This window comes from Stenotrophomonas sp. STEN020 (genome assembly GCF_056760195.1).
The window spans coordinates 1-50,944 of sequence record NZ_JBRREI010000036.1 but is presented as its reverse complement, the minus strand read 5'-3'; the positions used below and the strand labels follow the sequence as shown (position 1 = coordinate 50,944).

The 50,944-nt window shown below is 63.2% G+C and carries 48 protein-coding genes; 28 read left to right on the top strand and 20 right to left on the bottom strand.

Going from position 1 to position 50,944, the window contains the following annotated elements; translation table 11 throughout:
* Nucleotides 1-106: 106 nt before the first annotated feature.
* From ACVOLZ_RS15115 to ACVOLZ_RS15105, 3 genes are all read right to left on the bottom strand, one after another.
* Nucleotides 107-373, bottom strand: coding sequence for a hypothetical protein (locus ACVOLZ_RS15115; RefSeq protein WP_282272864.1), 267 nt, complete (start codon nucleotides 371-373; stop codon nucleotides 107-109).
* A gap of 63 nt (nucleotides 374-436) precedes the next feature.
* Entirely contained in the window at nucleotides 437-1,021 is a 585-nt protein-coding gene (locus ACVOLZ_RS15110; protein WP_481516844.1) for a YdeI/OmpD-associated family protein, read from the bottom strand.
* Between the two features lie 93 nt (nucleotides 1,022-1,114).
* Nucleotides 1,115-2,497 carry an amino acid permease gene (locus tag ACVOLZ_RS15105; protein WP_481516845.1) on the bottom strand — a complete coding sequence of 461 codons (1,383 nt, stop codon included), beginning with the start codon at nucleotides 2,495-2,497 and terminating at the stop codon, nucleotides 1,115-1,117.
* A gap of 177 nt (nucleotides 2,498-2,674) precedes the next feature.
* Here ACVOLZ_RS15105 and ACVOLZ_RS15100 point away from each other — a divergent pair, with 177 nt between their 5' ends.
* The gene (locus ACVOLZ_RS15100) at nucleotides 2,675-2,839 is read left to right on the top strand and encodes a hypothetical protein (protein ID WP_481516843.1); all 165 of its coding nucleotides are present in this window, start codon (nucleotides 2,675-2,677) and stop codon (nucleotides 2,837-2,839) included.
* 66 nt (nucleotides 2,840-2,905) lie between these two features.
* Here ACVOLZ_RS15100 and ACVOLZ_RS15095 read toward each other — a convergent pair whose 3' ends face one another.
* The 5 genes from ACVOLZ_RS15095 to ACVOLZ_RS15075 form a co-directional block, all read right to left on the bottom strand.
* Entirely contained in the window at nucleotides 2,906-3,484 is a 579-nt protein-coding gene (locus ACVOLZ_RS15095) for a methyltransferase family protein (RefSeq protein WP_481516842.1), read from the bottom strand.
* A gap of 185 nt (nucleotides 3,485-3,669) precedes the next feature.
* Nucleotides 3,670-4,812: a nitrilase-related carbon-nitrogen hydrolase gene (locus ACVOLZ_RS15090; protein ID WP_481516841.1), complete on the bottom strand. Its 1,143-nt coding sequence runs from the start codon at nucleotides 4,810-4,812 to the stop codon at nucleotides 3,670-3,672.
* A 292-nt stretch (nucleotides 4,813-5,104) separates the two neighbouring features.
* Complete coding sequence (locus tag ACVOLZ_RS15085; RefSeq protein WP_481516840.1) at nucleotides 5,105-5,611, bottom strand: hypothetical protein; 507 nt, start codon at nucleotides 5,609-5,611, stop codon at nucleotides 5,105-5,107.
* Nucleotides 5,612-5,657: 46 nt separating this feature from the next.
* The gene (locus ACVOLZ_RS15080; RefSeq protein WP_481516839.1) at nucleotides 5,658-6,017 is read right to left on the bottom strand and encodes a hypothetical protein; all 360 of its coding nucleotides are present in this window, start codon (nucleotides 6,015-6,017) and stop codon (nucleotides 5,658-5,660) included.
* A complete protein-coding gene (locus ACVOLZ_RS15075) occupies nucleotides 6,014-7,201 on the bottom strand; it encodes a class I SAM-dependent methyltransferase (RefSeq protein ID WP_481516838.1) in 1,188 nt (395 codons plus the stop codon). Before ACVOLZ_RS15075 ends, ACVOLZ_RS15080 begins: the two co-directional genes overlap by 4 nt.
* Before the next feature lie 153 nt (nucleotides 7,202-7,354).
* Here ACVOLZ_RS15075 and ACVOLZ_RS15070 point away from each other — a divergent pair, with 153 nt between their 5' ends.
* The 9 genes from ACVOLZ_RS15070 to ACVOLZ_RS15030 all read left to right on the top strand — a co-directional run bounded on the left by ACVOLZ_RS15070 (nucleotide 7,355) and on the right by ACVOLZ_RS15030 (nucleotide 19,107).
* A complete protein-coding gene (locus ACVOLZ_RS15070) occupies nucleotides 7,355-7,531 on the top strand; it encodes a hypothetical protein (RefSeq protein WP_481516837.1) in 177 nt (58 codons plus the stop codon).
* A 115-nt stretch (nucleotides 7,532-7,646) separates the two neighbouring features.
* Nucleotides 7,647-8,498 (top strand): DUF1838 family protein, encoded by an 852-nt coding sequence (locus ACVOLZ_RS15065; RefSeq protein ID WP_481516836.1) that lies wholly within the window; start codon nucleotides 7,647-7,649, stop codon nucleotides 8,496-8,498.
* 88 nt (nucleotides 8,499-8,586) lie between these two features.
* Nucleotides 8,587-11,022 carry a TonB-dependent receptor gene (locus ACVOLZ_RS15060; RefSeq protein ID WP_481516835.1) on the top strand — a complete coding sequence of 812 codons (2,436 nt, stop codon included), beginning with the start codon at nucleotides 8,587-8,589 and terminating at the stop codon, nucleotides 11,020-11,022.
* A gap of 198 nt (nucleotides 11,023-11,220) precedes the next feature.
* Nucleotides 11,221-12,585, top strand: coding sequence for a flavin monoamine oxidase family protein (locus ACVOLZ_RS15055; RefSeq protein ID WP_481516834.1), 1,365 nt, complete (start codon nucleotides 11,221-11,223; stop codon nucleotides 12,583-12,585).
* 55 nt (nucleotides 12,586-12,640) lie between these two features.
* A complete protein-coding gene (locus ACVOLZ_RS15050; protein WP_481516833.1) occupies nucleotides 12,641-13,813 on the top strand; it encodes an acyl-CoA dehydrogenase family protein in 1,173 nt (390 codons plus the stop codon).
* The gene (locus tag ACVOLZ_RS15045; RefSeq protein WP_481516832.1) at nucleotides 13,813-14,820 is read left to right on the top strand and encodes an NADP-dependent oxidoreductase; all 1,008 of its coding nucleotides are present in this window, start codon (nucleotides 13,813-13,815) and stop codon (nucleotides 14,818-14,820) included. The genes ACVOLZ_RS15050 and ACVOLZ_RS15045 overlap by 1 nt, the downstream gene beginning before the upstream one ends.
* A 9-nt stretch (nucleotides 14,821-14,829) precedes the next feature.
* A complete protein-coding gene (locus ACVOLZ_RS15040; RefSeq protein ID WP_481516831.1) occupies nucleotides 14,830-16,410 on the top strand; it encodes an alpha/beta hydrolase in 1,581 nt (526 codons plus the stop codon).
* A gap of 14 nt (nucleotides 16,411-16,424) precedes the next feature.
* The gene (locus ACVOLZ_RS15035) at nucleotides 16,425-17,981 is read left to right on the top strand and encodes an FAD-binding oxidoreductase (protein ID WP_481516830.1); all 1,557 of its coding nucleotides are present in this window, start codon (nucleotides 16,425-16,427) and stop codon (nucleotides 17,979-17,981) included.
* A 265-nt stretch (nucleotides 17,982-18,246) separates the two neighbouring features.
* A complete protein-coding gene (locus tag ACVOLZ_RS15030) occupies nucleotides 18,247-19,107 on the top strand; it encodes a PA4780 family RIO1-like protein kinase (protein ID WP_481516829.1) in 861 nt (286 codons plus the stop codon).
* 278 nt (nucleotides 19,108-19,385) lie between these two features.
* Here the strand turns inward: ACVOLZ_RS15030 and ACVOLZ_RS15025 are convergent, their stop codons facing one another.
* The 6 genes from ACVOLZ_RS15025 to ACVOLZ_RS15000 form a co-directional block, all read right to left on the bottom strand.
* The gene (locus ACVOLZ_RS15025; RefSeq protein ID WP_481516828.1) at nucleotides 19,386-19,823 is read right to left on the bottom strand and encodes a hypothetical protein; all 438 of its coding nucleotides are present in this window, start codon (nucleotides 19,821-19,823) and stop codon (nucleotides 19,386-19,388) included.
* Nucleotides 19,820-20,251, bottom strand: coding sequence for a hypothetical protein (locus ACVOLZ_RS15020; protein ID WP_481516827.1), 432 nt, complete (start codon nucleotides 20,249-20,251; stop codon nucleotides 19,820-19,822). The genes ACVOLZ_RS15025 and ACVOLZ_RS15020 overlap by 4 nt, the downstream gene beginning before the upstream one ends.
* Before the next feature lie 75 nt (nucleotides 20,252-20,326).
* Nucleotides 20,327-20,671: a hypothetical protein gene (locus ACVOLZ_RS15015; protein WP_481516826.1), complete on the bottom strand. Its 345-nt coding sequence runs from the start codon at nucleotides 20,669-20,671 to the stop codon at nucleotides 20,327-20,329.
* Between the two features lie 175 nt (nucleotides 20,672-20,846).
* On the bottom strand, nucleotides 20,847-21,053 hold the full coding sequence (locus ACVOLZ_RS15010; protein ID WP_481516825.1) for a hypothetical protein: 207 nt from the start codon (nucleotides 21,051-21,053) through the stop codon (nucleotides 20,847-20,849).
* A gap of 1 nt (nucleotide 21,054) precedes the next feature.
* The gene (locus ACVOLZ_RS15005) at nucleotides 21,055-21,504 is read right to left on the bottom strand and encodes a 3-dehydroquinate dehydratase (RefSeq protein ID WP_481516824.1); all 450 of its coding nucleotides are present in this window, start codon (nucleotides 21,502-21,504) and stop codon (nucleotides 21,055-21,057) included.
* A 3-nt stretch (nucleotides 21,505-21,507) separates the two neighbouring features.
* Nucleotides 21,508-21,921, bottom strand: coding sequence for a hypothetical protein (locus ACVOLZ_RS15000; RefSeq protein ID WP_481516823.1), 414 nt, complete (start codon nucleotides 21,919-21,921; stop codon nucleotides 21,508-21,510).
* Between the two features lie 194 nt (nucleotides 21,922-22,115).
* Between ACVOLZ_RS15000 and lepB the strand changes: the two genes are divergently transcribed.
* The 5 genes from lepB (at nucleotide 22,116) to dld (ending at nucleotide 28,429) form a co-directional block, all read left to right on the top strand.
* Nucleotides 22,116-22,736: a signal peptidase I gene (gene lepB / locus ACVOLZ_RS14995; protein WP_481516822.1), complete on the top strand. Its 621-nt coding sequence runs from the start codon at nucleotides 22,116-22,118 to the stop codon at nucleotides 22,734-22,736.
* Nucleotides 22,737-23,105: 369 nt separating this feature from the next.
* A complete protein-coding gene (gene lldP, locus ACVOLZ_RS14990; RefSeq protein ID WP_481516821.1) occupies nucleotides 23,106-24,764 on the top strand; it encodes an L-lactate permease in 1,659 nt (552 codons plus the stop codon).
* A gap of 54 nt (nucleotides 24,765-24,818) precedes the next feature.
* Nucleotides 24,819-25,583 carry a transcriptional regulator LldR gene (lldR, locus tag ACVOLZ_RS14985; RefSeq protein ID WP_481516820.1) on the top strand — a complete coding sequence of 255 codons (765 nt, stop codon included), beginning with the start codon at nucleotides 24,819-24,821 and terminating at the stop codon, nucleotides 25,581-25,583.
* A gap of 3 nt (nucleotides 25,584-25,586) precedes the next feature.
* Nucleotides 25,587-26,726 carry an FMN-dependent L-lactate dehydrogenase LldD gene (gene lldD / locus ACVOLZ_RS14980; RefSeq protein WP_481516819.1) on the top strand — a complete coding sequence of 380 codons (1,140 nt, stop codon included), beginning with the start codon at nucleotides 25,587-25,589 and terminating at the stop codon, nucleotides 26,724-26,726.
* Nucleotides 26,723-28,429: a D-lactate dehydrogenase gene (dld, locus tag ACVOLZ_RS14975; RefSeq protein WP_481516818.1), complete on the top strand. Its 1,707-nt coding sequence runs from the start codon at nucleotides 26,723-26,725 to the stop codon at nucleotides 28,427-28,429. The genes lldD and dld overlap by 4 nt, the downstream gene beginning before the upstream one ends.
* Nucleotides 28,430-28,696: 267 nt before the next feature.
* On the opposite strand, the gene ACVOLZ_RS14970 is transcribed toward dld, so the two are convergent.
* Nucleotides 28,697-29,665 carry a LysR family transcriptional regulator gene (locus tag ACVOLZ_RS14970; protein ID WP_481516817.1) on the bottom strand — a complete coding sequence of 323 codons (969 nt, stop codon included), beginning with the start codon at nucleotides 29,663-29,665 and terminating at the stop codon, nucleotides 28,697-28,699.
* 108 nt (nucleotides 29,666-29,773) lie between these two features.
* Here ACVOLZ_RS14970 and aceB point away from each other — a divergent pair, with 108 nt between their 5' ends.
* The 4 genes from aceB to ACVOLZ_RS14950 all read left to right on the top strand — a co-directional run bounded on the left by aceB (nucleotide 29,774) and on the right by ACVOLZ_RS14950 (nucleotide 36,509).
* The gene (gene aceB, locus ACVOLZ_RS14965) at nucleotides 29,774-31,417 is read left to right on the top strand and encodes a malate synthase A (protein ID WP_481516816.1); all 1,644 of its coding nucleotides are present in this window, start codon (nucleotides 29,774-29,776) and stop codon (nucleotides 31,415-31,417) included.
* Nucleotides 31,418-31,458: 41 nt separating this feature from the next.
* Nucleotides 31,459-32,790 carry an isocitrate lyase gene (gene aceA / locus ACVOLZ_RS14960; RefSeq protein WP_481516815.1) on the top strand — a complete coding sequence of 444 codons (1,332 nt, stop codon included), beginning with the start codon at nucleotides 31,459-31,461 and terminating at the stop codon, nucleotides 32,788-32,790.
* Nucleotides 32,791-32,959: 169 nt separating this feature from the next.
* Nucleotides 32,960-33,997, top strand: coding sequence for a GGDEF domain-containing protein (locus tag ACVOLZ_RS14955; RefSeq protein ID WP_481516814.1), 1,038 nt, complete (start codon nucleotides 32,960-32,962; stop codon nucleotides 33,995-33,997).
* Between the two features lie 13 nt (nucleotides 33,998-34,010).
* The gene (locus ACVOLZ_RS14950) at nucleotides 34,011-36,509 is read left to right on the top strand and encodes a putative peptide modification system cyclase (protein WP_481516813.1); all 2,499 of its coding nucleotides are present in this window, start codon (nucleotides 34,011-34,013) and stop codon (nucleotides 36,507-36,509) included.
* Nucleotides 36,510-36,528: 19 nt separating this feature from the next.
* Here the strand turns inward: ACVOLZ_RS14950 and ACVOLZ_RS14945 are convergent, their stop codons facing one another.
* Nucleotides 36,529-36,813, bottom strand: coding sequence for an NHLP-related RiPP peptide (locus tag ACVOLZ_RS14945; RefSeq protein WP_481516812.1), 285 nt, complete (start codon nucleotides 36,811-36,813; stop codon nucleotides 36,529-36,531).
* Nucleotides 36,814-37,193: 380 nt separating this feature from the next.
* Between ACVOLZ_RS14945 and ACVOLZ_RS14940 the strand changes: the two genes are divergently transcribed.
* From ACVOLZ_RS14940 to ACVOLZ_RS14930, 3 genes are all read left to right on the top strand, one after another.
* Nucleotides 37,194-37,499: an NHLP-related RiPP peptide gene (locus ACVOLZ_RS14940; protein ID WP_481516811.1), complete on the top strand. Its 306-nt coding sequence runs from the start codon at nucleotides 37,194-37,196 to the stop codon at nucleotides 37,497-37,499.
* A 165-nt stretch (nucleotides 37,500-37,664) separates the two neighbouring features.
* Nucleotides 37,665-38,024 (top strand): hypothetical protein, encoded by a 360-nt coding sequence (locus ACVOLZ_RS14935; RefSeq protein WP_481516810.1) that lies wholly within the window; start codon nucleotides 37,665-37,667, stop codon nucleotides 38,022-38,024.
* Entirely contained in the window at nucleotides 37,984-39,153 is a 1,170-nt protein-coding gene (locus ACVOLZ_RS14930; protein WP_481516809.1) for a putative peptide maturation dehydrogenase, read from the top strand. The genes ACVOLZ_RS14935 and ACVOLZ_RS14930 overlap by 41 nt, the downstream gene beginning before the upstream one ends.
* Nucleotides 39,154-39,181: 28 nt before the next feature.
* On the opposite strand, the gene ACVOLZ_RS14925 is transcribed toward ACVOLZ_RS14930, so the two are convergent.
* Complete coding sequence (locus ACVOLZ_RS14925; protein WP_481516808.1) at nucleotides 39,182-41,152, bottom strand: acetyl/propionyl/methylcrotonyl-CoA carboxylase subunit alpha; 1,971 nt, start codon at nucleotides 41,150-41,152, stop codon at nucleotides 39,182-39,184.
* Nucleotides 41,153-41,508: 356 nt separating this feature from the next.
* The gene (locus tag ACVOLZ_RS14920) at nucleotides 41,509-43,119 is read right to left on the bottom strand and encodes a carboxyl transferase domain-containing protein (RefSeq protein WP_481516807.1); all 1,611 of its coding nucleotides are present in this window, start codon (nucleotides 43,117-43,119) and stop codon (nucleotides 41,509-41,511) included.
* Between the two features lie 42 nt (nucleotides 43,120-43,161).
* Between ACVOLZ_RS14920 and ACVOLZ_RS14915 the strand changes: the two genes are divergently transcribed.
* A complete protein-coding gene (locus ACVOLZ_RS14915) occupies nucleotides 43,162-43,425 on the top strand; it encodes a hypothetical protein (protein ID WP_481516806.1) in 264 nt (87 codons plus the stop codon).
* A 113-nt stretch (nucleotides 43,426-43,538) separates the two neighbouring features.
* Here ACVOLZ_RS14915 and ACVOLZ_RS14910 read toward each other — a convergent pair whose 3' ends face one another.
* Nucleotides 43,539-44,702 (bottom strand): isovaleryl-CoA dehydrogenase, encoded by a 1,164-nt coding sequence (locus ACVOLZ_RS14910; protein WP_481516805.1) that lies wholly within the window; start codon nucleotides 44,700-44,702, stop codon nucleotides 43,539-43,541.
* Between the two features lie 144 nt (nucleotides 44,703-44,846).
* On the opposite strand from ACVOLZ_RS14910, the gene ACVOLZ_RS14905 reads away from it, so the two are divergent.
* From ACVOLZ_RS14905 to ACVOLZ_RS14895, 3 genes are all read left to right on the top strand, one after another.
* Nucleotides 44,847-45,464 carry a TetR/AcrR family transcriptional regulator gene (locus tag ACVOLZ_RS14905; RefSeq protein WP_481516804.1) on the top strand — a complete coding sequence of 206 codons (618 nt, stop codon included), beginning with the start codon at nucleotides 44,847-44,849 and terminating at the stop codon, nucleotides 45,462-45,464.
* Between the two features lie 135 nt (nucleotides 45,465-45,599).
* Nucleotides 45,600-46,118, top strand: a complete 519-nt coding sequence (locus ACVOLZ_RS14900) for a c-type cytochrome (RefSeq protein WP_481516803.1) — start codon at nucleotides 45,600-45,602, stop codon at nucleotides 46,116-46,118.
* A 108-nt stretch (nucleotides 46,119-46,226) separates the two neighbouring features.
* A complete protein-coding gene (locus ACVOLZ_RS14895) occupies nucleotides 46,227-47,960 on the top strand; it encodes an ExeM/NucH family extracellular endonuclease (RefSeq protein WP_481516802.1) in 1,734 nt (577 codons plus the stop codon).
* 166 nt (nucleotides 47,961-48,126) lie between these two features.
* Here ACVOLZ_RS14895 and ACVOLZ_RS14890 read toward each other — a convergent pair whose 3' ends face one another.
* Entirely contained in the window at nucleotides 48,127-48,987 is an 861-nt protein-coding gene (locus ACVOLZ_RS14890) for an EamA family transporter (protein ID WP_481516801.1), read from the bottom strand.
* Nucleotides 48,988-49,049: 62 nt separating this feature from the next.
* On the opposite strand from ACVOLZ_RS14890, the gene ACVOLZ_RS14885 reads away from it, so the two are divergent.
* Nucleotides 49,050-49,721: an alpha/beta hydrolase gene (locus ACVOLZ_RS14885; protein WP_481516800.1), complete on the top strand. Its 672-nt coding sequence runs from the start codon at nucleotides 49,050-49,052 to the stop codon at nucleotides 49,719-49,721.
* 2 nt (nucleotides 49,722-49,723) lie between these two features.
* On the top strand, nucleotides 49,724-50,818 hold the full coding sequence (zapE, locus tag ACVOLZ_RS14880; protein ID WP_481516799.1) for a cell division protein ZapE: 1,095 nt from the start codon (nucleotides 49,724-49,726) through the stop codon (nucleotides 50,816-50,818).
* The last annotated feature ends 126 nt before the right edge of the window (nucleotides 50,819-50,944 follow it).

Below are 50,944 nucleotides of genomic sequence, written 5' to 3'. Positions count from 1 at the left end.
GGAGTTGCGGCCCCGCCTCTCTCCCTGAGGGCCGCGCTCGCCCGGGCCCGCTCCCGCCCCGCGCCCCGCGGCCCCCCGCCCCCCCCCCCCCACTACAGCGGCCTGCTCAGTCCGCTTCGGGACGATTCAGCGCCGCGGTCAATGCAGCGGCGTCTTCGCGGCTGAGGAACAGGTACTCCAGCTCGGCGCTGCCGAACTTGTCCTCCAGTTCCTGCTTGCGTACCGGGTGGTTGCCGAAGCGGTAATGGGTGCTGCCGTCGTCGATGTTCTCGATGGCATATACGCCGAACGACGGCGGATTTGTCAGGGTGCCTTCCAGCCTGACGGACTCAGGGTCGATGGAGCGCTGGATGAGGTCTTCTAGGTCGATCATGGCGTAGCAACAGGACTGATGGGGGGAGGTTTGCGGCAAGTGGAATCGCTGGCGCGTCCCACGTCAATGCTTCTCATGTTTCCAGCCGCGGTGCTTGCCATCGGATAACCACTCGATGGCCTGGGCGATCCGCTGCTGGCGGGTACTGTCGCGCTTGGCTTCACCTATCCACTCCAGATAGTCGCGTTGGTAGCCAGGGCTGAAACCGTCAAAGTGTGCCTTGGCGGCCGCCGCACCAGCCAGCGCCTCGGCGAAGGCCGGGGGCATCGGCAAGGGTGCGCGCGGGGCCGCTTTGGGGCGGGTTACGCCTGCATCGATACGTTGCATGGCGGCACGTAGCTGGGTTGTGAATTCGCGCTTGCCGGGCAGGTCGTCCAGCGACCCCAGGCGGCCGTACTGGCCCATGGCCGAGTCATCGCCGCTACCGGCATCGCGCTGCCAGAAACCTAGGGTGGCGTGTGCCTTGAACGCGGCCATGCCACACAGCAGCTTGCCCTTGTAGACAAACGCAGGCATGCCCCACTTGATGGCTTCTTCAACCGCCCCGCAGTCGCTGTGCACACGCTGGCGGATCTCGAGCAGGATCGGCTGCGCGAAAGCGGCGGCATTGGCGATGTAGTCGTCTACGCGGGGGTCTGTGATCGGCATGACTGGCCTCGGATGGGCGCAGCCTGCCGTTAGTTTCGCGTTAAAACAAGCCCATCGTGGCGATGGGCTGCGAAGCCAGCTGATTTGGCATGGTCAGGCGCGGCGCGACTTCCTTGCCAAGCCGCTGCACAGCGCGATGAAGGCGGTGAAAGCGGCCATCGACAGGAACTGCAGGCGGGTTTCCGGCGTGGCCAGCAACAGCGCAAAGATCAGCGCGAGGATCGCCAGTGCCAGCACCGTCAGGTAGGGGAAGCCAGCCATGCGGAACGGCAGCGGGGTACCCAGGCGGTCGGCGCGGCGGCGCAGGATCAGCTGCGATACCAGGGTGATGGTCCACACCAGCAGGCAGGTGGAACCGACCACGTTGAGCAGCACCGGCAGCACCTTGTCCGGGTAGATCAGCTCCAGCACGGTGGCGACAAAGCCGAACAGCACGCTGGCCAGCACGGCTACCACCGGTACCTGGCGGGTATTGGTCAGGCCCAGCCAGCGCGGCGCTTCACGTCGTTCGGCCAGCGAATAGATCATCCGCGAGGCGCCGTAGAGGTTGGCGTTCAGCGCCGACAGCAGGGCGATCACCGCGATCAGGGTGATGGCCGTGGCCGCGCCGGGGATGTTGGCGACCTGCAGTACCGCGGCAAACGGCGATTTCAGGGTCTCGCTGTTCCACGGCACCACGGCGATGATCACGCCGATCGAGCCGATGTAGAACACCAGGATGCGCCAGGCCACGGTACGGATGGCGCGCGCCAGGCTGCGCTCAGGGTCCTGGGTTTCGGCCGCGGCCACCGCGACGATCTCGGTGCCGCCGAAGGCGAAGATCACCACCAGCAGGGCCGCGCCAATGCCGGTCAGCCCCTTGGGCATGAAGCCGTCGTGGCCGGTGATGTTGGCCAGGCCGGGCGAGGGCACGTTCGGCAGCAGGCCCAGCAGCAGGGCGATGCCGACCAGGATGAAGGCGACGATGGCGGCGACCTTGAGGATGGCGAACCAGAACTCGAATTCGCCGAAATTGCGCACGCCCAGCAGGTTGATCGCAGTAAATACCAGCATGAACGCCAGCGATGTCAGCGGTACCGACAATTGTGGCCAGACCGTACTGAGCAGGCCGGCCGCACCAACCGATTCAGCGGCGATCACTACCACCAGCTGTGCCCACCACAGCCAGCCGACGGTGGCGCCGGCGGTGGCACCCAGCGCGTCGGCCGCGTACACCGAGAACGCGCCGCTGGCCGGCCGTGCGGCGGCCATCTCGCCCATGGCGTGCATCATGATGATGACCAGGGTGCCGGCCACCAGGTAGGAGATCAGCACGGCCGGCCCGGCAGCCTGGATGCCCACGCCCGAGCCCAGGAACAGGCCGGCGCCGATCGCGCTGCCCAGGCCCATCATGATCAGCTGGCGTGGTTTGAGCGCACGTTCCAGTTTCTGCGAAGGAGCGCTGGCCGGGGCGGAAGAAGTGCTGGGCATCGGCAGGTTCAAGGTAAAGAAGAGGGCGACACGATACCGCGTCCGCTCGCCACAGTGGCTGTGCCGTTGGTGGGGATGGGCATGCTGCCGCTGCGATGAAGGTCCCGGCGCGCATGTGCGCCTGCAGCAACGGGTGCTTGGATGTGCGGTCTGGATTCCAGTTCCTGGTAGCGCCTGCTGTCGATGCAGGCGTTGCAACAGAAGCGCGAAGCCATCAATCGGCAGATCAATGACGGGCTGAAGACCCTGATTGCCGCCTACAGGACCTTGGGCGGTTCCTTTACATGCGATCTCAGAGTTGCCCCAAGCCACCTGCGCGACGTGCTGCCGGTGTCGGCATGGGCATAGGCGCTGGGCTGGACTACAGCACCGGGCGCGGCGGTGAGGATGACCCCGGGTGCAATGCTTGGGGCCCTACAGCAGGCCCGGGATCAAGCGTTTGGTGCGCGCCGCATACGCGCTGTAGGCGGGCCCGAAGTGGGCGCTCAGGAAGCGTTCTTCCTGGCGCAGCTTGACCCAGAACGAGGCAAACACGATCACCACGGCGATCACTCCGCGCCAGTCCCCCACCATCAACGCTGTGCCGCTGAACATCAGCAGGAAGCCGCTGTAGATCGGGTTGCGCACATGCGCATACGGCCCGCTGCTGATCAGCTCGTGCGCCTGCTTGATCTGCACATTGCCGCTCCAGTTGCGGCCCAGCTGCCAGCGCGACCACAGCGCGAGTGCGGCACCGGCCACACACAGCAGCAGACCCAACGTATAGATCGGCAAAGAATGTGGTACGAACTGCTCGCGCAGCCAGCTGTGGCCAAACCAATGACCAGGGCCAAGCAGGATCATCGCTATGATCAACGGCAGCCAATACGCCAGAAACTGCCTGACACGCGACTCGCTACGGGTCACCTGTTTGGCGCGCAGTGCAGTGATGGCCCAATAACCGAGCACCACGGCCCAACACAGCAGCAGGCCGAGATGGAAGATGGCTGGCATTGGCGACTCCGTCATTGAAGAGCGGAAGCTCAGCTTGATCCCGCTCGCGTCAGCTGGCCGTGAGTTGGATTGGCCGAGATCAGGCCCGCGCGCTGCATTTTGAAGGGGGCCTCGTTCGAATAGCTGGGATCAATTGTGGCGCGGGATGCAACAACGGCGCCTTGCGGCGCCGTTGTGGTTTCGGCTTACTTCCAGCGTGATTTGCCGCGGATATAGCGTGCCGCATCTTCCAGTGAAGTGGGCAGGTACTCCGACCACAGATTCGGCGGGTAGGCGTTCTGGTAGGTGTCGTAGACGTCGCGGAACAGATCCATGTGTACCACCGGCTGGCGCTTGCGTGCGCGTAGCTCGGCAATCGGCACGCGGCCCAGCACCAGCGTCTCTTCCTTGCTCTGCGCCTCGGCGACGATCTTGCCGCTGGGGTCGTACAGGGCGGTGCCACCTGAACCAGGATCATCGAAGTAAGGGCCGTTGTCTGGCGAGATCGAGTTGTTGACGATGGATGAGTAGACGCCGTTGTACATTGCGCATGCGGCGATATCCATGTCCGAGAAACCGCCCGAGGCGGTGCGCAGGAACACTTCGGCACCCTTGAACGCCATCGCCCGGAACAGCTCCGGCTCACGCTGGGTGGAGCTGGTGCAGATATTGCCCAGCGGCGTACGGGTCACCGGCACCACCGCATCGCGGCCGTACATTTCGACGTAGCGGTCGAGCACGTCATACGTGGTGGTTGTGAACAGCTCGAAATCCGGGAATGCGCCCTTGAGGTTGCGCGCCTTCCAGTGCTTGTCCACGATCTCGCCCTTGTCGTTCATGATCGTGGTGATCGACAACACGTGGCCCGGCCAATCCGGATCGGTGGCGTAGGCGCCGAACACGATCCAGGTGCCGTACTGGCGCGCCTTCTTGGCGATGGCTTCGGTTTCTTCGCCGGGAATGGTGATGGCGAACTTGAGGATTTCATCGCGGGTCCACTTGCGCCAGCCGCTGAGCGGGAACTCGTGGAACTGCAGCAGATCGGGTTTGGCGTGGTAGTGCGCCTTGTCGATGAGTTCGAGCATATGCGCCAGATTGCGCTTGCTGCCGGCCTTCCATTCCTTGGCATCGAAGCTGTGCACGCGCGACTGCACTAGGCCCAGGGTCCATGCTGGCTTGGCCAGTTCAACCGTGGTGTAGGTGCCGTCGGTTCGCTCGTTGAGCGCGTCCGGGCCTTTGCCCATGGCTGCCTGTGCGGGAGCCGAGGTGCCGAGCAGGGCGGGGCCGACGGCGCCGAGTGCGGCCAGGCCGGCGGCGCTGCCGAGGAAATGTCTGCGGGTGTTGCTCATTGCTTGCCTCGATGGATGGGCGGCGTGGATCATTTTGGTTGCAGTTGCAGTTGCAGTTGCAGTTGCAGTTGCAGTTGCAGTTGCAGTTGCAGTTGCAGTTGCAGTTGCAGTTGCAGTTGCTTGTGCTTTTGTTGCTGTTGCTGTTGCTTCCCGTCCCTTCTCCCGCTTGCGGGAGATGGTGCCCCGGAGGGGCGGATGAGGGGAAGCTTTTAAAGCGTTGTGTCTGCTTGCTAGAAGCTTCCCCTCACCCCAACCCCTCTCCCGCATGCGGGAGAGGGGCTTAAGCAGAAGGTCAAATCGGGTCGCCGTTGAAACTTTCGCCCTTGATCTGCTGCCAATCACGGCTGACGAACTTTTCGTCAATCAAGGTGCGCTGTACCAGCACGCCGTTCTTGTACCAATGCCAGATGCGATTGCGCATCTGCCCGCAGTCGGACAGCTGGATCATTTCGTACAGCTCAAGGCCTTCCTCGCCCTTGCGCTTCCAGTACAGCATCACCGTGCGGTGGTAATCGTCTAGCGGCACTTCGGCAGCCCAGCCATAGATCAGCTCGTTGTCGAAGATCACGCGGCCGAACTCATAGCGGGTCGGGAAGTCGCGCACTTCAACCTTGCCATCGGCCCAGCTGTAATGGTTGGTCTGGTGGTACGGCACGTTCTCGTCGGCGGGGAAGCGGCAGATCAGGCGTGACTTGTGCTCGTCGATCTTGTCGCCGTTGGCATCGTAGTAACGGTAGACACCGTCCCAGACGCCTTCGTGGCGGGCCAGTAGCGGCAGGTGCAGTTGCATGTTCGGCATTGCGGTTTCCTGTGGTCGTATTGATGTCATCAGTTGAGGCTTGGCCTCATTCGTTGCGAAGTGCATCCATCACTTCTTCCATCGGCACGTCCATAGCACCGCCTTCCAACGCTTCGGTTTCCTGCTGCACGATGCGCAGCACCCGGGCGATGTATTCCTTCATCCACAGCGTGCGCTGTGCTTCGGCCTCACGGTCCGGGCGGAACTGATCCAGTTCCTCGCGGCTGAGCAGGCCTTTCTGTTCGATCAAGCGTTCCAGCGCGTCCAGGCGTTGGTGGGTAACCGCGCTCTCCATGGCAATGGCCATGGCGATGGACAGCACGCGCTCCACGTCCGGATCCTTGAAGAAGTACGGGCGCTTGCCGCGGGCGCGGCTGCCGGCCAGGGCGATCGGATCGATGCTCATGCTTTCCACGCTCCAAACATGGTCCACAGCGCGGCGCGGCCGTGGTCTTCGCCGCTCTCGCTGGCGACCGGGAAGATGTCGCGGTCAACCACACCACGGACCTTGGTTTCGAAATAGCGATCCGCGTCAAAGCCGGCCGCCGCCATCATCTGGCGCAGGTCGTACTCGTGCATCACGCTCCAGAACGGCTCGTTGTTGTTGTACGCATCCCAGTCGCGGATGAACTGCTCGTAGGGGTCCATGCCGTGGTATTGCGGCTGCTCCAGATGCGCGGTCAGGCCGCCGCTGGCAAGCAGGCGCTGGATCTCGCGCAGCTTGCGCGGCATCGCCGTGGCCGAGCTCTCATGCCAGAACATGGCAGTGGTGATCAGGTCGAACGAACCATCCGCATAGTCCAGCGCTTCGCCATTGGCTTGGCGGAACGTGATGTTGTTGACGCCGAGCGCGCGGGCGCGGGCATGCGCATAGCGCAGCATCGGCGCGGCTACATCGATCGCGATCACTTCGGCATCAGGGAACGCCTGCGCCAGCGGCACGATGTTGTGGCCGACGGTGCAGCCGATATCGAGGATACGGCGCGGCTTGAACCCGGGATGCTGTTCCTGCAACCACTGCGCCAGCGCCTGGCCGCCGCCGTCGTTGTAGCGGCCAAGCATGCCGCCGGTGGTGGCGAAGATGCCGCAGTCGTAGTTGGCCGCGGCGGAGACGTCATCGGCCAGCAGCTCGGTGTGATAGCCGCCGGGCATGCAATGGATGTCGACGGCGCTGGAATAGCGCGGCACCTTCACCGAGGCATCGAGTTGCAGGCCATCGTCGCTGGCGTTGAGCGCGCGGGTCTTCTCGATCAGTGCATCCACCTGCTTGAGCACCAGGCCGCGACCGGCCTGCTGGCGCATCTCCATGCTGCTGCGGCGCAGGGCGCTCCAGGTCTGGTAGATCGCATCGCCGGCCATCGCCTTGCGCACTTCATGGCGGGTTTGCGGCGCACGGCCCTTTTCCTTCTCGAAGGCGGGTTTTACCCGACCTTCGTAGGCGACCTTGACCTTGGGACTGAGCTGGGTGGCCAGGTAGCCATTGAGGTTGGCCAGGAAGTCGAAGCGGGCGGTGTCGTCGAGCGCGCTGTCAGGGAACACCGCGTGGCGGCCCACGTGCTGCCAACTGGGGGGCAGGGCTTGCTGGCTCATGGCGATTCCTCGGAAGGCTTCAAGTTCTAAAGTTATATCTATATGTCATGTTGGTCTGGTCGAGGTCAAGCGGCGGTTTGATACCTGCGCTACTGCCCCTGCGGCGGTGGCTGCAGCGTCCTGCAGGCGGACCCCGACTCCCGAATTTCTCAAATGTCCGGACAAAAAGCCAGTGCCGATTTTCATGGCTCTGGCAGGGGCTTTTTTGTTGCAAAGCAACATCTTGCGCAGTCTCGCCAGTGGTCCGCGCTGCAAGGTTTTCATGCCGCCCAGCGCTGCCGGGGGATCGCCGATAAAGGTTCTACAAATGATTGGACAATCATGTACTAATGATATAGCTATATGTCATCTTTGATGGGTCAACAGGCCCGTCTTCCGTGGTCCGGAGCAGGCCAAGGCACTGGCTTCATCGCTCCATTTCAATCGGGGGTTGGACGTGATTCGAATGTCATCGTTTTTGCTGGCTGCCGCAATTGCAGTTTCGCCACAGGCAAAAGCGCTGGATCTGCAGTCCGAAGCGGGCAGCGTTGAGGCAATGGTCAAGCTGCGGTGTTCGCTGGACCCGAAGCAGGAAGAGATCCTGTGGTGGGCCGGCACCTTGTTCGCGCAGGAGCCCGGCAAGAAAGCCGCACCGCTGATGGGCTTCGAGGGCTACAACATCTGCCGCGCCGAGAAGCAGGCCGATGGCGTGTGGCGCCTGTACACGCGTGAGCTCACGTTTTACCGCGATCTGAAGACCGGCAAGATCATCGACAGCTGGGACAACCCGCTGTCGGGCGAACGCAACGAGGTGGTGCAGGTTGCCAACGATCCGGTCAACACCGTGCTCAACGCACCGGGCCGCCCGACGCAGCTGCCATGGGTGGAAGCCGGTGAGCAGGTGATGCTGACCCTCAACATTCCGCTGGCCTATCCCAACCCGCTGCAGCCGGCCGAGTTCCCCGCCGAATCCAGTGGCCCGACCTATATGGGCTCGGAGCACTTCATGTTCTTCGCGCCACGTGCGGATCTGGAAAACCCGGCGCTGAAGAGCGTGCCGGTCACCTACGGCTGGACCCGCATCGGGCCGTGGCTGCCGTGGATGAAGCTGGGCATGCGCCCGGGCAGCTTGTTGTACATCGCGCAGGGCAACAAGCGCGCATCGGTCAGTGAATTGCCGGCCGATATCCAGGAACTCGTGCGTAACCGCTACCCGGAATACGCACGCGCACCCGAAACCTGGGTGCAGCCCAACGTCACCAGCTGGAGTGCCTACAAGCAGCTCAAGCAGGGCGCGGCGGCGAAACAGCAGGACTGAAGTACGGAAGCACTGGACGGAACCTCCCCCAAGACGGCGCATCCATCCTCCCAATCCATTCCGATCACACTTTGCAGTCGGGAACTCCATGAAAATCATCAAGCCAGACCTGCTGTGCTCCTCGATCGCCCTCGCACTGATGTTGTGTGCAGGCACCGCCGCGGCCGAAGCCGCCGACGAATCGGGCGCTCCGCCGGCCGCCAATAGTGACTCCGTACAGAGTCTTGACCAGATCACCGTGACCGCGCGCGGCGTGTCCGAGCCGCTGCAGCAGATGCCGCTGCCGATCACCGCCATGTCCGAGCAGACCATCGAGAAGAAGGGCCTGACCGATGTGCGCGACATCGCCAATCTGTCGCCGAGCTTCTCGTTCAAGTCCGGCTACGGCCGTGGCTTCGACCGCCCGGTGATCCGCGGCATGTCCAATATCCAGGGCGAGGCCAATGCTTCGTTCTTCATCGACGGCATCTACGTTGAAGGTGATATCTCCAGCTACGGGCTGGAGAACATCCAGCGTGTGGAAGTGATCCGTGGCCCGCAGTCGGCTGCCTTCGGCCGCCGCACGTTCTCCGGCGCGGTCAACTTCATCACCAAACGTCCGGGCAGTGCGCCGGGCGGCAAGCTCACCCTGGGCGTGGGCAACTATGGCCAGGAAAAGATGGGCCTGTTCTACTCGGGTGCGAATGAAGATGGCTCGTTCGGTTACGACGTCAGCTTGAACAAGCGTGGCAACGATGGCGTGTTCTACAACAATGCATCGGGCCGCAAAGACCTCAATGGCACCGAGACCGTCAGCGGCATGGCGGCCATCGCCTGGTCACCGACCGATGCACTGGACATCACCGCACGGGTGATGAAGCAGAAGAGCCGCGACCAGCATTTCGCCGCCGCGCGTCTGGGCAGCGACAACCTCAATTGCTACCTGCCCGAATACACCAATCGCTTGTACTTGGGCTTGTACCCGGTCCTGGAATCGCGTCGTCGCGGCTACTACTGCGGTGAGCTGAAGGAATCGTCGGACTACGCGCTGAACACCAGGGAGTTCGAGACCGCAGGCTATTTCTCCGGGCGCAAGACCGACCTGCTGCGCACCAGCGTGGTGGTGGACTATCTGTTCGCCAACGGCTGGAACCTGACCTCGACCTCGGCCTACAACAAGAGCGAAACCTACGCTGCCAGCGATCAGGATTACAGCGCCATCCGTGGCTATGGCGGTGCGTTCGAAAGTTTCGCCAACAGTGGTGTAAAGAACTGGTCGCAGGACATCCGCCTGACCACCGACCAGAACCTTGCAGTGTCGGGCATGCTCGGCGCGTACTACTACGAGCAGAACGCGCAGCCGGGTTGGGGCGGCGACCTGACCGGTTACACCATCGGCGGCAACAAGGTGGTCACGCCCATCCCGACCAATCCGGATGACCAGACCGTCAACAAGGCGCTCTACGGCCTGATCAACTGGCGCATCAACGAGCAGTGGACCACCTCGCTGGAAGGCCGCTATGCGCGCGATGAAATCAGCAAGGGCGGCACCGATGTGCGCGTGCTCGGCGCCAACACCTATCGCCAGACATATGCGCTGGACAAGACCTTCAGCAGCTTCACCCCGCGTTGGACGCTGAGCTATCAGGCGCGTGATAACGTCAACCTGTACGGGCTGGTCTCCAAGGGCAACAAGCCCGGTGGCTTCAATACCGATGTCTACCGCGCCGACTTCCGCGAAGCCGACCGCGACGCGCTGATTGCCCGTGGTTTGAGCACGTACAAGGAAGAAGAGGCCTGGAACTACGAGCTGGGCATGAAGAGTGATTGGCTGGACGGCACCCTGCGCGTCAATGCCAATATCTACCAGATCGACTGGACCAACCAGCAGCTGACCGAAACCGGCCCGGTGATCCGCAAGAACGGCTCGCTGTTCTCCACCAGCTACACCACCAACGTTGGCGAATCGCGCATCCGCGGTTTCGAGCTGGAAAGCCAGTGGGCGTTCGCGCAGGGTTGGCTGGCCAGCCTGGCGTATTCGTATACCGATGCGAAGATCCTGAAGTTCCTCAGCCAGGACCAGGCCGATCTGTTCTCAAGCAGCAACGCGCCGACGCTGGCTGATCCGGCCGCCGATGCCGCCGGCGCTACCCTGCCGCGCGTGCCCAAGCACAAGGCAACGCTGGGTTTGATGTATGACGGAGCACTGTCCAATGGCTGGGAATACACCGCCAACATGGATGTGAACTACGAAGGCAAGCGCTACATCCAGGTCGACAACCTGGCGTACATCGGCGCCTCCACCCGCACCAACTTCCGCTTCAGCATCCGCCCGACCGAGCAGCTGCAGGTGTCGGCCTACGTGACCAATGCGTTCAACGACCGCACCCTGGAAGACGCGCAGCGCACCATCAACCCGGATGCTTATGTCGCTGTGCCGGCAGTGCCGCCGTTGACCGGGCTGGCGGTGACCAACCTGCGTGATTTTGGTTTGACGCCTTCGCTGCCGCGCATGTATGGCGTTGAGGTCAGTTACAAGTTCTAAGAGTTTTGCGTGGGCTGGGATGTCTCACGGCGTCCCAGTCCGCGTGTATTTGGCTTCACCGATGCTCCATCAGATCGTCATTCCCGCCTGCGCGGGAATGACGGCATCTGAAGCAAAAGCAACCAAAGCAAAAGCAACCCCGCACCTCAGCAGGTAGCCACAATGCAACGACGCGATTTCATCAACGGAGTCTCCGCCATGGCCGCACTTTCACTGCTGCCCGGCATGCTGCACGCCAAGGTGCCTACCAGCGATGTCATCGTCGTCGGCGCGGGCTTGGCCGGTCTGTCCGCCGCCCATGCCCTGGAAGCCGGCGGTGCCCGCGTCACCGTGCTTGAAGCCAATCCGCGCGTCGGTGGCCGTCTGCAGACCGTGGTGCGCAATGGCATCCGTTTTGAGATCGGCGGGGTCGAAGTGGGCACTGCCTACGAGCGCGTACATGCCCACGCCAAGCGCGTCGGTGTCGGCATCGTGCCGCCGTCGGCTGCCTTGCCGACCGCCGCCGGGCTGGGCCTGGCCATCGGCGATACGCTGGTGCCAGCCAAATCATGGGGCGAAAGCCCGCTAAACACCTTGCAGGGTCGCGAACACGGCCTGCTGCCGCCGATGCTGCTGGCCACCGCGATCGCTGAGCTCGGGCTGCCGGCGCTGGACAGTTGGCGCGACCCTGCCAATCTCTCGCTGGATATCCCACTGTCACAGTTGATCGCCAGCAAGGGCTGGTCGCCGCAGGCGCTGCAGTGGATGGATATCGGCAATAGCTTCTCTTCGCTGCAGTCGATCAGCGCGCTCGATGCCTTGCGCCGAGATGCGCTGCGGCGGTTTGGCTCCAGGGGTACCGGCTGGGTGCAGGGCGGCAGCCAGGCACTGCCTGAGGCGATGGCGGCGTCCTTGTCGCAGCCGCCGCTACTCGGTGCGCAGGTCACCCGGGTCGAGTCTGTGCGTAACGGCGTGGAAGTGCGCTGCGCCGATGGCCGTCGCTTCCGCGCCGCGCATCTGGTGCTGGCCCTGCCCAGCGGCCCGCTCAGCCGCATCGCGATTGATCCGGCGCCGCCGGTTGCGCAGCAGGAAGTCTGGTCGGCACGGCGCTCCAACGCCGTCACCACCATCCACCTGCAGCCCACCCGCAGGTTCTGGGAAGACGATGGCCTGCCGCTGTCGCTATGGGGCGATGGCCCGCTGCAGCGCGTGTTTGCCGTGCCCGGTGCCGATGGCCAGATCAACCGCCTGATCGTCTGGCTCAACGGCGCCATGGCCGAGCAGGCCGATCGGCTCGACCGCGAGGCCCGCTTCGCCTGGGCCATCAATGCCATGCAGCGGCTGCGGCCGGCGTCCACGGGCGCGCTGCTGCCGCTGGAAACCCGCAGCTGGGGCAATGATCCCTTGTCCGATGGCGCGTTCTCCGAGATTGCCCCCGGACATTTCGCCGAAACCCTGCGCTGGGCCAACACCCCGTTCGGGCGCATCCACTTCGCCGGCGAGCAGACCGAACTGCAGGTTCCGGGCATGGAAGCGGCCGTAACTTCAGGCGAGCGTGCGGCTGCAGCAATTCTTTCGGCCTGATTGAACTACCTTATCCCCTACCTTCCGGGCGCGGATGCGCCTTCCAGAGACAGTAATGAGCCTGAAGACACTGAACCCCTACGATTTGTTCGACGTGCGTTCGCTGCTGAGCGAGGAAGAACGCGCTGTACAGGATTCCGTTGCCCGTTTTACCGATGAGCGCGTGCTGCCGATCATCGGCGACTGCTTCGACCAGGGCCGCTTCCCGACCGAGCTGATCGGCGAGATCGCCGACATGGGCCTGCTTGGCAGTTCGCTGCCGGAACAGTACGGCGGCGCCGGCTTGAACAGCGTCAGCTACGGCCTGATCTGCCAGGAACTGGAGCGCGGTGATTCCGGTATCCGCAGCTTCGTCTCGGTGCAGAGCTCGCTGTGCATGTACCCCATCTACGCCTACGGTTCGGAAGAGCAGCGCATGCGCTGGCTGCCGGACATGTCGCGCGGCAAGGTGATCGGCTGCTTCGGTCTGACCGAGGCCCATGGCGGTTCCGACCCGGCGGCGATGAAAACCCGCGCGGTGAAGGACGGTGGCGACTGGGTGATCAATGGTTCCAAGATGTGGATCACCAATGGCTCGGTGGCCGATATCGCCATCGTCTGGGCCAATACCGATGAAGGCGTGCAGGGCTTCGTCATCGAGAAGGGCACCCCGGGTTTCACCACCCAGGAGATCAAGCACAAGATGAGCCTGCGCGCTTCGGTCACCGGCGCGCTGTTCTTCGACAACGTGCGCGTGCCTGACGCCAACCGCCTGCCCAACGTCAAGGGCCTGAAGGGCCCGCTGGGCTGCCTCACCCAGGCCCGCTACGGCATCACCTGGGGCCCGCTGGGCGCCGCGATTGCCTGCCTGGACGAAGTGCTGGCCTATACCAAGGAACGCATCCTGTTCGGCCGCCCGGTGGCCGCCACCCAGAGCGCGCAGATCAAGATGGCCGACATGGCCCGCCGCATCACTGCCGGCCAGTTGCTGGTATTGCAGCTGGGCCGTCTGAAGGACGCTGGGCAGATGCAGCCGCAGCAGGTGTCGCTGGCCAAGTGGAACAACTGCCGCCTGGCCATCGACATCGCCCGCGAATGCCGTGACCTGCTCGGCGGTGCTGGCATCACCACCGAGCACGGTGCGATCCGCCATGCGCTGAACCTGGAGTCGGTGATCACGTACGAAGGCACCGAGACCGTGCACCAGCTGGTGATCGGCCGCGAACTGACCGGCATCAACGCGTTCTGATGATGGACGGCCTGCACAGCACAATGCAGGCCGTCTGCCTGCGGCAGATTCCGCAAGGCCTGCCGCAGCTGCAGGATTTCGAAATGCAGCAGCTGCCGTTGCCGGTTGCCGGTGACGGCCAGTTGTTGGTGCAGGTGCAATGGTTGTCGCTGGATCCGTTCCTGCGTGCGCAGCTTGGTGGCCGCTATGCGCTGCCGTGCCCGCCGCTGGGCAACATAGTGCCGGGCTATGGCATCGCTACGGTGATCGAAGATCGCAGTGGTCGTTTCGCGCCCGGCAATGTCGTGACCGGCATGACCGGCTGGGCCGAGCAGGCCGTACTGGATGCAAACACTACCTCGCTGATCGATGCGACGTTGGCACCGGTCAGTACCGCGGTTGGCGTGCTGGGCATTCCCGGGCTCACGGCGTGGGCTGGTGTGCGCAGGATTCTGCAGCCGAAGCCCGGACAAACCATTCTGGTATCCACCGCCGCTGGCGCGGTTGGCAGTGTCGTCGGCCAGCTGTGCAAGGCTGCAGGCTGCCGCGTGGTTGGCATCGCCGGCAGCGCGCAGAAGTGCGCCATCGTCACCGACGATTTCGGCTTCGATGCCTGCGTCAGTTATCGCGATCCGGACTTCGCCGAGGCGCTGCGCGCGGCATGCCCGGACGGCATCGACGGCTACTTCGACAATGTCGGTGGCGCTGTGCTGGAAGCGGCGTTGTCGCTGCTGCGCCTGCATGCGCGCGTGGTGCTGTGCGGGCTCAGTGACCAGTACAACCGTGCCGAGCGCCCGGCTGGGCCGAATCTTGGGCCAGTAATCGGCGCACGTGCGCGACTTGAAGGCCTGGTGGTCTACGACCATTTGGCCGACTTCGCCCAATGCCGTAGCGAACTGGCGCAGATGATCGCCGCCGGCACGCTGCGCTACCGCGAACATATTCACGAGGGGCTGGCCACTGCGCCGGCTGGTTTCATCGGCCTGCTCAATGGCGACAACCTTGGTAAGGCGCTGGTACGGCTCTAAGGAACACGCATGACCCAGATCCAACGCCGCTTCGCTTCCGTCAACGGACGGCAGGTGCACTACCGTATTGCCGGCAGCGGACCAGCGCTGCTGCTGATCCATCAATCGCCGCAGAACTCGCGGATGTGGGCAGCCATGCAGCAACGCTACGCGGATCGCTACACGGTGATTGCGCCGGATACACCTGGCTTCGGCTATTCCGATGCCTTGCCCGGCAACCCGATGACGATTGCCGAGTTCGGCGCGGCCACTCTGGAGTTCGCGGACGCCATCGGCCTGCAGCGCTTTGCGGTATTCGGCATGCATACCGGCGGGCTGATCGCCACCTGGTTGGCCTGGGCTGCGCCCGAGCGTGTCGCCGCGTTGGTGGTGGATGGTTATGCGGCTTTCACTCCGGAAGAAAGCGCACTGTATGGCGACGCCTATCTTCCGCCGTTCGTGCCGCAGTGGGACGGCTCGCATCTGCGCTGGCTGTGGTCGCGCATGCGCGAGCAGAAGTACTACTTCCCGTGGTACGACGGCCGCGCCGATGCGGCGATGACGATACCGCCGCAGACCACTGAGAGCACCCGCGAAACGGTGATGGATGTGCTGGATGTCGGCGACACCTATCGCGCCGGCTATGCGGCAGCGTTCCGCCACAACGATCACTTCTGGCTGCAGCAGCTGCAGATGCCGTCGTGGCTGGTCTACCGCCATGGCGATCCGCTGCTGGCGCATATGCCGCGCCTGCAAGGTCTGCCCGCCAACGTAAACGTGGTTGAAGAGCCCGCCGGCATTCCGGCGATGCTCGACAGCATGGATGCTTGGTTGGCGCAGACATTGAAGGCCGAGTTGGCCTTCGTTGCTGGCAACACGGGTGCATCGGCGAACGCCCGCTGGCAGCGACGCATTGTTGCCACCGCCAGCGGTGACATGGCGGTATGGGAGCGGGCAGGGCAGGGCCGGCTGCGGCTATGCCTGCATGCACCCGGCACCCGGCCGCTGCTGCCGCAGCAGCTTGATGCAGATGACAGCGCGTGCGTGCTGCCAGATCTTCCCGGCCACGGCGCCTCCTGTGAAAGCGATGCTGCCCTGGATGCCGCCAGCGTGGTCGCTGCCTTGTTGGAGGCATTGCGCGACTGCGCCGAGTTGCCGGTGCTGATCGAAGCGCATGGCGCTGCAGCTGGTTATGTTCCCGCGTTGGTGGATGCGCTGGGAGCGCGTGTCAGCGAAGTCGTGCTGCATTCACCGTGGCTGCTCAGCGCTGAAGAACAGGCGTTGCTGCTGCAGAACCTGCCGACCACCGCAATCGACCGCGCCGGCGGCTACCTCTGCGATGCTTGGCAATGGGAGCGCGAACGCCACCTGTTGTGGCCGTGGCTGGCGCCAAGCGCTGCTGCGCGCCGCCGCGTGGACGCACCTGCGCCTGCCTTGGTGCATGCCAACGTTGTTGAACTGCTGCGCCTTGGCAACCGCCTGCATGGCCTGCTGCGCGATGTCACCGCACCAGACCTAGCCGCGCGCCTGCGCGCCTTGCCGGTGCCGCTGCGCGTGATCACCGATACCGAATCCGATTACCAGGGGCGCGCTGCCGCCCTGTCTGCCTGAGCCGAAGGACCCCCATGAGCAACGACACCGCAATCGCCGTCATCGCCACGCTGCAGTCCAGCTGGGGCGGCAGCATCGTCACCGATGCCAGTGAGCTTGAGTACTTCGCCACCGACGTCTACTCGCAGGGCCAACCCCTGCTGGCGGTGCTGCGCCCGAATGACGCGCAACAACTGGCCGCTGCGGTCAAACAACTCACCGACGCCGGTGTTGCGGTGATCGCACGCGGCGGCGGCATGAGCTATACCGGCGGCTATACCGCCGCGCACAGTCACAGCGTACTGGTGGATACCAGTTCGCTGGACAGGATCGTCGAGATCAACCTGCAGGACGCCTACGTCGTGGTCGAAGCCGGTGTTACCTGGCGGGCCCTGAAGGATGCGCTGGACGCCAAGGGCGTGCGCACCCCGTATTTCGGACCGATGTCCGGCTCGCATGCCACGGTTGGCGGCGGCATGTCGCAGGGCGCGATCTTCCACGGCACCGCGCGTTATGGCTGCTCGGCCGACGTGGTGCTGGGTTTGCAGGTAGTCACCGCCAATGGCGACATCCTCACCACCGGCTCGGCGGCGGCAGCCAACACCACGCCGTTCTTCCGCTGGTACGGCCCGGACCTGACCGGCCTGTTCCTGGGCGATTGCGGCCTGCTCGGTATCAAGACCCGCATCGTGCTCAAGCTCATCCCCAAGCATGCACATATCGATTACCTGTCCTGGCAGTTCCCGACTGCGGAAGGTCTGTTCGGCGCCTTGGGCGTGCTCTCACGGCACGGACTGGCCAGCGAAACCGCTGCCTTCGATCCGGCCCTGACCCGCGTGCGCATGCGCCGCGCCGGGCTGTCCAGTGACGTCAAGGCGCTGACCAATGTGATCAGGAAGGGCGGCCTGATCTCGGGTCTGAAGCTGGCGGTGAAGGGGCGCGACATCGTCGACCAGGAGCAGTTCTCGCTGCACATCACGTTGGAAGGCGACAGCGCGGCAGAAGTCGCTGATCGGGTCGCGCGTGCGCGCAAGCTGGTTGCTGAGTTCGGCGAGAGTATCGAGCCTTCGATTCCCAAAATGATGGCCGCCAACCCGTTTGCCGCCTGGAACTCGATGCTGGGTCCGCAGGGCGAGCGCTGGGCGCCAGTGCATGCGCTGGTGCCGCACTCCAAGGCCAGCAGCATGTTCAATGCCTTGCAGGACCTGTTCGCCCGCGAGCAGGAAACCATGGACAAGCACGGCATCTTCATCGGCACCCTGCTGTCCAGCGTGGGCGCGCAGGCGGTGGTGATCGAGCCCTGCATCTACTGGCCCGACAGCCACAATGCCTTCCACCAGCGCACGGTCGATGCCGACCACCGCGAGCGTATCGGCTGCCCGGGCGAACACCTGCCGGCCCGCGCTGCTGCCGACAGGCTCAAGCGGCAGATCGCCGACACCATGCGCGCGCATGGCGCGGCCAACCTGCAGCTGGGCAAGTTCTACGACTACCGCGCCGGCCGCGACCCGGCCGCGCTGGCGGTGCTGGACGCGGTCAAGGCCCAGCTCGATCCCAAGGGCCTGATGAACCCAGGCGTGCTGAGCCGCTGAGGTTGCGCGCTAGCCCCTCTCCCTCCAGGAGAGGGGTTGGGGAGAGGGTAGGCGCAGCCTGCTGCCAGCTGCGATCACCGACCAACGGCCAGGTCCAACGCCTGGCCGTCCGCGTTTGTGCCACCGCATCTGTCCAGCCTGAACCCCCGGTGCTGCCATGGCTGGCCGGTTTCCGTACCATCGGCAACAATATGCCGGCCTGATCCCACCCGGACGGCCCACGTTCGATGCAGATCGAGCCGCCACCCGCAGCCACCGAGACACTGTGAAAACACCCCAACAATTGCAGGTACTGATAGACGACGGCGTCATCGACGAGGTCCTGCGCCCGCTCAAGAGCGGCAAGGAAGCAGCGGTTTACGTGGTCCGCAGCGGCGACGAGATCCGTTGTGCCAAGGTCTACAAGGACATGGCGCAGCGCAGCTTCCAGCAGCGCGTGCAGTACCAGGAAGGCCGCAAGGTACGCGGCAGCCGTGAGGCCCGTGCCATCGGCAAGGCCAGCAACTACGGCCGCAAGCAGGCCGAAGCGGCCTGGAAGAACACCGAAGTGGACGCGCTGTACCAGTTGCGCGACGCAGGTGTGCGCGTGCCGGAACCGTTCGGCTATTTCCATGGCGTGCTGGTGATGGAGCTGGTGACCGACGCCGAGGGCTTCAGCGCCGCGCGTCTGGGCGAGGTGGAACTCAGTGCCGAGCAGGCGCGTGAGTTCCACACCGTGCTGGTGCAGCAGGTCAAGCTGATGCTGTGCTGCGGCCTGATCCACGGCGATCTGTCGCCGTACAACGTGCTGGTCGGGCCGGATGGCCCGGTGGTGATCGATTTCCCGCAGGTGGTCAGTGCCGGCGGCAACAACGCTGCCCGCACCATGCTGCTGCGCGACGTCAACAACCTCACCGCCAACCTCGGTCGTTGGGCACCGGAGCTGCTGGAGACCTGGTACGGCGAAGAGATGTGGGAGTTGTTCCAGGCTGGCGAGCTGCTGCCTGACACCGTGTTGACCGGCGAGTTCACCCCGGATGAGCATGCGGTGGACCTGGACAGCGTGCGTCACGCCATCAACGACGCCCGCGAAGAAGCGCTGATCCGCCAGCAAGGCCGCGAAGCCGCCGCCGAAGAAGACTACTGAAGGTAGTGCCGAGCCATGCTCGGCAGAGGCCTCACCAATGTAGTGCCGAGCCATGCTCGGCAGAGGCTTTCCCAGCCATCCATCAGCTTTGTAGGAGCGGCGTAAGCCGCGAAGCCCGCAGCGCTGGAAAGGCCGCAAAAGCCAACCCCTCCCCAACCCTCCCCTTTGCTATGCAAAAGGGAGGGAGCAGCAGCGGTAGTGCCGAGCCATGCTTGGCAGAGGCTTTACCGGTAATGCCCCCGCCGAGCATGGCTCGGCACTACGGAACAGCGCAGGCCTCACTCATCGCCAAGCGATGATTCCTCGCGTGGATCACCCAGCAGAAAAGAATCATCACCCGCAGCGGAAGTAACCCGCGCAGTACCGCCATTGCGCAGCTCCCAGTGCCAGCGCTCATAGCGGGTAGTGAGCGTGCCGCGCACATAGCAGGGCCCGTGCAGGAAGAAATCATGTTCCTGCCGCGGCGTGATCAGCACGGCATGGCGGAAGAACGCACGCAGCTGCTGCGGATCAGGTTTGAATCCATCACACAGGAGCGCATCGCGCTCGTTATCGACGCCGCTGCCGGTGACCACAATGTCGGACAATGCGCCCAGCGGACCGGGGTGAGTTGCGCATGCGCCCAGTAGCAGCGCTCCAGGCAACAACAGGCTGCGGCCGATCAAGCGCGAAGTGGTCGCCGTCAGGGTAAAAGCGCGGGAGATTCCATTCGTCACGGTGAAGTATTCCCTTCGCTCTGCAACTGGTAGTGCCCCGGTGTACCCAGAACCACATTGAAAACCCGCGGTTCCAGCGAATAGGCATGGACCAGATTGAGCTGCAACGCTGCGTCGCTCAGCACGACGGTGCCGCTTCGGTTGGGACACGACCAGAAGCTGTCCGATGCTTCAGCCAATGGCAGCTTTGCAACTGTCGCGAAGGGCTTTCCGGGTGCCGGTGCGCTCAGCCACTCAATCCAGACACGGCAGGAAACGTGCTCGAAGCCTACGTTCTCCAGACGCACCCGATAAACCCCTTGCTGTTGCCCTGACTGCCAGTGGCCGGCGGTGACGATGGCCAATGTGGCAGCCTCATCCGGAGCATCGGCTGCAGCAGCTGGCGTAACGGCAAGCAGCAAGCACAGCAGCATGGAATGACTATTCATGTCAGAGATCGTCCTTGGGAATCGAATGCGTGCTTCACGCGGGCGTGTACCTGCCCGCTTGCCGATCATAGCGAATCACGAACTGGAATCCGGCTGCCAGCAAGTGGTGGCATGGATGAAGCCATGGCAGCGGTAATTGGCTCCTTCGCAGGAAATCTGGGCGGTAACCCGTGTTGCGTCCTTTGCGAAGCTATAGCAGGCCACGGAGACCTCTCCGTTTACGCTCAACGCTGGCGCTGCAGATGGCCCGTAACGAAGCGTGAGCGTGCTCTCGAGCAGCTCACGGCAGGGTTCGAAGTCCAGTTCCGAACTGAAAACAAGCTGTTCCAGGATATGGTTGGGCGCTTCCGTACATGCCTGCACCAGATCCGTTTCGATATCGAACTCCTGGCCCAGCGTGAAACCGTTGAGTAGAGGCATGTGGACTTGACGACCTGCAGTTCAAAGATGACAGGTCGAGTGTATTTGGCGAGGCCAAACTGTGAAAGCGACCCGGACCGCCGCATGTAGTGCCGAGCCATGCTCGGCAAAGGGCCTTCCAGGCGATTGCAGGAGCGGCGCAAGCCGCGAAGCCGGTAGAAAGAAGTGCCGCTCGCTACAACCGACTGATCATCTTCAACCGCACCTGCGCCGAAGCCACATCGTGTCGCTGCGCCGCCATCGCACACAGATGATCCAGCAATGCCTGCGGCTGCAGCAGCATCGGATCCGCATCCTGCAGATGCACGGCCAGATGCCCCCACCAGAACGGGTGGCCATCAAGATAGATCTCATAACCGACGATGTAACGATGCGCATCCATATCAGGTGCCTACATGTACGCGATCACCGACGTCGCTGCAGCACAGGTGTTCCAGCGCCAGCTCCATGGCCAGCACATAGCTCTGCGCACAGTAGCCCTGGGCGATGCCAAGACGATGGCCAAGATGCTCCGGCAGGCAGGACTGCGGCGCATCGCTGGCGTCCTCATGAACCTCCACGTAGGCATTGCGCAGGCGTGGCAGCAGGCGCTGCAGGCGGGCGCTGTGCACGCAGGCTGCAGGGGCCAACAGGATCACGTCGCTTGGGGTGTGATCGGCCGCGCATAGCGAGTCCAGCAGCTCCTGTTCGGAGCGGCAGTTGCGCTGTGCCACGCTGATGCCGACGTCGAGTGCGCGATGCACCAAGGCATTCATGACCGGGCTTGGCAGCGGCATAGCAGCCTGCAGCAGCGCATCACAGGTATCGGGCCCACGCACGATGAAGATGGCCATGGCTCAGGCACCTTGTCCGTTGCTGAGCAGACGGGTGGTGATCGCCAGCGACAGGCGCCGCGCTTCGTCGGTACCGGTACTGCAGACCACCACCGCAGTCGCGGCGTGATGGGGATGCAGGTGGGTTTCCAGCGTATCGGCATCATTGCTGGCGATTTCGATGTAAGGCACCGGCAGGGCGTCCAATGCGCTGCACACAGTGCGGCCATGCAACGCCCACTGCGCATCGTCGGTGGCGCTGTTCTCGATCAGCACCCAGTCCGGCGCTTGCTGACGGGCGTTGTGCAGGCATTGTGCTAGCGCCGGCAGCGAACCGCAGTGCAGGCAGTGGAGTGGCTGTCCGGCGAGTTGTGCAGGCAGCAGGGACGCATCCGGCACTGCTGGGTTGCGGGTATGCCGGATCAGTAAAACGCTCATGTAGCACCACGTTCAAGCGCCATGCGGCGCGGTGGTGCCACGATGCGCCGCTGCGGCATCAAATCGCCATGGTGGCCGGGCGTGGCGGCGTAAAGTCTGCGTAGCAAAGCTTACGGCCGGCGTTCGGCAGTCGCTGGGAACTTCGCCCGGCCTTGGCGGTCGGTTGGCTACCCCCCCGTAGCTGGTGATTGGCCATGAATGAGACAGCGTCCGTTGCATCGCCGCATCCAGCCGTGGCTTGGGTGCGGCGGGAAGTATTGCCCTTGCTGGTGATGTTGCTGCTGTTGTTTGCTGCCCGCGACAGCCTGGCCAACCACTACCAGGTGCCCAGTGGCTCGATGCAGCCGACCTTGCAGCCAGGTGACCGGGTGGTGGTGGATATGCGTGCGTACGGCCTGCGCCTGCCCTTCACCGATGTGCAGCTGCTGGCCGGGCAGGCACCGCAGCGTGGTGATGTAGCGATATTTGATTCCCCGGCCGATGGTACGCGGCTGATCAAACGCGTGGTCGCCGTGGCCGGTGATCGGGTGCAGCTGCACGACGGCTATCTGTTCATCAACGAGCAGCCGTTGCGCCAGGCGGTTGCGCGTGAGCTGTTCGGTAACAAACAGGTGCAGCTGGACCTGCAGGACGGCGGTGGCCCGGATATCAACGGCATCACCATTCCGGCCGGCAAGCTGCTGGTGGTGGGCGACCATCGCGGTAACAGTTTTGATGGTCGCTTCTTCGGTTTGGTGGATGCCGATACGGTCTACGGCAAGGCGGTGGCGGTGTATTGGCGGCGCGGGGAAGGGCCGGAGTGGCGGCGGTTGTAAGCGGCGATGGCGAAGAAGAAAAACCGGCACGGAAACGTGCCGTTTTTTTTGCCTTCGTTTTTGTTATTTCTTGTAGGAGGGCGTAAGCCGCGAAGCTGACGGTGCCGGCAAGCTGCATGGATGCAGTGGCAAGTGGAAGGGTGGTTGTATTGATATCGGCTTCGCGGCTTGCGCCGCTCCTACAAAATTCACGCATTGGTAATACCAATTTCCTTCACTAACCCTATGGTCTAATAGGATCTTCGCGGAAACGGCGATTCAATCGCGGTTCGCTGGTCGTGTTGATTGAATATTGGTAGTACCAATATTCGCGACCACGGCCATCTCCACCTGCGGGTGGGCCGCCTTTCGCCTTTGACGAGAACCTGCATGCAGCCCTGGGAACAACTGTACGACCCCGCTGGCAACCTCTGGCTGTCCAGCCTGATCGCGCTGTTGCCGATCGCTTTCTTCTTCGTCGCCCTGGCCGTGCTGCGCATGAAGGGCTGGCTGGCCGGTACCATCACCGTCGCCATCGCGCTGGCGGTTGCGCTGCTGTTCTATCGCATGCCGGTGTCGCAGGCCTTGGGTGCAGCAGGATTCGGCTTCCTGTACGGGCTGTGGCCGATTGCCTGGATCATCATCGGCGCGGTGTTCCTGTACAAGGTTTCGGTCAAGACCGGTCAGTTCGCGATCATTCGCGCCTCGATCCTGTCGGTGACCGAAGACCAGCGCCTGCAGATGCTGATGGTGGGCTTTGCGTTCGGTGCATTCCTTGAAGGTGCCGCAGGTTTTGGCGCACCGGTGGCGATCACCGCCGCGTTGCTGGTCGGCTTGGGTTTCAAGCCGTTGTACGCCGCTGGTCTGTGCCTGATCGTCAACACTGCGCCGGTTGCGTTCGGTGCGATGGGCATCCCGATCATCGTCGCCGGCCAGGTCACCGGGCTGGATGCGTTCGAGATCGGGCAGATGGCCGGCCGCCAGCTGCCGTTCCTGACCATCATCGTGCTGTTCTGGATCATGGCCATCATGGATGGCTGGCGCGGCATCAAGGAAACCTGGCCGGCAGTGTTGATCGCCGGCGGTTCGTTCGCCATCGCGCAGTACCTGACCTCCAACTTCATCGGCCCGGAACTGCCGGACATCACCGCTTCGTTGGCGTCGCTGGTGTGCCTGACGCTGTTCCTGCGCCGTTGGCAGCCAAAGCGCATCTTCCGCTTTGAAACCGACGCCAGTGCCGAGGCTGCCGCCCAGGCATCTGCCGCACCGCGCTACAGCGCCGGCCAGATCACCAAGGCGTGGTCGCCGTTCCTGATCCTCACCGCGATGGTGACGTTGTGGAGCATCAAGCCGTTCAAGGCCTTGTTCGCTGCCGGCGGCCCGCTGGAGAGCTGGGTGCTGAAGTTGCCGGTGCCGGGCCTGGACCAGCTGGTGCAGAAGATGCCGCCGATCGTCAACGCGCCTACCGCCTATGAGGCCGTGTACAAGTTCGATGCGTTCTCGGCCACCGGCACCGCGATCATGCTGGCAGCGGTGATCGCCATCATCTACCTGCGCATGCCGGTACGTGCGGCGGTGCGCACCTTCGGCGAGACCGTCAATGAACTGAAGATGCCGATCTACTCGATCGGCATGGTGCTGGCCTTTGCCTTCATCGCCAACTACTCCGGCTTGTCGGCAACATTGGCCTTGGCGCTTGCGCATACCGGCAAGGCATTCACCTTCTTCTCGCCGTTCCTCGGCTGGCTGGGTGTGTTCCTGACCGGTTCGGACACCTCGTCAAACGCCTTGTTCTCGGCCTTGCAGGCGACTACCGCGCAGCAGATTGGTGTATCGGAAGTGCTGCTGGTCGCCGCCAATACCACCGGCGGCGTCACCGGCAAGATGATCTCTCCGCAGTCCATCGCCATTGCCTGTGCGGCGGTGGGCCTGGCTGGCAAGGAATCGGACCTGTTCCGCTTCACCGTCAAGCACAGCCTGATCTTCACGGTGATGGTCGGCTTGATCACCACCGCGCAGGCCTATTGGCTGACCTGGATGATTCCCTGAGCCATGGCCGCGCGCATCCGCCAACGCCGCGCAGCTTCGGGCCACAATGTCGGCATGAGTACGCAACGTATTTCCGACAAGGTGGCCGCGCAGCTGCGCGTGCTGGTGGACGAACAACAGCTGCAGCCGGGTGACCGGCTGCCCTCCGAGCGCGCACTGGCGGTGCAGCTCGGGGTCTCGCGCACGGCGCTGCGTGAGGCGATTGCCCAGCTTGGCAGCCAGGGCTTGCTGGTGGCGCGGGTTGGCGGTGGCACCTATGTTGCCGAACCGGCTGCGCGCGCCCGGCAGGCCTTGGATGAACCACTGGTGCCGTATCTGCCGCTGTTTCAGGGGGATCCGGAATACCGCTTCGACGTTCTGGAAATCCGCCACGCGCTGGAAGGCGCTACCGCTTGGCATGCCGCGCTGCGGGCAACCGACGAGGACCGTGTGCGTATCGCGCAGGCCTTCCAGACCATGATGGATGCGCATGGCAAGGATGATCCGGCCGGCGAAGCGCGCGCCGACGCGGCCTTCCACCTGTCCATCGCCGAGGCCTCGCACAATCTGGTGCTGTTGCAGGTAATGCGCGGCCTGTTCGAGCTGCTGCAGACCAATATCTCGCAGAGCCGTGAAAAGCTCTACACCGCATCGACAACATTTTCTCCCCTGTCCGACCAGCACCGCGAAATGATGGATGCGGTACTGGCCGGCGATCCCGAGCGTGCGCGCGCCGCAGCGCACACCCATCTTGAGTTCGTGCACACGACACTGCGCACGCTTGATGAAGACGAGGCGCGGCGTGCCCGCGCTTCGCGGCTTCCCTCACCCCACGGTTGACCCATGATCATCTCCGCCTCCACCGATTACCGTGCGGCCGCGCAGCGTCGTCTGCCGCCGTTTCTGTTCCACTACATCGATGGCGGCGCGTATGCCGAACACACGCTCAAACGTAATGTTTCCGACCTGTCCGACATCGCGCTGCGCCAGCGCATCCTGCGCGACATGTCTGATTTGAGCCTGGAAACCGAGTTGTTCGGCGAGAAGCTGGCGATGCCGGTTGCGCTGGCTCCGGTCGGCTTGACCGGCATGTATTCACGCCGTGGCGAAGTGCAGGCGGCACGCGCGGCGGACAGTCGCGGCATTCCTTTCACGCTGTCGACGGTGTCGGTGTGCCCAATTGAAGAAGTGGCACCTGCGATCAAGCGGCCGATGTGGTTCCAGCTGTATGTGCTGCGCGACCGCGGCTTCATGCGCAATGCGCTGGAGCGCGCGCAGGCTGCTGGCGTCACCACGCTGGTGTTCACCGTTGACATGCCGGTGCCGGGCGCGCGCTATCGCGATGCGCATTCGGGCATGAGTGGCCCGAATGCCGGCATGCGCCGCATTGGCCAAGCGATGACCCATCCGCGCTGGGCCTGGGATGTGGGTCTGCTCGGACGTCCACATGATCTGGGCAACATCTCTGCCTATCGCGGCAGTCCGACTGGGCTGGAGGACTACATCGGTTGGCTGGGCAACAACTTCGACCCGTCGATTTCGTGGAAGGATCTGGAATGGATCCGCGAGTTCTGGAAGGGGCCGATGGTGATCAAGGGCATTCTTGATCCGGACGATGCGCGCGATGCGGTGCGCTTTGGCGCCGATGGCATCGTGGTCTCCAATCACGGCGGTCGCCAGCTGGATGGCGTGCTGTCTACCGCTCGAGCCTTGCCGGCGATTGCCGATGCAGTGCAGGGCGATCTGAAGATTCTCGCCGACTCGGGCATCCGCACAGGTCTGGACGTGGTGCGCATGCTCGCACTCGGCGCTGACAGCGTGCTGTTGGGTCGTGCCTTCGTCTACGCGCTTGCCGCGCAGGGCGAGGCTGGCGTGGCCAACCTGCTGGACCTGATCGCCAAGGAAATGCGCGTGGCGATGACGCTTACCGGTGCACGCCGCATTGCCGATATAAGCCGCGACTCGCTGGTCAACCTGGCATGAGTGCGAACGAGGCACTGCTGGCGCAACTGCGCGTCGCCGTTGGTGATGCCCATGTACTGACTGGCGACAAGGCAACCCGGCGCTTCCGCAAGGGGTACCGCTTTGGCGATGGCGCTGCGCTGGCGGTGGTGCGACCGGGCAGTCTGCTGGAGATGTGGCGCGCCCTGCAGGCAGCGGTGCAGGGCGGGGCGGCCATCATCCTGCAGGCGGCCAATACCGGGCTGACCGGCGGCTCGACGCCGGATGGCAACGACTATGGTCGACCGATCGTGCTGATCAGCACGCTGCGCCTGACCGGCGTGCAGTTGCTTGATGAAGGACGGCAGGTACTGTGCCTGCCCGGCGCCACCTTGGACCGTCTCGAACAGACGCTGGCACCGCTCGGGCGCGAACCGCATTCGGTGATCGGCTCTTCGTGTATCGGTGCCTCGGTGTTGGGCGGTGTATGCAACAACTCCGGTGGCTCGCTGGTACGGCGTGGGCCGGCCTATACCGAGATGGCGCTGTATGCGCAGGTTGATGGCGAAGGTCGCTTGCAGCTAGTGAACCATCTCGGCATCGCTTTGGGCGACACGCCGGAAGAAATCCTGCAGCGCTTGCAGGCCGGCGATTACCAGCCTGCCGATGTGCGTGTTGATGGCGATCGTGCCGGCTCCGATCCGCGCTATGCGGAGCAGGTGCGGCAGGTGGATGCGGCAACCCCAGCGCGTTTCAATGCCGACCCCAGCCGTCACTACGAAGCGGCCGGTTCGGCCGGCAAACTGGCGGTGTTCGCGGTGCGCCTGGACACCTTTGCCAAAGAAGCGGCCGAGGTGTTCTATATCGGCAGCAACAGCACCGAAAGCCTCACTGCTATCCGACGGCAGCTGCTGACCGGTTTCGAGCGTGTGCCGATCTCAGGCGAATACATTCACCGCGTTGCCTATGACATTGGCGAGCGCTACGGCAAGGATACTTTCCTGCTGATCGACAAGCTCGGCACCGCGCGTGTACCAGCTGCGTTTGCATTGAAGAGCCGGGTTGATGGCTGGTTCGAGCGCTTGGGTCTGCGCGGCGTTACCGATCATGCAATGCAGTTGCTGACCGGACTATTGCCCTCGCATCTGCCCAAGCGCATGGGCGAGTTCCGCCAGCGCTATGAGCACCATCTGCTGGTCAAGGTTTCCGCGCAGGATGCGGCGGCGACGGAAAGCTGGTTGCGCCAGTTCTTCGCCGGGCATGACGGCGCTTACTTCCACTGCACGCCTGACGAAGGCCGCAAAGCCTTCCTGCACCGGTTCGCCGTGGCTGGTGCGGCGGTGCGCTATCGCGAAGTACATCGCGCGCAGGTTGAGGACATTGTTGCCCTGGATATCGCCTTGCGCCGCGACGACCTCGATTGGTTCGAGCAGCTGCCGGCCGAGCTGGATGCGCGCTTGCTGCACAAGCTCTATTACGGTCACTTCCTGTGCCATGTATTCCACCAGGACTACATCGCGCGCAAGGGTGAAGACCCGATGGCGATCGAGCACGCCATGTGGAAGCTGCTGGACGAGCGCGGCGCCGAATACCCGGCTGAACACAACGTCGGTCACCTGTATCCGGCCAAGCCGGCGCTGGCGCAGTTCTATCAGCAGCTGGACCCGAGCAACACCTTCAACCCGGGTATCGGCCAGACCAGCAAGCAGCCGGGCTGGGAGGGTTGTGATTGCGCGGAGCATTGAAGCGCAAGCCATCTGCTTAAGCCCCTCTCCCGTTTACGGGAGAGGGGTTGGGGTGAGGGGAAGCTTCTAGCTGGCTTGTCATTCCCGCGCAGGCGGGAATCGCTCTTTACGTGGGGTGTCAGGTAGGAGCAAAGGCTGGAGCAAAGGCTGGAGCAAAGGCTGGAGCAAAGGCAAGGGCGATTCCCGCCTGCGCGGGAATGACGACAAAAAAGCGGGGGCAAAAGCGAAGGCAAAAGCAAACAAGCCCAAAGCAAACAGGCACAAGCCTTATCGCTCCGAATGCCCGGTATCGTCGTACTGCCGCGGCGCAAACAGATCCGGCTGGATCAGCTCCACAAATGCCCGCGCCTGCGGCGACAGCACCTTGCCCCGCCGCACCACCACGCCATAGCTGCGCGAGGGGAAGTAGTCACTCATCGCCCGCGTCGCCAGCTTGTCGCGGTCGCCATCGTTCAAGCACAGGGCGGTGACGATGCTGATGCCCATGCCCATCGCCACGTACTGCTTGATCACTTCCCAGCCGCCAACCTCCAGCGCCACGGTGTACGGCACGCGGTGCTGCTGGAACACCAGGTCGACCAGCCGCCAGGTGATCTGCCGGCGCGGCGGCAGGATCAGCGGCCACGGCGACAGGTCTTCCAGAGTCAGGTTCTTCTTCTTCGCCAGCGGGTGGTCGGGCGGGGTGATCAATACCTGGTCGAAGCGGTAGACCGGCGCGTAGCTGAGGTCGGCCGGCACATCCATCATCGAGCCGATGGCCAGGTCAGCGGCGTCGCTGCGCAGCAGGTCGGTGCCGTCGGCGCTGATTGCGTTGTGCAGGGTCAAGCGCACGTCCGGGTGAAGTTTTCGGAAGTTTTCGACGATCTTTGGCAGTAGATACAGGATGGTCGACGAATTTGCCGCGATATTGAGCTCGCCTGCATCCAGCCCGCTGACCTTCTCGCGGAAGCGCGGCAGCAGTCCGTCCAGGCTTTCCACCAGTGGCTGCGCCATGTCGTACAGCAGCTGGCCCTCGCGGGTGGGCACCAGGCGGCGCCCGCTGCGCTCGAACAACACCACTCCCAACTCCCGTTCCAGCGCCTGCAGCTGCAGGCTCACCGCCGGTTGGCTGACGAAAAGTGCTTCCGAAGCACGCGAAACCGAGCCCAATCGCACCGTCTGCAGGAATGCCCGCAGCGGCTTGAGTCGATCAGACTTGTAGGAAAAACGCGGGGTTACGGGCGGCTTGGTGGGCATGTTGAAGCAAGTATTAGCACAACTTATAAATAACATTGCAAAAACTGTTTTGTTAAATACCTGCCTGCGGCCGCACGTTGGAGTCCCCGACATACGCAGGTACCTCCGATGTCCGCCGTCGCCCACGCAGTCGCTACCCCGCAGTCCGCCCCCCGCCCGACCCCGGGCATCACCCTGACCACCCAGCTGGCCGGCCAGTCCGCGCTGCTGCCGGCCGGCGTGCTGGGCCTGCTCGTATCGCTGCACCGTGCGGTCGAGCCGGGCCGGCAGGCGCGCTTGGCTGCCCGCCGCGAGCGTCAGGCCTTCTTCGACCAGGGCGGGCTGCCGGACTTCCGTGCCGATACCCGCGGCATCCGTGAAGAAGACTGGAGCGTGGCGCCGATTCCGGCCGCGTTGCAGGACCGCCGCGTCGAGATCACTGGCCCGACCGACCCGAAGATGGTCATCAACGCGCTGAACTCCGGCGCCAAGGTGTTCATGGCGGACTTCGAGGACTCGACCTCGCCGACCTGGCGCAATGTGCTGTCCGGCCAGCAGACGATGAAGGCGGCGGTGCGCGGCGATCTGGATTTCACCGCGCCGGCCACCGCCAAGGGCCCGGGCAAGCACTACACGCTGCGCCCGGCCGACGAACAGGCGGTGCTGATCGTGCGCCCGCGTGGCTGGCACCTGGACGAGAAGCACGTGCTGATCGACGGCCAGCCGATTGCCGGCGGCCTGTTCGATGCGGCCCTGTTCGCCTTCCACAACGCCCAGACGCTGATGGACAAGGATCGCGGCCCGTACTTCTACCTGCCCAAGCTGCAGTCGATGGAAGAGGCGGCGCTGTGGGAGACCGCGCTGTCGCACATCGAAGGCATGCTGTGCCTGCCGCATGGGCAGATCAAGGTCACCGTGTTGATCGAGACACTGCCGGCGGTGTTCGAGATGGATGAGATCCTGTACGTGCTGCGCGACCGCATTGTTGGGCTGAACTGCGGGCGCTGGGACTACATCTTTTCCTATCTGAAGACCTTCCGTCGCCATGCCGACAAGGTGCTGCCCGAGCGCGGCCAAGTGACGATGACGCAGCCGTTCCTGAAGGCGTATTCGGAACTGCTGATCAAGACCTGTCATCGCCGTGGTGCGCATGCGATGGGTGGCATGGCCGCGCAGATCCCGATCAACCACGATGCGGCCGCCAACGAGCAGGCGATGGCACGGGTGCGCGCCGACAAGCTGCGCGAAGTGACTGCCGGCCACGACGGCACCTGGGTGGCGCACCCGGCGCTGATCCCGGTGGCGCGCGCCATCTTCGACGAGCACATGTCCGGTCCCAACCAGCACCACGTGCTGCGCCGTGACGTGCAGGCCAATCGCGATGAACTGATCGCGCCCTGCAGCGGCACCGTTACCCGCGCGGGTTTCGAGAACAGCGTCGAGGTCTGCGTGCGCTACCTGGCCGCCTGGCTGGACGGCAATGGCTGCGTGCCCATCCACAACCTGATGGAAGACGCAGCTACCGCCGAGATCAGCCGCAGCCAGATCTGGCAGTGGCTGCATGCCGGCAACCAGCATCTGGATGACGGCACCGCGATCGACTTCGCGCTGCTGGCCAACACCCTGCGCGCCCTGCCGGCGCGCCTGGGCGACACCTCCGCACTGCCCGGTGGCAGCCGCATCACCCAGGCCATCGGCCTGCTCGACCAGCTCAGCCGCGCCGACGAGCTGACCGACTTCCTGACCTTGCCTGCCTACCGGCAGATCGATTGACCCTTCCCCTTACGCAAGCACGACTTTTCGAGGACAGCACGATGAGCAGCTACCAGCAACAGATCGACGCCCTGCAGCACGACTGGGATACCAACCCGCGTTGGAAGGGTTTGAAGCGCACCTACAGCGCCGCCGACGTGGTGCGCCTGCGCGGCAGCGTGCAGCCGGAACATACCCTGGCCAAGCGCGGTGCCGAGCGCCTGTGGGAACTGGTCAACGGCGGCTCGAAGAAGGGCTACGTCAATGCCTTCGGTGCAATCAGCGCCGGCCAGGCGATGCAGCAGGCCAAGGCCGGGCTGGAAGCGGTGTACCTGTCCGGCTGGCAGGTGGCCGCCGACGGCAATACCTCCGAAACCATGTACCCGGACCAGTCGCTATACGCCTACGACTCGGTGCCGACCATGGTCCGCCGCATCAACAACACCTTCCAGCGCGCCGATGAGATCCAGTGGAAGAACATCATCGACGGCAAGGTCAAGGCTGAGGACGCGATCGACTTCTTCCTGCCCATCGTTGCTGATGGCGAGGCCGGCTTCGGCGGCGTGTTGAACGCCTATGAGCTGATGAAGAACATGATCGTCGCCGGTGCCGCGGCAGTGCACTTCGAGGACCAGCTGGCGGCAGTGAAGAAGTGTGGCCACATGGGCGGCAAGGTGCTGGTGCCGACCCAGGAGGCGATCCAGAAGCTTTCTGCCGCCCGCCTGGCCGCCGACGTGCTGGGCGTGCCGACCATCGTGCTGGCGCGTACCGATGCCGAAGCCGCCAACCTGCTGACCAGCGACTTCGACCCGAACGACACCCCGTTCATTACCGGCAAGCGCACCGCCGAGGGCTTCTACAAGGTCAAGAACGGTCTGGAGCAGGCGATCAGCCGCGGTGTCGCCTACGCCCCGCACGCCGACCTGGTGTGGTGCGAGACCGGCACCCCGGACCTGGGCTTCGCCCGCGAGTTCGCCCAGGCCGTGCATGCCGCCAGCCCCGGCAAGCTGCTGTCCTACAACTGCTCGCCCTCGTTCAACTGGAAGAAGAACCTTGACGACAAGACCATCGCCAAGTTCCAGGACGAGTTGGCCGCGTTGGGCTACAAGTACCAGTTCATCACCCTGGCCGGCATCCACATCAACTGGTTCAACACCTTCAAGTTCGCCCACGACTACGCCCGGGGTGAAGGTATGCGCCACTACGTGGAGCAGGTGCAGGAGCCGGAATTTGCCGCCCGCGACAAGGGTTACACCTTCGTCTCACACCAGCAGGAGGTGGGCGCAGGCTACTTCGACGATGTGACCACGGTGATCCAGGGCGGCGCCTCCAGCGTGACCGCGCTGACCGGGTCGACCGAAGAGGAGCAGTTTCAGACTGAAGTAGCTGCCTGAGGGCGCTGGCCAGGTCGTTTCAAAGGGGCTCTTACGAGCCCCTTCTTTTTTTTGCTTGATCCAGCATCAAACGGTGTAAGGGATCACAAAACCGATAATTTTGGTGATAGGCTCGCGAGATTACTCGTCTCACATGGGCGAGCAGTCCATGAGGCATGGAATGAGCGGCATGGGAACAGGGGGTTTGGCACTGGAGTCTGAACTTTCCGTCGCTACGTCGGCGGGAAGCGCGGTGCTGCGTGCGCAATTGTCACCGGTGGAATTTGCACTGTTTGCCCAGTACGGCGTTCGTCGTGCGCTGCAGGCCGACCAGGTGCTGTTCCGCCGTGGTGATCTGGGCAGCTCGATGTTCATCATTGTCAGCGGCACCATCAGCCTGGACTTTGGTGCCGGCCTGGCGCCAAAGCCCATGGGCAGCAACGACTTCTTTGGGGAGCTCGGGCTGTTGATCGAGCGCCACCCGCGTTCCTGCGATGCGCGCGCCAACTGTGACAGCGTGCTGTTGGAAATCACCCATGCCAACTTCCATCGGCTGATCGACCAGGATCCGGCGATGGTGGTGTTCTTCCTGCGCCGCACCCTGTCGCGGGTGGTGTCTAGCGAACAGCGCCTGATTGCCCAGCTCAGCCGTCGCAATCACGAACTGGAAACCGCGCTGGGCAATCTCTACAGCGCCAACCATGAGCTGCACCACACCCGCGAGCTGGTCTACAGCGATGACCTGACCGGACTCAGCAATCGCCGCGCGCTGACCGCCTATCTGCAGAAGTCACATCGCTCCGGTCATCGACCGCAAGGCCTGTTGCTTCTGGATTGCGATGACTTCAAGGGCCTGAACGACTCTTACGGTCACCTTGCAGGTGACCATGCACTGCAGTGTTTCGGCCGTATTCTTGCATCGGTAACCGGAAAGGACGATATCGCCTGCCGCCTTGGCGGCGACGAGTTCTGCGTATTACTGATGAAAGCTGACGCCGAGAGTCTGTCGCGCACCGCTGATTTCGTGCTGGAAGCGATGCGCCATCTGATCGCCTATCCCGGTGCAACGGTCGGCGCCTGCTCGCTTAGCGTTGGCATGGTGTTGATCGATGAGGATCACCATTGGAACGACGCCTATTCGCGCGCTGATCAAGCGCTGTACCTGGCAAAGCGCGAAGGCGGTAATCGCGCTCAGTGGTTCCTGGAGCAGTCCGGTGACCACGGCTAGCCCGGCGTAACGCATGACCAGAGAGACCGACGCGCTCTCGTCCGATCGCCAGCTCAAGACGCTGGTGCTCACCGATCTTTGTGACTCGGTGGAGCTGACGGCACGGATTGGCGACGCGGCAGCTGCTGAGCTGTTCCGCACCTTGGACGTGCGTGCGCTGCAGCTGCTGCAGCGTTGGAAAGGTCGGTTGATCGACCGTTCCGACGGCATGTTCCTGCTGTTCGATGTGCCTACCCAGGGCCTGGGTTTTGCCTTGGATTACCTGGACGCCCTGGCTGAGATCGGCAGGGAGCGCAAGCTGCCGCTGCAGGCGCGGGTCGGCATCCATGTAGGGGACGTGCTGTTCTGGCGCAACGATGACGATGCGGTTGCCGCCGGTGCCAAACCGCTGGAGGTGGAGGGCGTGGCCAAGCCCACCGCAGCCCGCCTGATGGCGTTGGCGCGGCCGAATCAGATTCTATTGTCGTCAGTGGCTGAAGCGCTGTTGCGCCCAAGCCAACGTGAGCTGGGCGAACGCGGTGCGAACCTGCAATGGAAGTCGCACGGTCGCTGGTATTTCAAGGGCCTGCCGACGCCACAGGAAGTGTTTGAAGTGGGCACAACGGGAAGCGCTCCACTGCGCATGCCGGCCCGTTCCAGCAAGGCGTGGCGGCGTCTACCGCTATGGCTGCGACCGGCGGCGTTGGTCGCCGAGTTGATGTTGGTAATGGCAATCGGCGCCGTGGCATGGGCGTTGGTTCGGCCGGAGCCAGCGATCGCTTTCGCCGAGCGGGATTGGGTGGTGGTGGGGGACTTCACCAACCAGACCGGCAACCTGGTGCTGGACGACGCCCTCCAGCAAGCATTGAGGATCAGCCTGGAGCAATCCCGGCACGTGAATGTCATCAGTGATCTGAAGGTGCGTGAGACGCTCCGGCAGATGCGCAAGGACCCGGCACAGCCGCTGGATCGTGATACAGCCAAAGAGGTTGCCATCCGAGATGGCGCGCGCGCCGTGGTCATGCCAAGTGTGCAGGAGATTCATGGAAAGCTGCGCGTCAGCATGGATGTTATCGATCCGGTATCCGGTAGGGTCGTGTACTCAGAGCACTCGGAAGGTAGAGGGCTGGATTCCGCGCTGGCCTCCCTGGACAAGGTTGCTACAGCAATTCGCTTGAAGCTTGGCGAGACGAACGAAGCATTGGGTCGGGCCTCATTGCCGTTGCCGCAGGTTGCTACCAACAATCTCGACGCGCTGCATGTGTATGCAGCCGCGCAGGCTGCGTACGGAATCGGGGAGATTCAGAAGTCTTTGGAGTACTACCAGGTCGCCACACGATTGGATCCAACGTTCGCAATGGCGTTTCTTGGGGAGATGCGTTCGTTCGTGGGGTTGGGGCATCTGGATGAAGCCAGGACCAGCTTGGCGTCGGCGGAAGGTTTGCGTGATCGGCTGAGTGCTCGTCAGGCGCTGTACATGGATGCATGGAAAAACCAGTTGTACGATGGCAATGAAGTCACGAGCTTTCGGTCATGGAAAATGCTGGCCGATCTTTACCCTGATCATCATGGGGCAAATGCCAATCTGGCCCTCGCAGCTCTTTCGTTGGGTCGCTATGCAGAGGCCGAGCGGGCGGCCGAACGTGTCGATGTTCCCCAGGTTGAACTGCGCAGCGCCGCGCTTCAGCTGCATGGCCGGGTGCAATTAGTCCAAGAGCGAAGAAGGGAAGCAATAGCATCGTTGCGTGAGGCCATGGTGTTGGCTGATGGTCGTAGCAATCGATACTTGATTGGTGCGTTGGCTGCCAATGATGAAAGTGCTGCGGCATGGGGAATACTAATGACGCTACCTCAGGGCAATCCTGGTGGGTGGCTTGATGGAACCTCGTTGGCGTTGAGTGATGGAAAGCTGGAGGAGGCATTGGCAGGCGTGGATGGGGCGGCAGCCCGCTGCGACGACCAAAGCCTGGAGTGTGAGTTGCTGGCAGCGGTGCGGATCACAGCACATGCAGCTGCCGGGTCTTGCCTCCCTCCGGTGCAAATCCAGGCCGTGCTGAAGCCGCTGCTTGATAAAACAACCGATCCAAAGCAGACCGACCGAGGGCAGCGCCTGTATTACGCGGCTGCAGTTATCTACTCAAGCCAGCGTATGGGGCATACGTTCGAATCGCAGCGCAAGAAGCTGGATGGCTTGGCTTTGGAGGTGCGTGATCCACGTGCTTCGGAGCTGATCGCGTTGGTGGGCCAGAACGAACTGCGTCTTTCAGGTGGTGCCAAGGACGTGCTGCCGAATTTGCGCGCAATGGTAAACGGCGGTGAACTCTTTCAGGTGCACAGCGTGTTGGCTGCTGCATACCACGATGTTGGCGATGCAGTTGCGGCGGCCAATGAGCTCGCCTGGCTGAAAGCAAATCGAGGGCGTGCTTACGCTGAGTATGCTGGAAGCTCAGCGTTGCAGGCGTTGAATGTCATGGACAGTACCAAGTCGCCCGCAGGCAATGCATGTGTGGCATCGTCTGCGAGCGGGCGCTGATAAGTTTGATCGCTGTTGATCAGTTGCTGGTTCTTCCGTCGACGAAGCAAAACGCAATGGAAAAGATGCTGGTGCTTGTCAGATGTTCAATCATGCGGTCTCGTGCGATCGTCATATCCTCGATGGACGCAAGTTCACCGGGCATGCTGCACTCCTGAGCAGAGTTGGCAGCGTTTTTACTGATCCTTGCCAGCGCGGTAGCTGGATTGGACTGGAACTCCTGACGAAATACAGGATCTGTAGTCAGAAGTTCTAAAAGGGTGATGGCTTCCGTTTGAGTCAGTGGCGCTTTCTCTTTCGACATTGTCAGTTCTTCTTATCAATGGAGTGGTCACATCAGTGAACTATAACGGCCCGCTTGGCGAGCACTTTAGACGAACTTCGCAACTATAAGCTGGTGCCGCCACGCAATATTCGAAAGTGTCATGGCTGTATCCGCGAGGTCCGTGATAGCGGCGCTGCTGGCACATTGGCAAGGCAAGCGTCTGGCCGAAGGTATTGCGAAGAAATTGGCAGTGCGTCTATGTAGTCATGTTGAGTGCATATCGTGATCGTTCTGGGTATTGAGCAAGATCGGGTGTCGTTGGAGAATGCACTTTCGTAAAACTGCGTTTGAAGAAGCGGGACGCTAGCAACGGCGGGCCGTAGTTTGGCGGGTCTTTTGTCATCACTATCTCAGAGGATATGAAATTGAAAGAAAAGGCGCCTTGTTCAATGATCGATGCAGTGAAGATTCTGGATCTTCTTGTTACGGATGATGCGTTTCGTGACGCTTTTCAGGAGAGTCCCGGAGAAGCGCTGAGGAAGGTCAGCCCCGAAGCTGCAAAGGCCGCTGCGCTTTGTGCGTTGCCGGGGCCGCTGGCTTCGAAGGAGGATCTCGCTGTTTCTCGCGCGCGGTTGGTCGAAGTGCTGGCTTCGGTTGGGCTGTTCTATCAGCCGTATTGCTTTGTTGATGAGGCATCGGGGCAGGTTGTTGCACTGGCTGCCTAGGGCCCATTGCGGAATATAGAGCCGTGGTGGCTTCAGATGGGTGGCCTGATTGGAGGCGGCTGCCTTTGTCAGTTGCAATCAGGCTGCCGATCTTGTTTACGGCGAGGGGATGGTTTTGCGGGTTCTGCAAGCAGGCCCGCTGAAGTCTCCCGCCGAGATAGGCCGATGACGATTGGGATGTTTGCGGGATTGGAAGAGTGGCGGCGGGGAGCGCTGGAGAAGGCGCGCCCTGCCGCCACTGCCAATCTGGACAAGCCCGTGTTCGAGGCGATCCTGCCTATCTACCTTGTCCCGTCTTGTAGCCTTCCAGCATTTGCTGATGGCGACGCGGGGAAGCACTGGGGTCTGCCATCGATTGAAGGTGCGCCGTTCTCCAAAGCCTTGGTGATTGATCCCAGGCGTTCGTGTCGGGTGTGGACATTTCGCACTGGTACGCGCAACTGCCGCTACATGTGTTCGCTCAATACGCAAGAAAAGAGGAATGATGAATTACCGACGTTGTCACGCAGTGGCAGTTCTTCCTGAAGAGAAGGCTACGTTCTCGCTGAACGCTCTGATCTCTGGTGGTTCCGGACTTGAGTATGAACGTTGTATCCGCGTTTACGCGGCGCATCTGGATACGGTGTGCACACTGGAAGTGGAGGCTTGCATGCTGCTGCTTTCCACCAGCGCCGAACAATGGAGGCAACTTCCCGATGACGCGGTGGCTCGCGAGCAGGTGCTCAAACTGGTCGAGCTTGGTCTATTGGTGCTGGATGTGGATGCCCCAGGAAATCAAGCACACGCTGACCTGCGTGTTCGAGAGAACCACTGGTGGCCGCTGTCTGCTATCCACTATCGTCATTCGCGCTGGGACGGGGTGGACAGCGCGGGTGAGATGGAACGAAGCCAGATGCTTACCGCCAAGGACCTGGTGCGGAAGCTGGGGGTGCCGCCTTCGGAGGCTCCAGATCGACAGGCTGGTGCGCTGGCGCTGCCGCGAGTAGTCGACGATTCAATGGACCGCTTGCTGGAAAGCAGGGTGACCTGTAGAAATTTTGATACGACACGTCCACTTGCCATGGCTTCGCTAGCGGCGATGCTGCAGGATGTGCTGATGTCCAAGGCAGTGGTGGAGAGCGAGCCGGGCGCGCGTTTCCTGAAGAAAAACGTTCCTTCTGGTGGTGGATTGCACCCGACCGAGGCTTACGTGGTTGTGCGCGATGTCGCTGGGCTGGCGGCAGGTGTCTATCACTATCACGCAGTTGCTCACGAGCTTGCGCGCATTGCAGCGCAGCCGAATGATCTGGATGGTTTCTCGCAGCGTCTACTGGCTGGACAGCACTGGTTTGCCAATGCCCCGGCGATGGTCGTGCTGGTGTGCCGCTTCGAGCGCAACTTCTGGAAGTACCGCAGGCATGTCAAGGCCTATCGCGCAGTGACCCTGGACGCCGGGCATATATCGCAGGCGTTTTATACGGCGGCAACCAAGCACGGCTTGGGTGCGTTTGTGACAGCGGCCATCAACGAAGTCGAGATGGAAAAGGTTCTGGCATTGGACCCGATGGAGTACGGGACTCTGGCTGTGTGCGGTTTCGGCTGGCGCGCCCCGGTGATGAGCATGGCGGAACTGGATCCTGCTCATCGCGTTTGGAGGAGCGCGCCGGCTGCTTGATGGTTGGTGCTTGAGTTGTTGGCGTAAGTCAACCCGCCTCGAAATCAACCAATACCGCGCCATCGGCCACTTGATCACCGGCCTTGGCGCGGAAGCCATGCACGATGCCGTCGGCCGGCGCTTGCAGGGTGTGCTCCATCTTCATCGCTTCCATCACCAGTAGCGGCGTACCGCGGCTGACAGTGGTGCCAGGCTGCACCAGCAGGGTTACGACGCGGCCTGGCATCGGTGCCAGCAGGCTGCCGCCGTGGTCGGCGCTGTTGTCGGCTTCGGCGACCGGGTCGTGGATGTTGAAGCGCTGCTGCTGTTCATTGCCGAACACGTACAGCATATTGCCGTCGCGGATTGCCTGGCCGCGCTGCAGGCGTTCGCCCAGTTGCAAGGCGTAACCAGTGCTGCTGGTTTTCCCGGTCACGCTGATCGATGTGTCGCTGACCTGCACCTGCCAGCCGGTGGCGCTATCGCGCACCTGCAACTGTTTGCGCTGCTCCAGGTGTTCCAAGGTCACCAAACGTGCCGCGGGGCCGGTAAGGCGCCAGCTGTCAGCGATTGCCCACGGGGAGGCGTCGTTGTCGTGCGGCGTATCGTTGGCTACAGCGAGCACGGCCGCTAGCGCCCAGTCATTGTCACTGGCTGCAACGTGATGGATATCCAACGCTTCACGCTCGCGTTCGATCAGCGCGGTATCGAGATTGGCGGTGCGGAACGAGTCGGTCAGCACCAGTCGACGCAGGAAGGCGGCATTGGTGGTCACGCCGACGACTTGGCACTGCGCAAAGGCCTGCTGCATGCGCTGCAGGGCGCTGGCACGATCCACATCCCAGACGATCAGCTTGGCGATCATCGGGTCGTAGTACGGGGTGATTGCATCGCCTTGCTCGACACCGGCGTCCACGCGCACATTGGCACTGGGCTGTGGCAGGCGCAGATGGCGCAGCGTGCCGGTTGAAGGCAGGAAGCCGCGGTCGGCGTCTTCGGCGTATAGCCGTGCCTCGATCGCGTGGCCGTGGATCTGCAGTTGCTCCTGCGTCTTCGGCATAGGCTGACCAGCGGCCACGCGCAGCTGCCACTCGACCAGATCGGTGCCAGTGATCAGCTCGGTGACCGGGTGCTCGACCTGCAGGCGGGTGTTCATTTCCATGAAATAGAAATCGCCATCCGGTCCAGCGATGAACTCAACCGTACCCGCGCCAACGTAACCAACCGCGCGCGCGGCATCAGTAGCGGCCTTGCCCATGGCGGCGCGGCGTTCGGCAGTCATGCCGGGGGCGGGCGCTTCTTCCAGCACCTTCTGGTGGCGACGCTGCACCGAGCAGTCGCGCTCGAACAGATAGACCACGTTGCCGTGGCTGTCGCCGAACACCTGGATCTCGATATGGCGCGGACGCTCGACGTATTTCTCCACCAGCACATGTGCATTGCCGAACGAAGCCTGCGCCTCGCGCTGGCAGCTGGCCAGCGCAGCCTCGAAGTCGGTGCTGGCCTCGACCTTGCGCATGCCCTTGCCACCACCGCCGGCGCTGGCCTTGATCAACACCGGATAACCAATCGCATCGGCCTGCGCGCGCAGGAACTCCGGCTCCTGCCGTTCACCGTGATAACCCGGCGTCAGCGGCACGTTGGCGGTCTGCATCAGCGCTTTGGCCGAACTCTTGTCGCCCATCGCGTCGATGGCGCTGGCCGGCGGCCCGATGAAGACGATACCCGCAGCATCACAGGCACGCGCGAAGCCCGCGTTCTCGGATAGAAACCCATAACCCGGATGGATGGCCTGCGCACCGCTACGCCGCGCGGCCTCGAGAATGACCTCAGCGCGCAGATAGCTCTCGGCAGCCGGCGCAGCACCGATATGGATAGCCTCGTCAGCCAGACGCACATGCCGCGCATTGCGATCAGCATCCGAATACACCGCGACGGTAGCGATGCCAAGACGACGGCAGGTAGCAATAACGCGGCAAGCGATTTCACCGCGATTGGCGATCAGGATCTTGTTGAACATGGCTTTATCCGTTGAGTGCCGAGGTGGTTGCGCGGCGAAAAGCGGAGGATGCGGGGCCGGGCTTTGCTCTGGCTTGTGACTTTGATTTTCGGGTCCCCTTCCGTAGCGACGGAGCCGGCGGACAAGACCCCGAAGGGGCGGCGCACAAGGATGTGCGTCGTTTTTCGACGAGACAGGGATGTCTCGTCGAAAAATCCTGCCGGCGGAGTGGACCCGCGATGCGTAGCATCGTGGGCGCGCAGGCAGGGTGTGTTTTCTTTTGGTTACTTCTTCTTTGCACAAGCAAAGAAAAGTGACTCGCTCCCCGTAGGGGAGTGAAAGCCTTTGCTGTTGCTGTCAGAGCGATGTTCACGCCATCACATCCGGAATACACCAAACCGTGTGTCCTGCACAGGCGCATTGAGACTGGCAGCCAAGGCCAGCCCAAGCACCCGCCGCGTATCGGCCGGATCAATCACCCCGTCATCCCACAAGCGCGCGCTCGCGTAATACGGATGACCCTGCAACTCGAACTGATCACGGATCGGCTGCTTGAACGCATCTTCCTCTTCGGCCGACAACGCCCCACCCTTGGCCTCGATACCATCACGCTTGACCGTAGCCAACACACTGGCCGCCTGCTCACCGCCCATCACCCCGATGCGCGCATTCGGCCACATCCACAGGAAATGCGGCGAATACGCGCGCCCGCACATGCCGTAATTGCCGGCACCGAACGAACCGCCGATAACCACCGTGTACTTGGGCACACGTGCATTGGCCACCGCCATCACCAGCTTGGCACCATCCTTGGCGATACCGCCGTGCTCGTACTTTCGACCGACCATGAAGCCAGTGATGTTCTGCAGGAACAGCAAAGGGATGTTGCGTTGGCAGCACAGCTCGATGAAGTGCGCGCCTTTCAGTGCAGACTCCGAGAACAGGATGCCGTTGTTGGCGATGATGCCGACCGGATGGCCATGCACATGCGCGAAGCCAGTGACCAAGGTGTTGCCGTAGCGCGGCTTGAACTCATCAAAGCGCGAACCGTCGACAATGCGTGCGATCACTTCGCGCACGTCGTAGGGCTTGCGTGTATCAGCGGGAATCACGCCATAAAGCTCATGCGCATCAAGCAGCGGCGCCTCGCTGGCCTGCAGCGCAACGCCTGCATCGGGCTTGCGCCAGTTCAAGTTGGCGATGATGGAACGCACCCGCGCCAGCGCCTGCAGATCGTTGTCAGCCATATGGTCGGCAACACCGGAGATGCGCGTGTGCACGTCGGCACCGCCAAGTTCTTCGGCACTGACCACTTCGCCGGTGGCGGCCTTCACCAGCGGCGGACCGCCGAGGAAGATGGTGCCCTGTTCCTTGACGATGACGGTTTCATCGCTCATTGCCGGCACATAGGCGCCGCCCGCGGTGCAGCTGCCCATCACGCAGGCGATCTGCGGAATACCCTGCGCTGACAGGTTGGCCTGGTTGTAGAAGATGCGGCCGAAATGATCGCGATCAGGAAAAACTTCATCCTGCAGCGGCAGGAAAGCGCCGCCGGAGTCGACCAAATAGATGCAGGGCAGGCGGTTCTGCTGGGCGATTTCCTGCGCACGTAGATGCTTCTTCACCGTCACAGGGTAATAGGTGCCGCCTTTGACCGTGGCGTCGTTGGCGACGATCAGGCATTCCACGCCGGACACGCGGCCGATGCCGGCGACCATGCCAGCGCCGGGTACAGGATCGGCATACATGCCATGCGCGGCCAGGGGCGCGACTTCCAGGAACGGGCTGCCGGGATCGAGCAGGGCGTCGATGCGCTCGCGCACCAGCAGCTTGCCGCGTGCACTGTGCTTGGCCCGGGCTGCATCGCTGCCGCCACGCGCGGTGGCTTCCAGTGTGGCGCGCAGATCATCGACCTGGGCCTGCATCGCGGCGCGGTTGGCTTCGAAGCTGTCACTGCCGGGTTGCAGCTGGGAGGTGAGTACGGTCATGGCCGATGTCCTGGATTCTGGAGCTGGTCTGCGCGCGGAAACATGGCAGCAGGGCTGTTGCTGTTGCTTTGCTATTGCTTTGCTCTTGCTTGGTTCTTGCTGTTGCTGTTGATGTTGATGTTGCTGTTGCTGTTGCTGTTGCTTTGCTCTTGCTTTGCTCTTGCTTGGCTCTTGCTTGGCTTTTGCTTTTGCCGTTGCTTTGCTCTGCTTTTGCCGTTGCTTTGCTCTGCTGTTGCTGTTGCTGTTGCTTTGCTGTTGCGTCCCTTCTCCCGCCTGCGGGAGAAGGTGCCCCGCAGGGGCGGATGAGGGGAGCTTTTAAAGCCTTGGGTCTGCTTGCTAGAAGCTTCCCCTCACCCCAACCCCTCTCCCGTAAACGGGAGAGGGGCTCTGATTTCGCTCTAGCTTCTGCTTGGCGTCACTTACATCGTGCGCTGAAACAACTCCCGCCCAATCAGCATACGGCGGATCTCGGAAGTGCCCGCACCAATCTCATACAACTTGGCATCACGCCACAAGCGCCCGGCCGGGTACTCGTTGATATAGCCGTTGCCACCAAGGATCTGGATCGCCTCACCTGCTGCCCAGGTTGCCTTCTCGGCCGAGTACAGAATCGCGCCGGCCGCATCCTGGCGCGTGGTGCGGCCCTGGTCGCAGGCCTTGGCCACTGCATACACATAGGCGCGGCAGGCATTGAGGCCGACATACATATCGGCCAGCTTGGCCTGGATCAGCTGGAAGGTGCCGATCGCTTCGCCGAACTGCTTGCGCTCATGCACGTAGGGCAGCACCACATCCAGCGCGGCCGACATCAGACCCAGCGGGCCGCCCGACAACACCACACGCTCGTAGTCCAGGCCGGACATCAACACTTTGACGCCGCCGCCAACTACGCCCAGCACGTTCTCGACCGGCACTTCGCAGTCCTGGAACACCAACTCGCAGGTGTTGGATGAGCGCATGCCCAGCTTGTCCAGCTTCTGCGCGGTGGAGAAACCCTTCATGCCCTTTTCGATGATGAAGGCGGTGATGCCGCGCGAACCGCCGTTTGCATCGGTCTTGGCATAGACGATCAGCACGTCGGCATCGGGACCATTGGTGATCCACATCTTGTTGCCGTTGAGCACGTAGTGATCGCCGCGCAGGTCGGCGCGCAGCTTCATCGATACCACGTCAGAACCGGCGCCCGGCTCGCTCATCGCCAAAGCACCGACGTGTTCGCCGCTGCAGAGCTTGGGCAGGTACTTGTGCTTCTGCGCTTCGCTGGCGTTCTTGCGCAGCTGGTTGAGGCACAGGTTGGAATGCGCGCCGTAGGACAGGCCGATGCCGCCGGAGGCGCGCGAGATTTCTTCCATCGCCACTACATGTGCCAGGTAGCCCATGCCGCTGCCGCCGTATTCTTCTTCCACGGTCATGCCCAGCAGGCCCTGCTCGCCAAGCTGGCGCCAGAGCTGGTTGGGGAAGTGGTTGCTGGCGTCGGCTTCGGCGGCCAGTGGCGCGATGTGCGCGGCGGCAAACTGCGCCACGCTTTCGCGCAGCATGTCGATTTCTTCGCCCAGATCAAAATTCAGGGTGGGGACGTGCATGGCTGGCTCCGGTACTGCTTGGCGATAAGGGGCGCACCGGGTTGGGAGGACGGACAGGCCGTCGGCACGGGCGTTTGCGCGCAGCCTAGCGGCTCCCGGGTAAAAAGTGAATACAAATTCAAAAATTGAACATAGAATCAACAAATGGCTTACAAGCGCTCGGAATTGATGGAAAAACGGCTGGCGGGCAACCGCGAGCGGATCCTGGTCGCGGCCCGCCGGCTGGTCGCCGCAGGCGGCTATCGCAACGCACCGATCACCGCGGTGGCTGCCGAGGCGGGGGTGTCGACCGGGCTGATCTACCGGCACTTCCCGTCCAAGGCCGAGTTGTTCGTCGAGGTACTGACCTTCGCCGTCGAGCATGAGCTGGAGATCCTGGCCGCAATTGCTGCCGAGCCACTGCCAGCGCCGGAGCGCCTGCAGCTGGCGGTGGCTTCGTTCGTGCGCCGCGCCATGGCCGGGCCGGGCCTGGCCTATGCCTTCATCGCCGAGCCGGTGGACCCGGAAGTGGAGGCCGAGCGCATCCGTTGCCGGCGTCTGTTCGGTGATGTGTTCAAGCGCATCCTCGAAGACGGCGTGCGCGCTGGCGAGCTGCCGGCGCAGGATCTGGACATCAGCGCGGCCTGCATCGTCGGTGCCTTCACTGAAGCCTTGGTCGGGCCGACCGCGCCCAGCCGCGATGGCCTGCGCGATGGCGAACATCTGGTTACCGCGATCAGTGCGCTGTGCCTGCGCGCAGCCGGTGCGCCGCTGTCGCACTGAGTGCTGTAACCACTGCGGGATGCTGCAATGCCGCACTTGTGCGCGTGTTCAGGGCATTGCGGGAGCGGGCGGACGCTGGTCTATACTCGCCCAGCAGCTGCTGGTCCACCGACAACTCGCCCGGGGTGATGAGACGTGCGGAATTACGACCTTGAGTTCCTGAAACGCTTTTCCATCGTGATCGCCTTCCTGGCCATCGTCACGATTGGCTTGATCATCTTCGCGTCCTACCTGCAGCACGTCATTCCCAAAGAAGTGTCGCCGACCGCGACCAAGCGCATCGAGGAACGCATTGCACCCATCGGTGCCGTGTATGCCGGCGCTACCGGTGCCTCGGCGCAGGCTGCCGCCTCCGCTGCGGCAGCAGCAGCTGCAGCCGCCAGCGGTGCCTACGGTGGCACCCTGGACGGCAAGACCATCTTCGACAGCCTGTGCACCGCCTGCCACACCACCGGCGTGGGCAACGCGCCGACCCTGGACCACAGTCACTGGGACAAGCGTCTGGCGCAGGGCAAGGACACCCTCTACAAGCACGCCATCGAGGGCTATACCGGCCCGGACGGCGGCATCATGCCGCCCAAGGGCGGCAATGCCGGGCTCAGCGAGGAGCAGATCCACGCCACCGTGGACTGGATGCTGGCCAATCTGAAATAGAAAGCCGCCAGACTCACGCAGCTGGCAATAGACCCGATTGCTGCAGAATAGCCGGCGCCGCCCCACCAGGGCGGCGCTTTGTGTTTCCGTCTTCCCCGGAGTGCGTCCATGCGTTGTACCCCTAGCTTGCTTGCCCTGGCCTTGGCTGCCGCCTGTTCCGGCGCGGCGCTGGCTGCCCCGTCCAAGCCCGTCGTACTGCCGATCGGCAGCGTGCAGGGCACGACCGACCACAGCCCGTATGCGGGCAAGACCGTCACCATCGAGGGCGCGGTGACCGCTGATATGCGTGATGGCCTGGGCGGCATCTTCGTGCAGGACGCAGGTGATGGTGATGCCGCCACTTCCGATGGCTTGTTCGTGCGCCTGCCCAAGGAGCAGACCGTGCAGGTCGGCCAGTGGCTGCGCATCACCGGCACCGTCGAAGAGCAGGCTGCCGGCAAGAGCGAGCAGGGCCTGACCACGCTGCAGGCGCAGACCATCAGCCCGGCCGCAGCGCGACCGCTGCCGGCAGCGCTGGTGTTGACCGATGTCCCCGCCAACTGGGAGGCATTGGAAGGCATGCAGGTGCGCATTCCGACCGGCCTGACCGTGGCTGGTCAGGACCAGCTCTCGCGTTATGGCGAACTGACCGCTGCCTTCGGCGGCCGCCTGTGGCAGCCCAGCGAAGTGGCCGTCGCCGGCAGCCCCGAACAGGCCGTGGTGATTGCCGACAACAACCGCCGTCGCCTGCGCCTGGACGATGCCAGCGGCAAGCGCGAGCCGGGTGCGGTGTCGTATCTGGCACCGGACCAGCTGCTGCGCAGCGGCGCACAGCTGCGCGACGTGCAGGGCATCGTCGACCAGCGATTCGATGGCGGCTATCGCCTGCAGCTGACCGCTCCGGTCGTGGTGGATGTCGAGCGTCCGCAGCAGCCACCGACGGTGGCTGGCAGCCTGCGCATCGCAGCGTTCAATCTGGAGAATTACTTCAACGGCGACGGCAAGGGCGGTGGCTATCCGACCCTGCGTGGGGCCAAGACCGCCGAGCAGCAGGCCGCACAGCAGGCCAAGCTGATCACCACCATCGGCAGCCTCAATGCTGACGTTGCCGCGCTGATGGAGCTGGAGAACGACGGCTACGGCCCGGGCTCGGCGATCGATCAGCTGGTGCGCGCGCTCAATGCGGCGCAGGGCAAGGATGGCGACTGGCGCTTCGTCGATGCCGGCAAGGGCCCGGGCGACAACCCGATCCGGGTCGGCATCATCTACCGTGCTTCAAAGGTGAGCCCGGTCGGCAAGCCGGCGGTGCTTGAGCGCGAGCCGTTTGGCGAACGCAGCCGCGTGCCACTGGCACAGGCTTTCCGCATGGGCCGCAAGGGCACCCCGTTCGTGGTGGTGGCCAACCACTTCAAGTCCAAGGGGTGCTCGGAAGCGAGCGGTGAGAACGCCGATCGCAACGACGGCCAGGGCTGCTGGAATGCCATCCGCGTGGAATCGGCCAAGTTGCTGCACAGCTGGCTGCAGGAAGATCCGACCGGCACCGGCAGCCGTGATGCGGTGCTGCTGGGCGACTTCAACGCTTATGCGATGGAAGACCCGATCCGCACCTTGAACGCCGATGGCTGGCAGGACGCGTTCAAGGTGGCTGGCGTGCAGCAGCCTTATAGCTACGTCTACAACGGCATGACCGGTCGTCTGGATCACGCCTTGCTCAGCCCGGGCATGGCCGCACGGCTGAAGGGTGCGGCGGAGTGGCATATCAATGCCGATGAGGCCGATGAGGTTGGTTATCAGGGCCGCAATGTGCCGGGGCCGTGGCGCAGCTCGGACCATGATCCGTTGTTGCTGGGGTTTGAGCCGTAAGGCTGAGAGCTGGAAGCTAGAAGCTAGAAGCTTAAGAGCACCCCTCCCCAGCCCTCCCCTTGCCTGCGGCAAAGGGAGGGGGCAGATTTTCTCCCTCCCTTTCGCGCAGCGAAGGGAAGGGCCGGGGAGGGGTGCCTTTGTTGTTGCTCCAGATCAGCAGAAAACCTCAAAACGTCCCGCGCGCAATCAGTCCAATCGCCACCACCGCCAGCGCCAGGCCAAGCCGATTCCACACGCTGGTCTTCTCACCAAACACCAGCACGCCGACCAGCGCACCCAGACACACCACGCCAATATTCATGCCGGCAAAAATCGTCGCCGGGCTGTGCGGCAGCGCCTGGTGCGCACGCACGTAAAACAGAATGTTGCCGAAGTTGAGCAGCCCGAGCAGCAGGCCAAAACCAAGATTGCCCAGCGTCAGCCGGCTGTTGCCGCTGAAATGCCGCTGCAGTTGCCACACCAGCATCAGCACGAAGGCGATGCCGAAGCTCACCAGCAAGGCCGCGATGGACGGCGTGCCGGCCGCTGCAACTTGTTTGAGCAGGATGTCGATCAGGGCAAAGCCGGCCCAGACCCCGAGCAACCAGCCCCAGCTTGAGCGCGAGCGCTCTGCGGTGCCGCCATCGCGCGCGGTCACGCCGACAATCGCCAGCAAGCCAAGCCCCAGGCCCGCCAGTTTCCAGCCATTGGCCTGTTCGCCAAACAGCAGGAAGGCAGCGGCCAACGACAGCAGCAAGGACAGCCGCTGGGCCACGTCGCTGCGCACGATGCCGGCCTCGCGCACCGCGCGGGCAAGCACCAGGAAGATGCCGGGCAGGGCCACGGCCAGTCCGAGCAGCGCCAGCCACGGCGTATGCCCGCTCTGCAGTGACTGCAGCGACGGCTTGAGCAACAACAGCGAGAGCACGCTGGCGGCCAGATAGTTCCAGGTCACCGCCTGGGCGATATCGACGCCACGGCGTGGCGCCAGTTTCAGCAGCACCGATACCAGAACACTGCAGATCACACTCAGGACAAGGAAATGCATGGATTTGGGCAGTTGTGAAGGGCGGGTGTGAAGCCGCCGGACGGGGCCGCTATTATGGCCGTATGCAAACTCTCCCATTCCCCCACGAATCGGCGACGCTGATGTTGGACGGCCCGGCCGGTCCGCTGGAAGTCGGCGTCGACCTGCCTGATGGCGAGTCCGCCGCGCGTCCGATCATCGCCGTCATCTGCCATCCGCTGTCCATCGAGGGCGGCAGCATGCACAACAAGGTGGTGACCATGGTCTCGCGCGCGCTGCGCGACCTGGGCATCACCACCGTGCGTTTCAACTTCCGCAGTGTCGGTGCTTCGGTTGGTACCTACGACAACGGTGAAGGCGAAGCCGACGATCTGCGCGCCGTGGTCAACTGGGTGCGTGCCCAGCGCCCGGACGCTGCGCTGTGGCTGGCCGGTTTCAGCTTCGGTGCCTATGTATCGCTGCGTGCTGCTGCCAAGCTGCAGCCGCAGGCCTTGATCTCGATCGCACCGCCGATAGGCCGCCGCACCTGGGATTTCTCCGAAGTGCAGCCGCCGGCCAACTGGCTGGTGGTGCAGGGCGATGCCGACGAAGTGGTCGACGCGCAGGGCGTGTACCAGTGGCTGGAATCACTGCCGAATCCACCGCAGCTGGTGCGCATGCCCGACACCTCGCATTTCTTCCATCGCAAGCTGATCGACCTGCGTGGCGCCATCCAGCATGAAGTGCGGCGCTGGCTGCCCGACGGCAGCAACTGAGCATGGATGCAATGACTCCCTCACAGCGCTACGCCGCCGGCGTAGTACGCGGCGACTGGCGCGATGACGTTGCCCAGCACGCCGCGCTGGCCGAGCTGGACCGCATCCACTTGGCCATTGTCGACAGTGCGCAGGACGGCTGGCTGGATCGCTTGTCTGCGTTCTGGAAGAAGCCCGAGCCGGTAAAGGGCCTGTATTTCTGGGGCGGCGTGGGTCGCGGCAAGACCTTCCTGGTTGACCTGTTCTACGACGGCCTGCCGATCGAGCAGAAGTACCGCACCCACTTCCACCGCTTCATGCGCGGCATCCACGAGCAGCTGCACCTGCATCAGGGGCAGAGCGATCCGCTGGCCAAAATCGCCCAGCAATGGCGCGACAAGCTGCGCGTGCTGGTGCTGGATGAATTCTTCGTCACCGATATCGGCGATGCGATGTTGCTTGGACGCCTGCTGGAGCGGCTGTTCGCCGAAGGCGTGACCTTGGTTACCACCTCCAATACGGCGGTGGAGAACCTCTACCTCAACGGCCTGCAACGCGACAGCTTCCTGCCGGCGATTGCCTTGCTGGAGAAGTATTGCGTCGAACTGTATGCCGAAGGCACCGAGGACTACCGCATGCGCGCGCTGACCCGCTCGCCGGTATACCGAGCGCCGTTGGATGCCGAGAGCGATGCGTGGCTGGCCGGCCGCTGGAAGGAGCTGAGCGGTGCCGAAGAAGCGCGCGGCGGCAACATCCAGATCGAAGGCCGGAAGATCCCGGTGCGTGGTCGCGGCAAGAGCATTGCTTGGTTCGATTTCGCCGCTTTGTGCGAAGGCCCGCGTGGGCCGTCGGACTACATCGAGATCGCACGCGAGTTCACCACCGTGCTGCTGGGTGGCATTCCGCATTTCGATCGTCTCAACGAAGATGCCGCGCGCCGCTTCGTCAACCTGATCGATGAGCTGTACGACCGCCAGGTCAACCTGGTCTGCACCGCCCAGGACGCGCCACCATTGCTATACAGCGGCACCCGCCTGGCCGGCGCCTTCGAGCGCACCGCCAGCCGCCTGATCGAGATGCAGAGCGCCGAGTACCTGGGCACCGCGCACCGCAACTGACCCGCCCTGTAGTGGGGGGGGGGGGGGGGGGGGGGGGGGGGGGGGGAGGGGGAGGGCAGGGGCACGGGACGGGGAGGGGCCCGCGAGGACCCCACACGCCCCCGAAGAGCGGGTGAGGGGGCGGGG

Excerpts from the sequence above, each read along its gene's own strand:
- ACVOLZ_RS14925 (WP_481516808.1), bottom strand. The coding sequence starts at position 41,152 with ATGTTCAACAAGATCCTGATCGCCAATCGCGGTGAAATCGCTTGCCGC.
- ACVOLZ_RS14940 (WP_481516811.1), top strand. The coding sequence starts at position 37,194 with ATGAAATTGAAAGAAAAGGCGCCTTGTTCAATGATCGATGCAGTGAAG.
- ACVOLZ_RS15050 (WP_481516833.1), top strand. The coding sequence starts at position 12,641 with ATGAGCCTGAAGACACTGAACCCCTACGATTTGTTCGACGTGCGTTCG.
- ACVOLZ_RS14890 (WP_481516801.1), bottom strand. The coding sequence starts at position 48,987 with ATGCATTTCCTTGTCCTGAGTGTGATCTGCAGTGTTCTGGTATCGGTG.
- ACVOLZ_RS15000 (WP_481516823.1), bottom strand. The coding sequence starts at position 21,921 with ATGAGCGTTTTACTGATCCGGCATACCCGCAACCCAGCAGTGCCGGAT.
- ACVOLZ_RS15100 (WP_481516843.1), top strand. The coding sequence starts at position 2,675 with ATGCAGGCGTTGCAACAGAAGCGCGAAGCCATCAATCGGCAGATCAAT.
- lepB (WP_481516822.1), top strand. The coding sequence starts at position 22,116 with ATGAATGAGACAGCGTCCGTTGCATCGCCGCATCCAGCCGTGGCTTGG.
- ACVOLZ_RS15090 (WP_481516841.1), bottom strand. The coding sequence starts at position 4,812 with ATGAGCAACACCCGCAGACATTTCCTCGGCAGCGCCGCCGGCCTGGCC.
- aceB (WP_481516816.1), top strand. The coding sequence starts at position 29,774 with ATGTCCGCCGTCGCCCACGCAGTCGCTACCCCGCAGTCCGCCCCCCGC.
- ACVOLZ_RS14970 (WP_481516817.1), bottom strand. The coding sequence starts at position 29,665 with ATGCCCACCAAGCCGCCCGTAACCCCGCGTTTTTCCTACAAGTCTGAT.
- ACVOLZ_RS14920 (WP_481516807.1), bottom strand. The coding sequence starts at position 43,119 with ATGACCGTACTCACCTCCCAGCTGCAACCCGGCAGTGACAGCTTCGAA.
- ACVOLZ_RS15035 (WP_481516830.1), top strand. The coding sequence starts at position 16,425 with ATGAGCAACGACACCGCAATCGCCGTCATCGCCACGCTGCAGTCCAGC.
- ACVOLZ_RS14915 (WP_481516806.1), top strand. The coding sequence starts at position 43,162 with ATGGCAGCAGGGCTGTTGCTGTTGCTTTGCTATTGCTTTGCTCTTGCT.
- ACVOLZ_RS14930 (WP_481516809.1), top strand. The coding sequence starts at position 37,984 with ATGAATTACCGACGTTGTCACGCAGTGGCAGTTCTTCCTGAAGAGAAG.
- ACVOLZ_RS14950 (WP_481516813.1), top strand. The coding sequence starts at position 34,011 with ATGACCAGAGAGACCGACGCGCTCTCGTCCGATCGCCAGCTCAAGACG.
- ACVOLZ_RS15075 (WP_481516838.1), bottom strand. The coding sequence starts at position 7,201 with ATGAGCCAGCAAGCCCTGCCCCCCAGTTGGCAGCACGTGGGCCGCCAC.
- ACVOLZ_RS14935 (WP_481516810.1), top strand. The coding sequence starts at position 37,665 with ATGACGATTGGGATGTTTGCGGGATTGGAAGAGTGGCGGCGGGGAGCG.
- ACVOLZ_RS15060 (WP_481516835.1), top strand. The coding sequence starts at position 8,587 with ATGAAAATCATCAAGCCAGACCTGCTGTGCTCCTCGATCGCCCTCGCA.
- ACVOLZ_RS15055 (WP_481516834.1), top strand. The coding sequence starts at position 11,221 with ATGGCCGCACTTTCACTGCTGCCCGGCATGCTGCACGCCAAGGTGCCT.
- ACVOLZ_RS14945 (WP_481516812.1), bottom strand. The coding sequence starts at position 36,813 with ATGTCGAAAGAGAAAGCGCCACTGACTCAAACGGAAGCCATCACCCTT.
- ACVOLZ_RS15095 (WP_481516842.1), bottom strand. The coding sequence starts at position 3,484 with ATGCCAGCCATCTTCCATCTCGGCCTGCTGCTGTGTTGGGCCGTGGTG.
- ACVOLZ_RS14955 (WP_481516814.1), top strand. The coding sequence starts at position 32,960 with ATGGGAACAGGGGGTTTGGCACTGGAGTCTGAACTTTCCGTCGCTACG.
- ACVOLZ_RS15010 (WP_481516825.1), bottom strand. The coding sequence starts at position 21,053 with ATGGATGCGCATCGTTACATCGTCGGTTATGAGATCTATCTTGATGGC.
- dld (WP_481516818.1), top strand. The coding sequence starts at position 26,723 with ATGAGTGCGAACGAGGCACTGCTGGCGCAACTGCGCGTCGCCGTTGGT.
- ACVOLZ_RS15040 (WP_481516831.1), top strand. The coding sequence starts at position 14,830 with ATGACCCAGATCCAACGCCGCTTCGCTTCCGTCAACGGACGGCAGGTG.
- ACVOLZ_RS14885 (WP_481516800.1), top strand. The coding sequence starts at position 49,050 with ATGCAAACTCTCCCATTCCCCCACGAATCGGCGACGCTGATGTTGGAC.
- ACVOLZ_RS15115 (WP_282272864.1), bottom strand. The coding sequence starts at position 373 with ATGATCGACCTAGAAGACCTCATCCAGCGCTCCATCGACCCTGAGTCC.
- ACVOLZ_RS14895 (WP_481516802.1), top strand. The coding sequence starts at position 46,227 with ATGCGTTGTACCCCTAGCTTGCTTGCCCTGGCCTTGGCTGCCGCCTGT.
- ACVOLZ_RS15065 (WP_481516836.1), top strand. The coding sequence starts at position 7,647 with ATGTCATCGTTTTTGCTGGCTGCCGCAATTGCAGTTTCGCCACAGGCA.
- zapE (WP_481516799.1), top strand. The coding sequence starts at position 49,724 with ATGGATGCAATGACTCCCTCACAGCGCTACGCCGCCGGCGTAGTACGC.
- lldP (WP_481516821.1), top strand. The coding sequence starts at position 23,106 with ATGCAGCCCTGGGAACAACTGTACGACCCCGCTGGCAACCTCTGGCTG.
- ACVOLZ_RS15070 (WP_481516837.1), top strand. The coding sequence starts at position 7,355 with ATGTCCGGACAAAAAGCCAGTGCCGATTTTCATGGCTCTGGCAGGGGC.
- ACVOLZ_RS14905 (WP_481516804.1), top strand. The coding sequence starts at position 44,847 with ATGGCTTACAAGCGCTCGGAATTGATGGAAAAACGGCTGGCGGGCAAC.
- ACVOLZ_RS15015 (WP_481516826.1), bottom strand. The coding sequence starts at position 20,671 with ATGCCTCTACTCAACGGTTTCACGCTGGGCCAGGAGTTCGATATCGAA.
- ACVOLZ_RS15085 (WP_481516840.1), bottom strand. The coding sequence starts at position 5,611 with ATGCCGAACATGCAACTGCACCTGCCGCTACTGGCCCGCCACGAAGGC.
- ACVOLZ_RS14910 (WP_481516805.1), bottom strand. The coding sequence starts at position 44,702 with ATGCACGTCCCCACCCTGAATTTTGATCTGGGCGAAGAAATCGACATG.
- aceA (WP_481516815.1), top strand. The coding sequence starts at position 31,459 with ATGAGCAGCTACCAGCAACAGATCGACGCCCTGCAGCACGACTGGGAT.
- ACVOLZ_RS15110 (WP_481516844.1), bottom strand. The coding sequence starts at position 1,021 with ATGCCGATCACAGACCCCCGCGTAGACGACTACATCGCCAATGCCGCC.
- ACVOLZ_RS15045 (WP_481516832.1), top strand. The coding sequence starts at position 13,813 with ATGATGGACGGCCTGCACAGCACAATGCAGGCCGTCTGCCTGCGGCAG.
- ACVOLZ_RS15080 (WP_481516839.1), bottom strand. The coding sequence starts at position 6,017 with ATGAGCATCGATCCGATCGCCCTGGCCGGCAGCCGCGCCCGCGGCAAG.
- lldD (WP_481516819.1), top strand. The coding sequence starts at position 25,587 with ATGATCATCTCCGCCTCCACCGATTACCGTGCGGCCGCGCAGCGTCGT.
- ACVOLZ_RS15005 (WP_481516824.1), bottom strand. The coding sequence starts at position 21,504 with ATGGCCATCTTCATCGTGCGTGGGCCCGATACCTGTGATGCGCTGCTG.
- ACVOLZ_RS15020 (WP_481516827.1), bottom strand. The coding sequence starts at position 20,251 with ATGAATAGTCATTCCATGCTGCTGTGCTTGCTGCTTGCCGTTACGCCA.
- lldR (WP_481516820.1), top strand. The coding sequence starts at position 24,819 with ATGAGTACGCAACGTATTTCCGACAAGGTGGCCGCGCAGCTGCGCGTG.